Genomic DNA, 57372 nt, shown 5'->3' on the forward strand with positions numbered 1-57372 from the left:
AATAAGATAGACCCTTCGATTGCGTTCCTGATGAGTTTTGGCACATGGCAGGTGGAACATGAAGACTTTGCGTTTAACTTGAGTGAAGAACAGCAGAAGCGCCTTAACACATTTAATGGAATATAACGTAAAAAGGTAAGCACTTTTACTGATTCGCTTATTGAAGCAGATAAACCAATCAGTTAAAGTAGTCCCGCCACTGGCAAAATTCAGTGGTCAAGGATTATCACCCTTGCTAAGAGTAACCCACTGGTAGGAATTTTCTGCCAGTGTGCCTGCATTCGCCCATTCAATGGTGGTTCAGGCAGGGGAGGCTTCGGCCTCGCCGGATGGTTACTCCCGGTTGTGATAACCCTGTCTGAATCGCCACCATCAATGTTCAATTAATGGAAGGGGTAGCAGGAATGAATAACGTTAAAAATGATTGGCATCAAGCTGATATTATCGCAGCATTGCGCAAGCGTGGTACAACCTTAGCGGCTGTTTCTCGTGAAGTGGGACTCAGTTCATCTACACTGGCAAACACTCTTAGTCGTCCGTGGCCTAAAGGCGAATGGATTATTGCCAACTATCTTGAAATACATCCTTCGGAAATCTGGCCTAGTCGGTACTTTGATCTGTGTGGTCAGCTGATTGAGCGTAAGATTCGCAATAAACTACAGGAATAGCCGACTTCAATTTGTGAGCTGTAATAATTTGTGAAAATAATAAGTCTTAACACGAAGCCCTGAGAGTAAAATGGCTCCTAATTTGGTTATGCTTAAACCTCACGGCTTTTATCATAAAGTTGCTTAATATCAAAAAATAGCGTAAGTGCTTTCTCTAGCTATTGATCAAATATAGCTAATGAGTAATTATGATGTTGACTGCTACGTGTCAGGTTGGAGACAATAAATTATCAGTTCCAAATTAACAGAACATATACAGATAAAGTTTCTATGTAAAAAAAGCGACAATTAATTATCATAAAATGGAGATAACATGGAGAAAGTATTTGTTTGTTTGGCTAACTCAAGAAAAGTATCTGGGCGTTGTATTGCAGGAAAAGTGCTAATAAATGGTATATATAGTGACTGGATTAGACCTATCAGTGAGAGAGCAAGCCACGAAATTTCTGAAGATGATAGGCGTTATGAGGATGGTAGTACTGCACAAGTTTTTGACATCATTGAAGTAACGTTTAAAGGAAAATCTCGTCATCCTGTACAACAAGAAAATTATATAATTGATGACAGGTATTATTGGTCAAATGCAGGCCAATATGCTGGCTCACTTGATTCTTTATTAGATACACCTGAATCACTTTGGCAAGTTGGATCTTCAAGCTACAACGGTAAAAATGATCGTATCCCTACAGATTTAGTAACTGCCCCAGGAGCCTCTCTTTATTTTATTCGTCCCGAAGACTTAGAGATAGTTGTTCGTGTCGAAGGCGCTGAATTTGGGAATGGAAAAAAGAAAGTAAGGGCAAGCTTTTCATACAAGAACGTCAATTATCTAATCTCTGTTACAGATCCAGAGATTGAGAGCACCTATTTGGCTCAAGGTGAGGGACAATATAGACTTACTGGACAGTATTATATGACTGTTAGTCTGGCAGATGCGTGGGAAGGATACTATTATAAGCTTGCTGCTGGAATATTCGGGGTGAAATAATGAAAATTTACTCTATAGGCTTTACACAGAAGACCGCTGAAAAATTTTTTGATCTTATTCGAAATGAAGAAATAAAAAGATTAGTTGATGTGCGACTTAACAACGTATCTCAATTATCAGGTTTTGCAAAAAAAAATGATTTGATATTCTTCCTTCGTGAGTTATGTAATATAGATTATGTCCACCTTCCAGACTTGGCACCAGAAAAGAGTATTCTCGATCCATATAAAAAGGGAAAAATATCATGGGAAGAGTATCAGGATCATTTTATGAATCTCATGGCAAAAAGGAGAATTGAAAGGATTGATAAAGAAATTATAGAGAATGGATGCCTACTATGTAGTGAAAATAAACCGCATCATTGCCATAGAAGGCTAGTTATTGAGTATTTGAATAACAGCTGGAATACTAAATTTGAAATAAAACATCTATACTGAGCATATGAATTTATTAATTTTATACCCAAGTTTATTTTTATGTTATAGCAAATTCGAAAGAAAGATTGCTAATATCCTAGCTAAAAAGAAACCTGATATCATTACTATCATTTTAGATCCGCATGATTTTATAGAAGAATATCTAAAAAATAATACTTATAATGTTGCGAAAGTAAATCTTACTGAGCTGGAGTTTGATGATATTACTCATGCCATTATATTTGATGATGGTGAAGAGTTTGTAGAGGAAGTAGCAGAGTTAAAGAGAAGAGGAGTAGTTGTTAGAAGAATCAAGATAAAGATCACAAGGGTTATAAATATTAAAAAAAATACAGAATATAAGGGAATTACTGCAACCAACGCATATGAATATATTGGGAGAGGCTCCTATTGGGGAAATCCTTACTCAATGTTTGAAAATGCTGATGGTAGAGAAGAGGTTATAAGAAAGTTCAAGTACGATTTTGATTTTGAAAAGTTTCCAAATAAAGACAAGTCTGAAGTATATAAGTTGGCTGGAAAAAGGCTTGGATGTTTTTGCAAACCTGAAGCTTGTCATGGAGATGTATTAGCTGATTTTCTAAATTCATGGGATGATGGCGAGTAGCTTGGCTAGTTTCCACATAATATTCACTTTATCTAATTCTATAGACACGCCTCATTTCATTCCTATGGGGTAATCTGTTATCCCACATCATTGTTTCTTTCGACTACAGTACTCTTTCCAAGATTACAATGCTTCGTCGTGTTTTGGTGCTAGTTCGATGAGTTGTGAGTTACTTGCAAGCAATGAAATTCGTCGATAGCACTCTAGCTAGGCCTACACTATTAACGTTTTCATCTTATACCGCGTTTATAGATTCGTTCAGAAAACCATGTATAAACATTTGTATAATCAAAAAAGAAATAGGCACTTTTCATTTTATGTAAAGTGCCTATTAAACAACATGTTACTAGACTAGGATTAGTTCATGCCGTATTTTTTCAGTTTCTTACGCAGAGTACCGCGGTTGATTCCCATCATCAGCGCTGCGCGGGTTTGGTTACCACGGGTGTATTGCATCACCATGTCCAACAGTGGTTGCTCTACTTCAGCCAGTACCAGCTCATACAGGTCATTGACGTCTTGACCATTCAGTTGAGCAAAATAGTTCTTCAGTGCTTGTTTAACTGAGTCACGCAGAGGTTTTTGAGTTACCTGATCTTGTGAATTTACAGTAGCAACGGTTAGTACGTCAGAATTTACGCGTTGTTCGAACATAGTTCTGTCAGCTCTTTTCTTTATTTACGCAAAAATTTTCGAAGTATGCTTCCAACACCTCCAGCTGTTCGCTGGCATCCTCAATGGCGTTGAATGAGCGCCGAAACTGGTCATCAGGAGCATGTTCCTTGAGATACCAAGATACATGCTTACGTGCAATACGAACTCCTTTGCCTTGACCGTAAAAGTCGTGCAGTTCTCGTACATGCTCGTTCATTAAACGCTGTACCTCGCCAAGGGGCATCGGTGACAGCAGTTCTCCTGTTTCCAGATAATGCTGGATTTCCCGAAAGATCCAGGGTCTTCCCTGAGCAGCGCGGCCTATCATCAGGGCATCAGCCCCGGTGTATTCAAGCACTGCTCTGGCTTTTAGCGGGTCAGTAATGTCGCCATTAGCAATAATTGGAATGGCAACAGTCTGCTTAACTGTCCGAATGTTGTCATACTCGGCTTCACCATTAAACAGACAAGAACGAGTCCTGCCATGAATGGTAAGCGCCTGAATACCACAACGTTCAGCCAATTGGGCAATTTTTACACAGTTACGTTCTTCCGGTGACCATCCTGTACGGATCTTCAATGTAACAGGTACATCAACCGCATTGACTACCGCAGAAAGGATTTTTTGAACCAGTTCTGGATAACGCAGTAATGCTGAGCCTGCCAATTTACGATTAACCTTCTTGGCTGGGCACCCCATATTGATATCGATGATCTGAGCACCATTGTCGACGTTGATTTTCGCCGCCGCTGCCATTTCATCGGGATCACTACCGGCAATCTGTACAGAACGCACTCCGGGTTCGTCGCGATGAACCATACGTAGCCGGGATTTATCCGTCTTCCAGACCTGAGGGTTGGAAGAAAGCATCTCTGAGACTGTCATACCTGCACCCATGGTGTAGCATAGTGATCGAAACGGGCGATCCGTTATGCCAGCCATAGGGGCTGCAATAAGACAGTTTTTCAACTGGTATTGTCCGATACGCATAGGCGAAGAAAGAGTGGCCAACTGTGACTAAGGGCGCGTATATTACGCATTTTTCACAAGATATGAAAGGCCAAACTTTGAGCGAAACGGTATTTTAACGGAATTTTTCCAGTTGATTTTTTCAAACTTTTCTATTTATCCTTTAATAACATTAAGTTACGTATTTTTGACGAAATTTATTGTTACCTATATTTCTCATGACAAATAGTATGTATTACCACCAATTTGTCCCCCAGAGGATCATTTTAGTGGATAATCCTGTTTTTCAATAGTAGTTTGTTGATTATTTTTTGACCCCGCTAATACGGCACCATTCTTCTTGTTCAGCGATTGGATCGATAATAAATTCATTGCTATAGGCTTCAGCGACACCTTCAGCCTGACTTGCCAGTACACCAGACAAGCCTAATAATCCACCAGATTTTGGTAATGAGCCGATAACAGGAGCCAGTTCACGCAGTGGGCCAGCCAGAATGTTGGCGATAGCAACATCACATTCTAAATTGTCAGGCTTATCTTTAGACAGATAGAGTGTCAGCAGCTCCGAAACGCCATTACGCTCTGCATTATCCCAGCTTGCCTGAATGGCCTGAGGATCGATATCAATACCGATAGCATGTTTGGCGCCTAGTTTCAGGGCTGCGATAGCCAGAATGCCGGATCCACAGCCGAAGTCGATGACGGTTTTACCTTGCAGGTCAAGGCCATCCAGCCATTGCAGGCAAAGAGAAGTGGTTGGGTGTGTTCCGGTTCCGAAGGCCAGTCCCGGATCCAGCATAACGTTAACAGCATTCGGTTCAGGCACTTCCCGCCAGCTTGGGCAGATCCACAGACGATTACCAAAACGCATTGGGTGGAAGTTGTCCATCCACTCGCGTTCCCAGTCTTTATCTTCCAGTTGTTCAATTTTGTGGAGAAAACCTTTACCCAGCTGGGGAATCTGCTCCAGTTGGCTAACAACAGCTTTCATATCGGTTTCTGCATCATACAAACCAATGACATCGGTATCTCCCCATAAGCGGGTTTCTCCCGGCAGAGGTTCAAAAATTGGCGTATCGTGGCTGTCCTGAAAGGTCACGGACACTGCGCCGCTTTCCATTAGTTCATCACCAAGTGACTCAGCTTGTTGTCCAGTTGTGTTTAATCTCAGTTGTATCCAAGGCATAAAAATTCTCTTTTAAACGCAATATGTATGAAAAATGATTAAAAATCAGGCTAAAAAAATATCGCCGTTACTGTGATGCGGCGGTTTGTTGTATTTGTTTACTCCCAAACAGATTTCCGATTCCGAATGCCAGTAAGCTCAGCAGCAATGATGGCACAATGGGATGGAATCCAAGGAGGTTAATGCTAAAGCTGGCTAATAGGGTATAACTTATTGCACCTGTCAGCATGGAGGTTAGCGCGCCATGTGCATTGGCTTTCTCCCAGTACAGGCCCAATACCAGTGGCCAGAGGAACACCGCCTGTAATCCGCCGAAGGCCAGCAGATTCAGCCAGATCAGCATTTCAGGTGGTTGCCATGCCGCCAGTAACAGCAGGATTCCAAGAATCAGCGTAGAAAAACTGGAGATACGGGCGAGTTTTTTCTCCTGTTTGATCTGCTGCGGGAACAAATTCAAATAGAGATCTTTAACGATAGTTGCTGAAGATTGCAGCAGTTGGGCGTTAATTGTTGACATAATGGCTGCCATCGGCGCGGCCAGAAAGATCCCGGCAGCGATAGGCGGCAGGACGGTGATCATCAGGGTTGGGATCACTTGATCGGGAATTGTCAGATCAGGGATGATCGCACGGCCCAGTGCTCCGGCAAGGTGCATCCCAAACATCAGGATAGCCATGACGATAGTGCCGATGATAATACCACGATGGACAGCTTTACTGTCGCGGTAAGAAATACAACGCACAGCGGTATGTGGCAGCCCGATAACGCCAAAGCAGACCAGTACCCAGAAGGAGGCCATAAAAGGGCCGCTAAGAATATTGTCAGCACCGTGGGGAGAGACGAGGTTAGGATCGATAGTACGCAGTGTCGAGACCGCTTCTGACAGTCCGCCAGCTTTATAGATCGTGCCAACAAGCAGCAGTATCGTTCCTAACAGCATAACCAGCCCTTGCAGGGCATCATTAAGTACACTGGCTCTAAAGCCGCCAAATGCTGTGTAGAGAGCGATGGAGAGGCCAAAAATCAGCAGACCGGTACCGTAAGGAATACCGGCTGCGGCTTCCAGCAGGCGGGCACCACCAATGAACTGCACCGTCATGGCACCGACAAAGGCGACCAACAGGCTCACGCTGGCAAACCAGACCAGAATACGGCTCTGATAGCGCGCATATAGCATGTCATTGAGTGTCACGGCATTATAACGGCGGGCGAGAATCGCAAATTTCTTCCCCAGTACGCCAAGGGAGAGCCAGATTGCCGGCAGTTGGATCAGGGATAACAGCACCCAGCCGATACCATATTTGTAGGCTGCACCGGGACCACCAATGAACGAGCTGGCACTGATGTATGTTGCTGTAATGGTCATCGCCAGGACAAAACCACCCATTGAGCGGCTGCCAAGAAAATATTCATTCAGGAATTCACCCGTCTGGCGGCGGCGATAGGCATAGAATGAGAGCAGAAAAACCAGTGCCAGATATCCTACCAGAGGCAGAATAACTTCATTTTGCATCTTCATCCTCCAGAGGAACTTCTTTGAAGATAAATGTCACCATCATCCAGCACAGGATGATGAAAAGTGCAGGTAATGCTAAACAAGCCAGTTCGAACCAATGTGGCAATCCGGTTAATCCGATCGTATCACTGGGTAGATAGGCGCTCAGTAGCCAACCCACAAGATAAGCTAACGTCAGGAATACGGCCCAACGCGCTTCTTTATGAGATTGAACAAATCTTTTGTCCATTGATTCTCCGGGAAAGCAGAAAAATAAAGGAAGGAATTGTACGGTAACAGCCGGATTTATTCAGAAGAAAATGTGCGACAAAAACTATGTCATAAAAAATCCCATCTTGAAAAGATGGGATTTTATGCAGAATGGCGATGTCAGAAAAAAGCCTTACTTATCATGTAAGCCCAGTTTCTTCTCCAGATAGTGAATATTGGTTCCGCCTTTCTGGAAGTTTTCATCATTCATGATGGACATCTGCAAATCGATATTGGTTTTGATACCATCAATGATCAGTTCTGCCAGCGCGTTCTTCATACGTGCAATTGCCACTTCACGGGTTTCTCCATAAGTGATCAGTTTGCCGATCATGGAGTCATAATATGGCGGTACGGTATATCCTGCATAAATGTGGGATTCCCAGCGCACGCCGAACCCACCCGGAGAGTGGAAATGGGTGATTTTGCCCGGGCTTGGCAAGAATGTTTTTGCATCTTCGGCATTAATACGGCATTCGATAGCATGGCCTTTGATGACAATATCTTCCTGCCTGATGGACAGTGGCATACCGGAAGCGATGCGTAGCTGTTCCTTGATCAGATCAACGCCAGTGATCATTTCGGTAACAGGGTGTTCAACCTGAATACGGGTGTTCATCTCAATGAAATAGAATTCACCGTTCTCATACAGGAATTCAAACGTACCCGCTCCGCGATAGCCGATTTCCATACACGCGTTGGCACAGCGTTCACCGATGCTGCGGCGTAGTTCAGCTGAGATACCCGGTGCAGGAGCTTCTTCCACAACTTTCTGGTGACGACGCTGCATGGAGCAGTCACGTTCAGCAAGATAAAGAGCATTGCCCTGACCATCAGCCAGTACCTGAATTTCAACGTGACGAGGGTTTTCAAGGAATTTTTCCATGTAAACCATGTCATTATTGAAAGCAGCTTTAGCTTCAGCACGAGTCATGGCAATAGACTGTTCCAGCTCTTTATCACTGCGGACAACGCGCATACCACGCCCGCCGCCGCCGCCGGAAGCCTTGATGATCACCGGATAACCGATGCGCTGTGCGATCGATTTGTTCTTCTCAGTATCATCACCCAAAGGGCCGTCAGAACCAGGAACGCAAGGTACACCGGCTTTTTTCATGGCGCTGATGGCAGAAACTTTATCACCCATCAGGCGGATAGTTTCTGCTCTCGGGCCGATAAAGGTGAAACCGGAACGCTCCACCTGTTCAGCAAAATCAGCGTTTTCAGACAGGAATCCATAACCCGGATGGATTGCCTGTGCACAGGTGATTTCAGCCGCAGAAATGATAGCCGGAATATTCAGGTAACTTTTTGCTGATGCGGCAGGGCCGATACAGACCGTTTCATCTGCCAGCAGGACGTGTTTCAGATCACGGTCTGCCGCAGAGTGCACAGCAACAGTTTTGATCCCGAGTTCCTTACAGGCTCTCAGGATACGCAGTGCGATTTCACCGCGGTTAGCTATGACTATTTTCTCAAGCATGGGTTTTTCCCGCGTGATGCGCTTATTCGATGATGACCAGTGGCTCGTCAAATTCAACAGGCTGACCGTCTTGTGCCAGAATGGCCTTCACGACGCCGGTTTTGTCAGCTTCGATCTGGTTCATCATTTTCATGGCTTCAACGATGCACAGGGTATCGCCCTGATTAACATGCTGACCGATTTCGATAAAAGGTTTCGCATCCGGGCTTGGAGAACGGTAGAACGTACCAACCATTGGGGAACGAACGGTGTGACCGCTGATCTCTGCTGCGGCTGGTGCTGCCGGAGCAGCCGGTGCCGGTGCTGCAACGGGAGCAGGCTGTTGAACAGGCGCAGAGATATACTGCTGAGTGATCGGCATGCCCTGAACGGCCGTAGTACGGCTGATGCGAACTGATTCTTCACCTTCAGAAATTTCCAGTTCAGAAATGCCAGATTCTTCAACCAGCTCGATCAATTTTTTTATCTTACGAATATCCATGAGTGTGATTCCGTACTCTATTTATGTAAATTAGTTATGCCCTTAGCCTTTCGAGTTGCCTCTTTGTTGGCTGCGCTCACTCACCCCGGTCACATAGTTAGCTATGCTCCCGGGGATTCATTCCCTTGCCGCCGCGATGCAACTCGAAATTCATTGGGTATTGGATTTTGACAAGCGGTTGACCGCTGCCTGTAATGCAAAACTATAGCCATCAGCACCCAAACCACAGATCACGCCAACGGCAATATCAGAAAGATATGAATGATGGCGGAATGGCTCGCGGGCATGCACATTAGAGAGGTGGATCTCAATAAATGGAATATCCACCGCCAGAAGTGCATCGCGTAACGCTACGCTGGTGTGCGTGAATGCCGCAGGGTTAATCAGAATAAAATCGGTATTCCCCCGCGCAGTATGAATTCTCTCAATCAGTTCAGATTCTGCATTGGATTGCAGATGGAATAATTCAATACCCGACTGGTGAGCTTCTTGTGACAGTTTGCTGACGATGTCATCAAGCGTTAACTTGCCGTAGGTCTCTGGCTCTCGCGTTCCCAATAGATTCAGGTTGGGACCGTTCAAGAGTAAAATGCGAAACTTGTCTGCCATTGTGCGGGTATCTCCGGCAATCTGTCAACAATCGTTCAAGATAACTCGATGACAGCAGTTTGTCATCTTTTTCTATTATCAATATTTGTAAATTTGACGATAAAGCCCGACATTATAAACATATCGTAACATTTAGCAGCAAAATACTGGTCTTATCAGCTTTTCGGGCTTGATTTTATTAGACTTACGCTTATCGGCATAGTTTCAGCGGATCTTTACCACTGTTCTACCTGTTGACTGATTGTTTACCAACTGATTAGCGTGTTCGATCACCTGATCTAATGAAATTTCGTTTGCGGTCTGTTGATAAAAAGATTCCGGCAACAGCTTTTGTAACCGCTCCCAGATCTTTGGTCTATCGGCAGCCGAGACTATTGCTGACTCAACACCCTGTAAGCGGACATTACGCAGGATAAATGGCATGACAGTGGTAGGCAGATTGATGTCGCTTGCCATCCCGCAGGCAGCTACAGTGCCGTTGTGAGATACCTGAGCCAGCAATTTGGCCAGAATTGTACCACCGACAGTATCAATAACACCTGACCATCGCTGTTTTTCCAGCGGGCGAGCGGGTTGGCTGAAGTCTGAAACCGGCAGAATTTCTTTTGCTCCCAGAGAACGTAAATATTCCTGACTTTCGGGTTTACTGCTGATGGCGACAACAGAGTACCCTAACAGAGAGAGCAGGGTAATTGCTGTGCTTCCGACTCCGCCAGTGGCACCTGTGACTGCGATTTCGCCGCTTTCAGGGGTTATACCTCCCTGTTCCAGCGCCATAATACATAACATGGCGGTAAAACCGGCTGTGCCGATAATCATAGCCTGTCTGGTACTTAAACCTGCTGGCAATGGAGTCAGCCATTCACCTGAGACTCTGGCCTGTTCTGCCAGACCACCCCAACGATTTTCACCCACACCCCAGCCGGTTAATAAAACCTGCTGCCCGATATGAAAGCGGGGATCTTCTGAGTGACGAACAACGCCGGAGAAGTCGATCCCCGGTATCATCGGAAACTCGCGGATGATTTTCCCCTTGCCGGTGATAGCAAGTGCATCTTTATAATTGAGGGTTGACCAGTGAATATCGACGATGACATCACCGGGTGGAAGTTGGGTTGTGTCAATATCCTGAATAGAAGCTGATAATGTATCATGCTGTTCCAGCAGTAATGCTTTCATAGGTTCTCCCTCTGATGGATTTTGGGTATAACACCATCACGATTCTCATGATTTCATTTTTTGTGACATTCTCAATATAGATAAAATTAAAAATGCAGAAACGGGCAGTCTGCAATATTGTGATGAATAGTCGCAAAACAGTGATTGCTGATTTTTATTCGGGTATATGCTGAAAGTTAAATATGCCTGATAATGATTTCAATATTGATAATTCACTTATTAATAATGACTTTGTTTTTATATCTTATTGGTTCAGTAATCAACAGATTTATCCGCCGATTACAGGTGCATAAGTGTCGATGAAGAACAATTTTTCTTTTAAGTGCTGAAGATAAAGCGGGGAATTAATGAATCATCTTTGCCGGGTTTATTGGAGCGTGATATTGGCTAGAGATGGCAAAATAAATCAAAATATTTGAGAAAAAATTAATTTTTGTTGAACTTGCTGAAATCATTATAGGTCAACATAGAAAAAGTGAATCAGTAACATCGCGGGATGCACTATATACACTATAATGTTGGTTTTTAGGGCATTTGGACATTTTAGGGTTCAGTGACGGGGTTATTGGTGGAATTAACCCATTTTTATGCAGTTTTTTTCTGCTCTGTCAGAAAAAAGTAACGTAGAATATCGTGTTTCTGATGTGAATAACGTAGCCACTTTCATTGAAGTAGTAAAAGTAGTTAATGATGCGCCTTGTCGCTGCTTCATGTGGTTGGTAGAGTAGACGGACAACATCCGTCCCCAGCTTGCAGGATTATCCTTTCGTTATGTTAAAGAAATTTCGTGGCATGTTTTCCAATGATTTGTCCATTGACTTGGGTACTGCCAATACCCTTATTTATGTTAAAGGTCAGGGAATTGTCTTGGATCAACCCTCTGTTGTTGCTATCCGACAAGACAGGGCCGGTTCACCAAAAAGCGTTGCAGCCGTGGGGCTGGAAGCAAAACAGATGTTGGGACGTACTCCGGGGAATATCGCAGCTATCCGACCAATGAAGGATGGTGTGATTGCTGATTTTTATGTCACGGAAAAAATGTTGCAGCATTTTATTAAACAGGTTCATAACAACAGTTTTATGCGTCCTAGCCCGCGCGTACTGGTTTGTGTACCAGTCGGGGCGACGCAGGTTGAGCGTCGGGCTATTCGTGAATCAGCCCAAAGTGCAGGAGCACGCGAAGTCTTTCTGATTGAAGAGCCAATGGCGGCGGCAATCGGTGCAGGTTTGCCCGTTTCAGAAGCAACGGGTTCAATGGTTGTTGATATCGGTGGTGGTACAACAGAAGTTGCAGTTATCTCCCTCAATGGCGTTGTCTATTCTTCTTCTGTCCGTATCGGCGGGGATCGCTTTGATGAAGCGGTTATCAATTATGTCCGCCGCAACTACGGTTCACTGATTGGTGAAGCGACAGCAGAACGCATTAAACATGAAATTGGTTCTGCGTACCCAACGGATGAAGTCCGCGAAATCGAAGTACGTGGCCGTAACCTTGCTGAAGGTGTACCACGTAGTTTCACACTGAATTCCAATGAAATTCTGGAAGCCCTGCAAGAGCCGCTGACCGGTATTGTCAGTGCCGTTATGGTAGCACTGGAACAGTGCCCTCCAGAGCTGGCTTCTGATATTTCAGAACGTGGCATGGTGCTGACCGGTGGTGGCGCATTGTTACGCAATCTTGATCGCTTGCTGATGGAAGAAACAGGTATTCCCGTGATTGTGGCTGAAGATCCACTGACCTGTGTTGCCAGAGGTGGCGGTAAAGCGCTGGAAATGATCGACATGCACGGTGGCGATTTATTCAGCGAAGACTGAAAGTAACTCTGCGAGCTGGGAGGCGTGTTTATCGGTGCCTCCTTGCTGTTTATCCAAAAGTGTATCGTTTATGACTCTTTTATTGTTTATGACACGAAACCGCTCAATAATGCGCAAATTATGAAGCCAATTTTCAGCAGAGGGCCCTCCCTACAATTACGACTCTTTTTTGCTGTTGCTATTGCCATTATTCTGGTTGTGGTAGACAGCAGGTTTGATTTTTTTCATAAAGTCCGTAGCTATATGGATACGGCAGTGAGTCCTTTTTATTTTCTTGCCAATGGTCCCCGCCAGTTTTTAGATGGTATTTCTGATTCTCTAACTGCCCGCAAACAACTTGAACTGGAAAATTACTCCTTGCGCAATGAATTGCGGTTGAAGGACAGCAAATTATTACTTCTGGGCCAATTAAAACAGGAGAATATCCGGTTACGTTCCTTACTGGGTTCACCTTTGCGTCATGATGAACACATGATGGCTACTCAGGTAATTGCCCGTGGTCTGGATCCTTATCGCGATCAAATTGTTATTGATAAAGGCGCAAAAGATGGTGTTTATGAAGGGCAGCCGGTTGTTAGTGATCGCGGTGTTGTCGGGCAGGTTGTTTCAGTAAGCCAGCTAAGTAGCCGGGTGTTACTGATTTGCGATCCGATTCACGCCCTGCCGGTTCAGGTATTACGCAATGATATCCGGGTGATCGCTGGTGGTACAGGCTGTGCCGATGATCTACACCTTGAACCATTACCGAGTGACACGGATATCCGGGTCGGTGATGAACTGGTGACTTCTGGTCTGGGTGGGAGATTCCCTGAAGGTTATCCTGTGGCAGTGGTCTCTTCTGTCAAGATAGACAATCAGCGGGCTCATACCGTTATTCACGCCCGTCCTTTGGCCGAATTACGCCGCCTGCGTTATCTGCTGTTGGTATGGGGGCCGGATAATAACCCATCTGAACCGTTGCCGCCTTCTGAAGTATATCGAGCCGCAAATGAGCGCATGAAGCAGTTTTTGCCATACGTATTGCCAAATCCGGCTGATGAAAAACTTCACTCTTTGCCAGAAGATTCAAGTGGAGAGGGTAGTAAAAAAGAGGATAACAGAAAGAAACCCGTGGCCGGACAGCCATCTTCAGTGGCCCCATCAGTTAATAAACCATTAGCTACGGAGAATAACCGATGAGTCAGTATCACGGACGTGGTCTCTGGGTTGTCTGGTTGTCTTTCTTGATAGCAATGGTTTTACAGAGTATGCCGTGGCCGGAACAAGTTGATGTATTCCGGCCAACGCTGCCAGTGTTATGCCTTATCTACTGGCTGCTTGCTATTCCTCATCGTATCAGTGTTGGTACCGGGTTTATTCTGGGTATCCTGATTGATTTATTGCAGGGCAGCATTCTTGGCGCGCATGCACTGGCTTTTAGTCTCGTGAGTTTTCTGGTTGCTTTTAAATTTCAGCTCATTCGCAATATGGCACTCTGGCAACAATCACTCATTGTGATGATACTCTCAACATTGATAAACCTCTGTGTTTTCCTGACTCACGCTCTGATCCTGCAGACTATTTTCCATTCTGAAGTATTCTGGAATGGCGTGGTCAATGGTATTCTCTGGCCCTGGCTATTCTTATTAATGCGGAAAATCCGCCGTCAATTTTCAGTTCGTTAAAGGCGGGTTCTACTTTTTAATGAACAGCTTTTATATAAATGAACCGCTTTTAAATGAACTGACAGAAAGGATGACTCACTATGAAAACTCTTTACTTGGCTTCTGGCTCACCACGGCGGCGTGAGCTGGTGGAACTGCTGGATTTTAATTTTCAGATCCTGACACCACAGGTTGAAGAGAAATGGCAGGAAGAAGAGTCTCCGCAGCAGTATGTCGAACGATTAGCCAGAGAAAAATCAAAAGCGGGTGTGGCAATTGCGCCGGATGATCTCCCCGTTCTGGGCGCTGATACAATTGTTGTGCTGAATAATCGTATTCTGGAAAAACCCCATAATGAGCAACATGCAGCGGAAATGTTACAGGCGCTGTCAGGACAACACCATCAGGTCATGACGGCTGTTGCTTTATCGAACAGTCAGCATACCTTAAGTGAGTTAGTGGTTACAGATGTGATATTTCGCCATTTATCCCAACGTGAAATACAGGAATATATTGCAACTGGAGAACCAATGGATAAAGCCGGCGCTTACGGCATTCAGGGTAAAGGCGGTTGTTTTGTCAGAAGTATTAATGGCAGTTACCATGCTGTTGTCGGCTTGCCACTGGTTGAAACGTATGAATTAATCACACGATTTTTGGCGTTAGCTGATGGGAAGGGTCACTTATGACAGCAGAGTTATTAGTCAATGTAACACCATCCGAAACGCGGGTTGCTTATATCGATGGCGGTATTTTGCAGGAAGTTCATATTGAACGGGAAGCTAAACGGGGAATAGTCGGTAATATTTATAAAGGCCGTATAAGCCGGGTTTTACCCGGTATGCAGGCGGCTTTTGTTGATATCGGGCTGGAGAAAGCTGCCTTTTTGCATGCTTCAGATATTGTGCCTCATACGGAATGTATCGCAGGCGAGGAGCGGAAAAACTTTAATGTCAGGGATATTGCTGAGCTGGTCAGTCAGGGGCAGGATCTGCTCGTTCAGGTCGTCAAAGATCCCCTCGGCACCAAAGGAGCACGCCTGACAACCGATATCACCCTGCCTTCACGCTATCTGGTTTTTATGCCGGGGGCCTCCCATGTTGGTGTTTCCCAGCGAATTGAAAGCGGAGAAGAGCGCGATAGGCTGAAATCCATCGTGATGGATTATTGCGATGAACATGGCGGGTTTATTATCCGCACTGCCGCAGAAGGGGTAAGAAAAGAGGAGATTGAGCAGGATGCTGCATTTTTGAAGCGCCTGTGGAGTAAGGTCATTGAGCGTAAAAAACGGAATATCACGAAAACGAAAGTTTATGGTGAGCTGGCATTAGCGCAGCGTATTTTACGTGATTTTGCCGAAGATTCTCTTGATCGCATCCGGGTTGACTCCCGCCAGACCTACCTGCAAGTGCAGGAGTTTATTGATGAGTATATCCCTGAAATGAATGCCAAGCTGGAACATTATCAGGGAAATCAGCCGATATTCGATCTCTGTGGCGTGGAAACGGAAATTCAGCGCGCACTGGAGCGCAAAGTAGAATTAAAGTCGGGTGGCTATCTGATTATCGATCAAACCGAAGCCATGACGACCATTGATATTAATACCGGTGCTTTTGTTGGGCATAGGAACCTGGAAGAGACTATCTTTAATACTAATATTGAAGCGACTCAGGCGATTGCCCGTCAGTTGAGGCTACGCAATCTGGGCGGGATCATTATTATTGATTTTATCGATATGGCTGACGGAGAACACCGTCGTCGGGTTCTCGCTTCTTTGGAACAGGCTCTAAGTAAAGACCGCGTGAAAACGACCATCAATGGCTTTTCTCAGCTTGGTCTGGTGGAAATGACACGCAAACGCACGCGGGAAAGCCTTGAGCACATTTTATGTGATAATTGCCCGACTTGTCAGGGGCGCGGCACCGTAAAATCTGTTGAAACGGTATGCTATGAAATTTTACGGGAAATTGTACGTGTTCATCGCGCCATTAATGCAGATCGTTTTCTGGTCTATTCTTCCCATGCTGTGAGTGAAGCCCTTAAAGGAGAACACTCTCACGCTCTGGCTGAAGTAGAAATCTTTGTTGGTAAATCCGTAAAAGTACAGGCTGAACAGCTGTACAGTCAGGAACAATTTGATGTTGTTATGATGTAACCTTAAATTTTTTGAGTAAATAACATACTCTATGGATTTCAAGTTGCATCGCGGCGGCAAGGGAGAGACAAATTCGTCGGGAACGAATTTGCCCAGCCAAAGGCTAGCCTCCGGTGAGAGGCAGGAGCCTCTCAGTCATCCCCTGAGCATAGATAACTATGCGACTGGGGTGAACGAGCGTAGCCAACAAAGAGGCAGCTTGAAAGACGAAGAGTATAACGTGCTGACAAACAAGGAGAAATGAGTGAAGCGACTGCTCGGGATATTATTAGCGACAGCCGCAATAATCATTATCATTGTGGCTTTGTTTGTCAGCGGGTTACGTTTTTTCCTGCCTCATATTAATGATTATCGCCAGCAATTGGCACGCCAGATTTCAGCCTTAACCGGTGTTTCCGTCAATATAGGTTATACCAGTGGTCGCTGGGAGCCATTTGGCCCTCAGCTGGAAGTCCGGGATCTTCATGCAACAAACGAAGAAACGGATATTAAAGCCAAAAAAGTGACGCTTTCTCTGGATGTCTGGCGCTCATTATTACAGCGGCGCTGGCATTTCCGTGACCTCTCTTTTTATCAGCTTCAGGTGGATTATGATAAGCCACTGTTTGATGGCGAAAGTGAACACCAGTTACCCAAACCGGACAAGCTATCCTCCCTGTTTCTCGAACGTTTTAATTATTTCGAATTGCATGACAGTAGCCTGACTTTTCCTACTCCATCGGGAGAAAAAGTCAGATTATTGTTACCGCAGCTGGCATGGCTGAATAAAGACAACCGGCATCGTGCAGAGGGGCATATTAACCTGTCTTCGATTAATGGGCAGGAAGGTGTTGTACAGATTAAATTTGACCTGAAAGATATTAATCATGTTTTAGATAGCGGCACTATCTATTTACAGGCTGATGATATTGATATGCGGTTGTGGCTCAGCCGATGGTTAAAAGACAGCACCGGCCTGGAAAATGCCCGTTTCAGTCTGGCTAACTGGATTACCCTGAAAAACGGGAGAATTGATAGTGGGCATTTACAACTCAGGCACGGGTATGCCAGCTGGTATGTGGGGGAGAAGCAACATCAGCTCACTGTTCATGATCTGCTTTTGCAAATGCGTCGTCAGGGAGAAGGCTGGCTGTTCGATATCCCAAATCTGGAAAGCCTGAACACTAATGGTCAGCAGTGGCTTGCCGGTCGTCTTGCCGCCTTATATATCACGAAGGCAAACAAATATCAGAACAAAGATCATTGGCGTATTCGGGCTGAAAATATTCAGCTTGAACGGCTGAGTGGCATGTTGCCGCTGATGTCACCTGTGACTCCTGAGAACGTCAATGACTGGCAACATCGGCAGCCAAAAGGGCTAATTCACCGTTTTGCCCTTGATGTTACGCCTGAACTGGCCGATGGCATGGATATTGCTGTTAAGTGGCAGGATGTCAGCTGGTCTCGCTGGAAAGAGCTGCCTTCAGTGAATGATTTTAGTGGCATGCTGGCGGGAAATAAACAGCAAGGAAACTTCATATTTGAGTTGAAAAATAGCTTCATTGATTACCGGCAAATGTTTCAGGCACCGTTTGATATTGCCAGCGGTGCAGGGAAAATCGAATGGAAAAGTGATCAGGAAGGTTTGAAAATATGGAGTCAGGGGCTGGATTTGCAGACCAAATCATTATGGATAAACGGCGATTTTAATTATACAGAACTCAGGAATAAGCCCCCAAAGCTGGAAATGCTGGCAGGGATCCGAGTCGAGGATGCAGGCGAAGCATGGCGCTATTTTCCCCAAACCCTGATGGGAAAATCACTGACAGATTATCTGACAACAGCGTTAATTAAAGGGAAAATCGATAATGCCACGCTGATTTTTCAGGGTAACCCTCATGACTTTCCATTCAGGCATAACAATGGCCAATTTCAGGTGTGGGTTCCCCTGCGCAATGCAACATTTAAGTACCAGCCAGACTGGCCAGCTCTGTTTGACCTGAATGCTAATTTGAATTTCCGCAATAACGGATTATGGATACAGGCAGATAAAGCGAAACTGGGTAAAGTCGATGCTTCCCGGGTTTCTGCTGTTATCGCTGATTATGATAAAGAAAAACTCTTAATTGATGCTGACATTTCCGGAGATGGCGAAGATATTCACGACTATTTTCACCATAGTTCATTATCCGATACTGTCGGGAATGCGCTGGATAATTTACAGCTTAGCGGCAAGGTTGATGGCAATCTTCATCTGGATATACATCTGCAAGATGGCAAAACTGATGCCCGTGGTGAAGTGGTGCTGAAAGATACTGAACTCTTTATTCAGCCACTGAACAGTAGAATGAAGCACCTCAGTGGCAAGTTCCGCTTTGATAATGGCAATTTGCAAAGTGATAGCCTTTCCACTAACTGGCTTGGTAACCCTCTGTCATTACGATTTACGACGCAGGATTTAGTGCAACATTATCAGGTTAATGTTGACCTGAATGCTGGCTGGCCTGTGGCAACACTACCGGAATTGCCGGAAAAAATACGCAGTCAGCTATCAGGGCGGCTTGACTGGCAGGGAAAAGTCAATATTACCATTCCCTCAAAAGGTGAGGGTTTGCAACATGAATTACCACAACAGGGCGCAAAATATCAGGTTGCAATCAATGCTGATTTGTCACATATCAACAGCACGTTAGACGGGCTGGAAACCGCCTCTTTGCAGGGATTGAATGATCTCAATATTCAGGCCGAAGGGGATGATAATCAGCTTAGGCTTACCGGTTCATTAGGGAACAGATATAAATTCAATAGCCAATGGTTACTGGAGAAAGGCTATACCCGTTTACAGCGGGGTATTCTGAACACAGATAAAAACGGAATTCCTGCGTTACCTGAAAAATCAATGCTCGAACTGAATTTACCTGATATTGAAGGTGATAAATGGCTGGCACTGCTTGGAACATTGGAAACCAAATCCGGAACGGGTGGTGCTTTCAGGTGGCCTGAGTTATTTGAAATTACAATACCTTCTTTGAATATCGGCGGGCAGCGTTGGCATAATCTTATACTGAGTGCCAGCAAACAATCTGATAGTTTGCATATTAATGCGATCGGAGAAGAAATTGACGGCGATTTGTGGGTTTATTCGGATAGGATATGGCAGGGAGCATTTAATTATCTCTATTATAATCCGGTGTTCCCGGGCAGCGCTGCCAATGATGGCAACTCGCTGGCTTCAAGCGTAGCAGATACACCAAAATATAATTTGAATCACTGGCCAACATTTAATGTGAGATGTAATGAATGCTGGCTGGCCGGATCGAAAATCGGAAAAATTTCAGGAACGGTCAAACCGGAAGGCAACTCATTGGTTCTGACTGATGGCCGGGTAGAAAATAGTGCTGGTAAATTGACATTATCCGGTCATTGGAGTGAAAGTAATGAGGGAAACTATACTCGGGCTAAGGGGCAAATATCAGGGGAAAGTTTAGATGATATGGCTGCTTATCTCGGGTTCATTATTCCCATTACCGGTGCTCCATTTAAGTTTGATTTTGATCTTAACTGGAAGGATACGCCGTGGCAGCCTGATATTAAAACGCTTAATGGCCGTCTGACAGGGACACTGGGCAAAGGCACAATAGCTAAACTGGGCGCCGGCAGAGCAGGACAACTGTTGAGGCTGGTCAGTTTTGATGCTTTATTGCGTAAATTACAGTTGGATTTCAGTGACACATTCAGTGATGATTTTAACTTTGATTCTATGCGCGGCGATGCACAACTAAAAAATGGGGTTATGTATACGGATAATTTCCATGTTGATGGGCTGGAAGCTGATATCGATGCAAAAGGTCAGATAAACTTTATCCAGCGTCAGCTCAATATGGAGTTGGTGATCACCCCGGAAATATCAGCCACAGTCGGTGTGGCAACCGCTTTTGCAATTAACCCTATGGCAGGTGCTGCTGTTTTTGCAGCGGCGAAAGTGTTAGGCCCGTTATGGAGCAAGATCTCAGTCATTCGCTATCGAATAACCGGCAGTCTGGAACAACCTAAAATTGATGAAGTCTTACGTCAGCTTAAGGAGAATAAAGGGTCATGAGAAACGTCAATGTTGCACTCTTACAATTATGCAGTGGTACAAACATCAAACATAATTTAGCGCAAATTGAACAGCAGATTAAGCAATTGCCTAAAACTGTAAAGCTGGTTCTGACCCCGGAGAATGCCTTACTGTTTGCAGACGCTGATGCTTATCGCGAACATGCAGAAGAACAGGGAACAGGCCCGTTACAGCAGGCCGTACGTGAACTCGCACAGCATTATGGTATCTGGTTACTGATTGGTTCAATGCCGATGATCAGTCGGGAAGATCCGAGCCGTATTACCAGCAGTAGCTTATTATTTGATGATCAGGGTGAAATTCGCGCCCGCTATGACAAGATCCACATGTTTGATGTCAATATCAAGGATGAACACGGTTCTTATAACGAATCTTCTATTTATCAGCGTGGTGAACACATCACGGTTGTTGATACCCCTGTCGGTCGTCTGGGAATGACTATCTGTTATGATCTGCGTTTTCCCGGCCTGTTTCAGGCACTGCGGGAACAGGGCGCTGAACTGATTTCTGTACCAGCCGCTTTCACCAGACTGACAGGTAAAGCGCACTGGGAGCCACTTTTGCGTGCCCGCGCAATTGAGAATCAATGTATTATACTGGCTCCTGCACAGGTTGGTGTGCACGGCACCCGCAGAACGTGGGGGCATTCAATGGCAGTGAGTGGCTGGGGGGAAATCATTAAGAAAAATCCTCTGAGTGTCTGTGCACTCCAGCTCAATATCCGGCGAGACAGCCTGACTCACATGCGTGAACAAATCAGAGTGGTGAAACATAATCGCTTCCGTCCGCAACTGACTTCTTTGATAAAAAAGAATACAAATTTAGATAAAGAGTAAACACTATGAGTTTAACTTATGTCAGTGAACATTTACTGACTGACAATGGCCTGAATCATAACGACTTGTTTTCTGTATTAGGGCAGTTGGCAGAACGCCGCCTTGATTATGCTGATCTCTATTTTCAGTCCAGCTACCACGAAACGTGGGTATTGGAAGATCGTATCATCAAAGATGGATCCTATAATATTGATCAGGGAGTAGGTGTCCGGGCTGTTAGCGGCGAGAAAACCGGTTTTGCCTATGCTGATCAGATCACTCTGAATGCCTTGCAGCAAAGTGCACAGGCAGCGCGCAGCATTGTAAGAGAAATAGGAAATGGCACTGCCCATACCCTGGGAGCAGTGACACATAACGCTTTGTATCCAGCAGTAGATCCGCTGCAAAGTATGAGCAGGGAAGAGAAAATCGCTCTGTTACACCATGTTGATAAAATTGCCCGTGCGGAAGACCAAAGAGTACAGGAAGTTAATGCCAGCCTGAGTGGTGTTTATGAGCAGGTACTGGTTGCTGCGACGGATGGCACATTAGCCGCTGATATCCGTCCGCTGGTACGTCTTTCTGTCAGTGTATTGGTCGAAGAAGACGGCAAACGCGAGCGTGGTTCCAGTGGCGGTGGTGCCCGCTATGGTTATGAATATTTCCTGCAAGACACTGATGGGCAGACGCTGGCAGAGCAATTTGCCCGTGAAGCTGTTCGCATGGCATTAGTCAATCTTTCAGCAGTTGCGGCTCCGGCAGGAGCAATGCCGGTTGTACTGGGTGCAGGCTGGCCGGGCGTTTTACTGCATGAAGCCGTTGGTCATGGTCTAGAAGGTGATTTTAATCGCCGTGGCACATCTGTTTTCTCTGGTCAGATTGGGCAGAAAGTTGCTTCCGAGCTATGTACTGTGGTTGATGATGGCACGATTGAAGGGCGTCGGGGTTCATTATCTATTGATGATGAAGGGGTTCCGGGACAATACAATGTCCTGATTGAGAACGGCATTTTAAAAGGTTACATGCAGGACAAACTTAATGCACGTTTGATGGGTGTTGCTCCGACGGGGAACGGTCGTCGTGAATCTTATGCCCATTTGCCTATGCCACGTATGACTAACACCTACATGCTGGCAGGTAACTCTACACCAGAAGAAATTATTGCCAGTGTTGATCGTGGTCTGTATGCACCGAATTTTGGCGGCGGTCAGGTGGATATTACTTCAGGTAAGTTTGTCTTCTCGACATCAGAAGCGTATTTGATTGAAAACGGTAGGATCACCAAACCGGTAAAAGGAGCAACTCTGATTGGCTCTGGTATTGAGGCGATGCAGCAGATTTCCATGGTTGGTAATGATTTAGCCCTTGATAAAGGTGTTGGTGTCTGTGGTAAAGAGGGTCAAAGTGTTCCCGTGGGAGTTGGGCAGCCTACATTGAAACTGGATAACCTGACCGTAGGCGGAACAGCTTGACACTTTTTGGCGTGATTTGATCCATTAAGTGCAAGAGGTCATTATGAAAAAGAGCGCACTGGCAGGTGTATTTCTGCTTCTGGCGGTTATCTCTATTGTCTTTTTGAAAGACACGGGGTTATCTGGTAGCGGGAAAACACCGCAAAATACGGTGGTAGCAGAAGAGACAGCCACTCCGCATATTGATGTTCTGACTGAACAGCATCGGGTTGCGAGTTATCTGAAACAACATCACAAATTGCCTGATTATTACATTACGAAGAAACAAGCCCGTCGTTTGGGCTGGGAACCCCGTAAAGGTAATTTATGTGAAGCCGTACCGGGAAAAGCAATTGGTGGGGACAGGTTCACCAACCGAGAGCATAAACTGCCAGATGAAGCCGGACGCCAGTGGTTTGAAGCAGATGTGAATTATAACTGTGGGCGTCGGGGTAGTGACCGGTTACTCTATTCTAACGATGGGCTAATCTACCTGACGCTTGATCATTATAACCATTTCACAAGGCTGGAATGAGAATATGAAAAAAGTGGAATTCGATTTTAACCATATCCCTGATTTAACAACGTTCTATAATCAGTTCAGGGAGCGTTTCGATCTTAGCGACCATTTTGGTGCTAATTTGGATGCGCTCTGGGATGTGGTAACAAGTGAAATTGAGTTGCCTGTTGATATTACCTTTATCCATCTGGATGTGCAGAAAAAACCACATTTTGCAGCGCTGGTGCTTTTGTTTGAGGAAGCTGAAGAAGAGCTGGAAGGGGAACTCAAGTTTGATGTGATGAATTAACTTTTCCCTTCTTATTACACCGCTACATTGACTGAAATGTGGCGGTGTTTCTCTATAGAGCCAGCGGTTATTTATTCACAACGTGGCTTTCATCGCCAGAGAAATAACGCTCAACATTCTTAAATGCGCTGTCAAAATAGATGTCATAGCAGCTTTTTGTGACATAACCTATATGTGGACTGCACAGGACATTATCTCGTTTTAATAAAGTGTGGCTGGTATCCCAAATTGGTTCAACATCAAAAACATCCAATGCAGCAAAACCTGGCGTACCCAGATCAAGTGCTTTTTCAAGAGCACCGTCTTCTATAAGCGCTGATCTTGCTGTATTGACTAATACCGCACTGTTTTTCATATGAGTCAGATCAGTCAGTGTGACATTACCTGTCGTCTCTTTAACCAGACGCTGATGCAGGGTAATAACATCCGATGTTTTAAAGAAATCTTCACGTGACTGAGGGACAATCAGACCATCCCGACGGGCTTTTTCCTGTGAACGTTCTGAACCCCAAACCTGAACTTTCATATCAAATGCACGTGCATATCTGGCAACCCGTTGACCAATATTTCCATACCCGAGGATCCCAAGGGTTTTTTCAGCCACGGTATCGCCCAGTTCAGTTTGCCACTGACCTTTTTTCATCGACTCCACTAAAGCGACGAATTTGCGGATGGAACTTTGAATTAACAGCCAGGTTAACTCTGCTGCGGCAACAGGAGAACCGGCACCTTCTACGACAGCAATGCCCCTTTGTTTACATAAATCCAGATCGATATTGTAAGCCACCTTTCCTGTCTGGCTGATCAGTTTTAAGTTGGGCGTTTTGGATAAGAACTTCTCATCAATAATTGTTCTTTCACGGATCAATATCAGTGCGTCAGCCTTAGAGAGTAACTCACTGGCTTTAGGATCGCGATCAATTGCACCGAGGCTGACAATGTCAAAATCACGGTTTTGATATAAAGACTGAATCTTTTTTGTTGCAGATTGATAATCATCTGGAATAACAATTAATGGCATTTGAAAATATCCTTTTCACGAATTCGGGAACAAAAAGAGCTTAATCGATATTTAATGTTTTACTTTCAATGTGCTTAAAAATAAGTATAGATTATTTATGTTCGGATATTACTTTATAATAACATTAAAACCAACTCACTGGTTTAAGATCCATTAAGATCACGAGGCTAAATTTAGGCTATATTCAATAATTATTGTTATAGTTTATTTTGTATTTATTAACAAAACTAATATTTTAATTTTTAAATTATCTTTTAATTATGAGCTATTTCGCTAGGAGCTAATTATGTCAACTAGTTATATATATAAGAGAGATGCTCGATATAATACTTTGAAAAAAGGGTTTAATCTTCGCTGGCCGGATCATAATAATGATGTTTCAGAGATTTATATTTGTAATAATGAGCAGGATGTTTTAGCTGCGGCAATAAAGATACATAAGGAAAATAAAAGAATTACAGTTCGAAGTGGGGGGCACTGTTATGAAGGATTTGTGAGTAATAATACCTTTAATGGTAATGAAAAAGAACAAGATACTGTTATTATTGATATAGGTGGTATATCAGGAATTAAATATAAAGAGGATAGAGGAATCACTTCTGAGTATGAGAGTGAAAGTCATAATGAAAAAACACAATACACTTTCAAAATATCAGCAGGAAATCAAAATTGGGATAGTTATGTTAATCTCTATAAAATATCAGGGAAAACAATACCTGGTGGCTCCTGTTATTCTGTTGGATTAGGTGGCCATATCACAGGTGGAGGATATGGGTTGCTGTCCCGTAAACATGGCTTAATAGTTGACTGGCTTTCTGGCATCGACATTCTTATACCTGATGAGAAAGATACTTTTAAGATTATCCATGTCTGCAAAGAGAGTAGTGATGACCGGTATCAGAGATTATTCAGAGCATGTTGTGGGGCTGGAGGAGGTAATTTTGGCATTATATTGAATTACTATTTTAAAGATTTGCCTGATGCACCAAGTACTGCAGGGATCATCCGGCTAACCTACCCGTGGGATAAAGTAGTCGATCAAAATGCATTCAGTAAATTTGTTCAGGCATATTATTCATGGTTTAACGATAATGATCAATATTGGAATGATAATGATGAAACGAAATGTAATGGTGGGTTATTTTCCTTATTAAAACTACAACATATCTCCACAGGGAATATAGAGATTATTATACAATATACCGGCAAAGATGGTTCTTATAAGACAGGTGTTAATGATGCACCTTTACTCAATTTTATTAAGACTATGGATCTTGCTGCAAATCATAATCTTTTTACTTATCAATCAGTAAATTTATCCACAATACATGGCCCGTTAGTACCACGGATAGATCAAGTTTCTCTGAGTCAGTTTTATGATGATAATAATAATTTATCAGGTTTACCTGTGCGGATTATGGATTGGTTATACTTGACTCAATCTATTAATGGTTCTGGCGAAAATCAATATGGAAAATATAAATCAGCCTATCAAAAAGGAAAATTCTCAGATTATTCATTATTGATGATGCATCAAGCATTAACGGAAAATCAAGATAAATTGTTTGTTAAACAAGCATTAATACAGATAGATTCATATGGTGGTTGTATTAATCAGGCAGATAAAAATCAAGAGACTTCGGTTTACCAGAGGGAATCTCTGCTAAAGTTACAGTTCCAGAATTATTGGAAAGATCCTGCACTGAGCGATGATTGTGTTGGTTGGATGCAGGTTACTTTTCACGGATATTTTAACGAATATAATGGAAAACCCTATGAAAAATATGATGGTGAAGATACACCTTATCAGGGATGCTATATAAATTATCCAGATATTGATATGAAATATACTGATTTCACTCATAAAACTATAGATCCAGACTGGCTGGCACTTTATTATGGCGAAAAAATATCAAAAGAACTTATTGAAGTAAAAAACATATTTGACCGGGATAATATTTTCCGTCATGAAATGTCGATTCCCCTGAAATAATATTTTTATACTTTACGAAATTTCTGTTTTTAATTAACCGCCATTTCTTGAAGAAATGGCGGTCTGAGTATCATGCTGTTCCAGATAATTCTTTCAGATACTGAAAAATCTGTCGGTAGGATTTTGGTGGTTTGTTTGCTGCTTTCTCTTTTTTGGCATTACGCACCAGCGTCCGTAGTTGCTGGCGATCGGTATGCGGATAGAGTGTCACAACTTCTTCAAGCGCATTGTCATTTTCCAGTAATTTATCCCGCAATTCTTCCAGTTTGTGCAGGATCACAACCTGCTGGTTATGCCGGTTTTTCAGTTTATCCAATGCGATAGTAATTGGCTCTGGATCGCGGGCACGCAAGAGTTTGCCTATCAATTGTAACTGGCGACGGCGACCTTCACGTTTGATTCTCTGTGCCAGCTCAATAGCGGCCAGCAAATCTTCATCCAACGGGATGCGTTCCAGTTCGCTTTTGCTCAGTTCAACCAGTTCTGCTCCCAGCTTTTTAAGCTCTTCCGCATCCCGCTTGATTTCACTTTTACTGACCCAGATTATCTCTTCTTCTTCCTCTTCAGCAGGATAATTGTCGAGCCAATCTTCAGGCTGCTTTGCCATAATTGTTTTCCTTCTAAAAAGGCCGGATAAGGTGCACTTTGGAACATGACCAATTTCCCGGTGGGTGTTAACATCTTCTAATATTGTCTATTGTAACTGGGAAAATTGCCTGATTACCACACGGCATTAATACTGAAAGCCGGAATATAGCACTTTTCCTGATAAATTCCCTTTTAATTTAAATGGTTATGGTTAATTAATGATAGTTACCAATCAACAAATTGCGGAGCAACGTAAGCAACTGGAAGAGGCTGTTTCCCACGCTCTGGAATTAGCGAAAGCAGGTTGCGATGCTGCGGAAGTCGCAGTCAATAAAACAACGGGGATCAGCGTCAGTACCCGTTTCAGTGAAGTCGAGAATGTAGAATTTAACAGTGATGGGGCACTAGGCATTACTGTTTATAATCAGCAGCGTAAAGGCAGCGCATCATCTACTGATTTAAGCCCGGAGGCTATTGCTCGTACTGTTCAGGCGGCTATTGATATTGCCCGTTATACTTCGCCTGATCCTTGTGCTGGCCCGGCAGACAAAGAGTTACTGGCGTTTGAAGCGCCTGATCTGGATTTGTTCCACACTGCTGATTTGGATGCTGATAAGGCGATTGAGCTGGCAGCCCGTGCAGAACAGGCTGCACTAGAGGCCGATCAGCGTATTACTAATACCGAAGGTGGTAGCTTTAATGCTCACTATGGCATCCGCGTCTTTGGTAATAGTCATGGTATGTTGCAGAGTTACTGCTCAAGCCGCTATTCCACATCTAGCTGTGTGATTGCAGAGCAAGACGGCAATATGGAACGCGATTATGCCTACACCGTGAGCCGTCGCTTTGATGAATTGCAGTCACCAGAGTGGGTTGGTCAGGAGAGCGCACAACGTACATTATCTCGTTTAGGAGCACGTAAGCTTTCGACGATGAAAGCACCTGTGATCTTTTCCGCAGAAGTGGCTACCGGTCTGTTTGGTCATTTGGTCGGTGCAATTAGTGGCAGCAGCATCTATCGCAAATCCTCCTTTCTGTTGGACAGTCTGGGTAAACAAATCCTGCCTTCGTGGCTGACAATTGAGGAGCAGCCTCATTTATTGAGAGCTCTGGCTTCAACACCTTTTGACAGTGAAGGCGTACGCACACTGCCTCGTGAAATTATTAAAGACGGTGTATTACAGTCATGGCTGATGACGTCATACTCTGCCCGTAAACTGGGTCTGACAAGTACCGGTCATGCAGGTGGAATTCATAACTGGCGTATAGAAGGTCAGGGGCTGGATTTTGCTGGGCTGTTGCGGGAAATGGGCACTGGTCTGGTAGTGACGGAACTGATGGGACAGGGAGTCAGCGCAATAACAGGAGATTACTCTCGTGGCGCTGCCGGTTTTTGGGTCGAAAATGGCGAAATTCAGTATCCCGTCAGTGAGATAACCATTGCAGGCAATCTGAAAGATATGTGGGCAAATATGGTAACAGTCGGTAATGATATCGAAACACGCAGTAACATTCAGTGTGGTTCGGTTCTGTTGCCGGAAATGAGTATCGCCGGTCAATAAGGGATACTCAATCAACAACAGCCAGTCTGGTCTACTGGGCTGGCTGTGAGTTAACGGTGATATTCACCCGCTGCTTCTGGTTGATAAAGTATTTCTAGTACTTTTATCCGTGTTTTTTCACCATTCGGCAATTCCCACGTGATCTCGTCATTAACCCGCAACCCTAAAAGTGCAGCACCTAAAGGTGCCATGACGGATAGCTGTTTTGTGCTGTCCTGTAGCGATGCAGGATAAACGAGAGTACGGATACGCTCTTCATTATTGCTAAAATCAATGAATTTAATTTCACTGTTCATAGTAACAATATCTGCCGGGATTTCTGCTGGCGGTAAGATTTCCGCTCTGTCCAGTTCATCGTTCAGTGCATCTGCGATGCTGGTATTGGCAAATGCAGCTTGTTCCAACAGAGAATCTAAACGTTCTGCATCTAGTTCATTAATAATGATATTTGGTTTTTTCATACCACGCTCCGAATTAGGCTCAATACAAAATAACACCCCGCAACGCAAGGAGGGGGGTGTTATTTTCAATGTGATTAAAGTGATATTAGGCTGTTCTGTCATGAAAATAAAGAGATCATGATCACGAACTGTTTGGTGCTGCTAATGAAACAAGGTTCAGCCAGATATTATGACAGGTGACAAATTATAGGCCTGTGACGGTGATCCTCGGGTTGGTTTCGCCAAAGATTGAAGTCAGTTCAACAATGTGCATGCCGCTCCATTTTTGAATGTCAGCCTGAGTAATTTCTTCGTTACCTTGTTTACCCAAAATCACAACTTCATCACCACTCTTAACTTCAGGCAGATCAGTCACATCAATCATAACGGTATTCATGGAAACGCGACCGACAACCGGTGCACGATGACCGTTAATCAGAACATAGGCTTTGTTTGACAGAGCAGTGCTGAAACCATCAGAGAAACCGACTGGCAGGTTAGCAAGGATAGAATCACGCTTCAGGATGTGAGTGTTGTCGTAGCTGACACCATTGCCTTTAGGGTATGGTTTAACAGAAGCAACGCGGGTTTTTACCTGAATCAGAGGTTTGAACTCCGGATGGCTGTCTTGCAAGATGCCGTACAATGCGCTGCCAACGCGAGCCATATCAAACTGGGCTTCAGGTAAGCTCAGTGATGCAAAAGAGCTGGATGCGTGCAGAGTGATTTCGTCTCTTTTCAGGTTTGCTTCTTTAATCAACCAGGCCGTTTGTTCGTTGAAGTTTTTGATACTTTCGCGGATCACATTCAGATCAGTGAGAGCATGGTGGCTCATGATGCCAACCAATTTCAGGTTAGGTAGCTTAGCAATTTGCAGTGCTTCCTGTTTGCCCTGTTCGGTTTTCATTTCCAGTCCATTACGGCTCATCAAACCGGTGTTCAGCGCTAAATGAACACGGATCTCTTTTCCATGTTTCTTAGCCACGGCATCAATAGCTTTAGCGCTTTCCAGATCGCCAACCATCTCTTCCATGTCATAGCTCAGCGTGCTTTCAATTTCATCTGCCATTGCTGCACGGACGCGTACCAGCTGGCCGGTAAAACCACTATCACGTACGATACGGGCTTCTTCATTACTGGTGATCCCAACACAAGGTACTCCGGTTTTAATGATTGACGGCATCAGCAGACCGAGACCATAACCATAAGCATCACCTTTCAGAATTGCACATATTTTGGTGTCTTTGTTCAGGGTTTCTTTCAGTGTTTGGATATTGTTTTCGAAAGTGGTGGTGTTGATTTCCACCCAGGCATTGTTGTTAACCGCAACACGTTCTGCCTGCGTATTATCTAAAGAAAGCACAGGTGCCGCCTGAGCTGCGCCCTGACATAAAGTCAATCCAAGAAAGATAGCTAATGTGGTCTTATTAAAACGCATGAAGTAAATCTCCAGTTTATGAACTGTACGTATAATTCTTTGTGTATAAAATCCCGTTAATGATAAGTTTTTTCCAAACCTATTTCATAGGGTTAAGTTATTGATGAATAACATTTATTGTTACCTGATGACTATTTATAAATAGTCGGAATGTTCAGCTTATTTAATTAACAAAACTTCTCAATATCTCTTTGTTTATAAATTTATAATCAGAATATATGAAGGTTATTTTATCTTTTGTTGGTTTTAAATATGGCTTTTGTTTCTGTTATTACAGACTAGCAAGCAGTATTAAGAGAAAAATAAAGAGAGTCAGGTGTTATTAACTGAATGAGAAAGGAAGGAGAAAATAGAGAAAAGTGTGATAGAAGGTCTGTGCTACAAACAGGCAAAATCGTGTAAGTTTATTCTTCGTCAAAGCCGGAATTGAATAACGCCACAATCGCTGACAAAGCCTGTTGTTCATCAACTCCCGTTGCTTCAACTTCAATGTAGCTACCTTGTTCAGAATCGAGCATCAACATGGCTATGACGCTGTGAGCTTCGGCCTGAACATTGTTGCTGTTGCGCAGAATGACCTGAGACTGAAACTGCTGCACGAGATCGTGCAGCTTCATGGCAGGCCGCGCATGCATACCGAGTCGGTTTTTAATCTCAAGTCTCTGTTTAACTGTCATGGCCTGCTCTATATAAGGTTACTTACGTTTTTCCAGTGTACGGTGGCGTGACTGAACGTTCTTACCACGGGAACGGAAGTAATCAGCTAATTGTTCTGCTACGTAAACCGAACGATGTTTACCACCGGTACAGCCAATGGCAACTGTCAGGTAGCTGCGATTATTGGTTTCCAGCATGGGTAACCATAGCTCAAGATAGCTGCGGGTCTGGTAAATAAAGTTATGTACTTCGGTATGACGATCCAAAAACGCAGCAACCGGACGATCCAACCCAGTCATAGGGCGAAGTTTTGGATCCCAGTGTGGGTTTGGCAGGAAACGTACATCGAAAACATAATCTGCATCAATCGGAATACCGTGTTTGAAGCCAAAAGATTCAAACACCATTGTCAGTTCACGTTCACGTTTGCCCAATAAACGTGTTCTGAGCATTTCAGCCAGCTCATGAACTGACATTTCAGAGGTATCAATGATCAGATCTGCCCGGGAACGCAGAGGTTCCAGTAAATCGCTCTCTTTGTCGATGGCACTTTCCAGTGACAGGTTTTTGCTTGAGAGTGGATGCAGGCGACGGGTATCACTGTAGCGACGGATCAGAGTGTTACGATCTGCGTCAAGAAACAGAAGTTGTGGTGAAAAGCTGTCCGGTAATTTTGTCAGTGCTTCTTCGAAAATTTCTGGGGATTCCGGCATATTGCGTACATCAATACTGACTGCCGCTGAAATATCACGTTCAGCCAGTGTATTAGCCAGCTCTGGAAGTAGTACTACCGGCAGGTTATCCACACAGTAGAACCCCATATCTTCCAGCGCACGCAGGGCTACGGACTTACCAGAACCAGAACGACCGCTGACTATCATCAGCACCATGAAATGACTCCCCTTTATTTTGCGGTTCATCAGAACCGCCGTCGTTTATACCCTCTGGGTATATTGCTTTTCAACAATCAATTGTAACCGTAATTGTAATTGTTATTTATTCAGTAATAATTTTGTATAACTCTTCATCACTTTGTGCCGAACGCAGGCGCCGACAGAAATTTTTATCTGAAAGACGCTTTGCGATCAAGGATAGTGAATGTAAATGTACCTGACACTGATTAGATGGAACCAATAAAGCAAACAGCAAGTCAACAGGCTGATTATCAATAGCATCAAACGTAATTGGTTGTTCCAGGTGTAAGAATACACCCACAGCATTATCTGAACTCTCGGTCTCCAGTTTGCCGTGAGGAATGGCAATCCCGTTGCCAATACCGGTTGTTCCCACTTTCTCACGGGAAAGGATGGCTTCAAATACGGCACTCTCTGGTAAATTCAGCTGCTTTGATGCCAGCTCGCTGATAATCTCTAAGGCGCGCTTCTTACTCGAACAGGATATGTTATTACGCGTACATTCGGGTGAAAGCACTGAGCTTAGTGGTAAATCTGTTTCGTTGTTCATTTCTTTATTCGCTTAGGGCTTTAATACCGGATGCCTGAGTTCAGACATCCGGTACTGAGGCACTGTTATTACCATTAAGCCTTCAGGTGCATATAGCAGCCTGAAGGCCGTTAGTTGGTTACAAATAGAACAGTGAGAATCTTATGACAGCCCTGTTGTCTGAAAGCTATTAATGTTGTCTCAATTTACTTTTGTGTTTGGTCAATTGACGAGTCAGTTTATCAACAAGTGCATCAATTGCCGCATACATGTCTTCATGCTCTGAACTCGCATGCAACTCACCTCCATTGACATGCACCGTGGCTTCAGCGATTTTCTGCACTTTTTCCACCCGGAGGATGACCTGAATAAGGTTAATCTTATCGAAATATTGATCCAGTTTGCCGCATTTCGTATTCACAATGTTGCGTAGTGCATCAGTGATTTCAATATTGTGGCCTGTGATATTGAGTTGCATAGTGTTTTCCTTCTCTCTCCGTTGTCTTTCAGGCTGTCTCTTTGTTGGTGGTTAGCCGCCTCGATACAAACCTGAAATTCATAGGGTCTATGTTATTCAAACCAACTTTTTACGCTGGTTTGAAGGCGGGATGGATAACGACTCTCTATATTTTGCGACAGTCCGACGAGCTACCTGAATACCCTGTTCGGCAAGTAGGCTGGTCAGTTTACTGTCACTCAGTGGTTTGGCCGGGTTTTCTGCCGTGACCAATTTTTTCACCAGTGCCCGTATTGCTGTAGAAGAAGCTTCACCTCCGCTGTCAGTATTCACGTGACTGGAGAAAAAATATTTCAATTCAAAAATTCCCCGTGGACTATGCAAATATTTCTGGGTTGTCACACGGGAAATGGTGGATTCATGCATATCAACCTGATAGGCAATATCTGCCAGTACCAGTGGTTTCATGTACTCTGCGCCATGCTCAAAGAAATCCTGCTGCCATTCCACAATGCAGTTACTGACCTTTAATAACGTTTCATTGCGGCTCTCAAGACTTTTTATCAGCCACTTAGCTTCCTGTAGGTTATTGCGGATAAACAGGCTGTCACTCTCATTCTGAGATTGCTGCCCCAGTGCAGCATAGTGCTGATTAATGCACAAGCGGGGAATGCTATCTGTATTCAGCCTGACCTGCCAGCGTTCATTTTCTTTCTGGACGAGTACATCGGGGATCACGTATTCGGATTCACCAGTATTGACCATTAACCCGGGCCGAGGCTCCAGTGACTGTATGATAGCAATAGCTTCTTTCAGAGCACTCTCTTTTAATTTGCTCTGGCGCAATAAATTTCGGAAATCCCGGTTGCCCAGCAGTTCAAGATACTTGCTGGTAACCAGTCTGGCTTCGTTCAGGTAGGGAGTTTCTATCGGCAACAGTGAAAGTTGGATGAGTAGGCATTCACGTAAGTCACGTGCTGCAACTCCGATGGGATCAAAATGTTGTACCCGTTTGAGTACGGCTTCGATTTCTTCCGGTGTCAGTTCATCATTGCCGATGCTGATAAGGATATCCTCGACAGAGGCGGTCAGGTAGCCCGTCTCGTCAATAGCATCAATGATTGATGTGGCTATAGCTGAATCTGTTTCAGTAAAAGGGGTCAGCGCAGCTTGCCACGTCAGATAGTCTTGTAGTGTCTGGGTGGTTTCCCCCTGATAGACGGGGAAATCATCCGCACTGTAATCACTTCGCGTTCCTGAAGGTGTACCGGCGCTGTAAATTTCATCCCAGCTGGTATCGAGGGGTAATTCTTCAGGCATATTCTTTTGTTCAAGCGCTTCAAGGGTATCCATAACCGTTGTTTCGGTATCTGAATAATCCTGAGCATCAATTTCCTGAAGTGTGTCTTCCTGTTCAAGCAGGGGATTCGTTTCCAAAGCCAGTTGAATCTCCTGCTGAAGTTCGAGCGTAGAAAGTTGCAACAAACGGATTGCCTGCTGAAGTTGTGGCGTCATCGTCAATTGTTGACTGAGTTTGAGTTGCAAACTTTGCTTCATAACGTTTTCACTTCCTCCTGAACTGATCCTTTAGTACTCCTGAATGGATTCCCCTCGAACTGATATACACTTCGTCTTTCAAGTCGCCTCTTTGTTGGCTGCGCTCGCTCATCCCGGTCACCGTTTTTATTAACATACGGTTATCTATGCTCCCGGGAATTACTGAGAGGCTCCTGCCTCTCACCGGAGGCCAGCCTTTGGCTGGGCAAATTCGTTCCCGACGAATTTGTCATTCCCTTGCCGCCGCGACGCATCTTGAAATTCATTGTGTAGTTTCCCTGAACGCTGACTGACAATGAGCCTTAAAGACGGAAGCCTTCACCCAGATAAACACGCTTAACCTGTTCATTGTTGAGGATGTCTTCTGGTGTGCCGTGAGCAATCAGATGCCCCTGGCTGACAATATAAGCGCGCTCACAAACATCCAGCGTTTCACGGACATTATGGTCAGTAATCAGGACGCCCAGACCATAATCCCGCAGATGTTGAATGATCTTTTTAATATCAAGGACTGAGATTGGGTCAACACCCGCAAAAGGCTCATCCAACAGAATAAATTTAGGGTTTGCTGCCAGTGCCCGGGCGATTTCCACACGGCGGCGCTCACCACCGGATAATGACTGACCGAGGCTGTTACGCAAATGGGAGATATGAAATTCTTCCATCAGTTCTTCAGCGCGCTCTTTACGCTGTTCCTGATTGATATCTTTGCGGATTTCAAGGACAGCCATTAAATTATCGTATACGCTCAGCCGACGGAAGATAGAGGCTTCCTGAGGTAAGTAGCCGATGCCCCGGCGGGCACGTTCATGCAGAGGCAGCAGGCTGATATCTTCATGGTCAATGGTAATAGTACCCGCATCGCGGGGCACGATACCAACGACCATATAGAAAGTTGTGGTTTTACCTGCACCATTTGGCCCTAGCAGGCCCACAATTTCACCTGATTTGACTTTCAGGCTGACATCCTCAACAACCTTACGCCCTTTATAAGACTTTGCCAGATTGTCTGCGTTTAATATTGCCATACGTCGTTATTTACTCTTTTTATGAACTTCAGTGCTGTTAGTACCGGTATTGTTAACACCCGGGCCTTTGTCCTGTAACTGAGAAGGCAACAGGACGGTGGTAACATGCTTACCTTTATCACTAAAGGCTTCCATTTGCTGTGTTGGCACTAAATAGGTGATTTTATCGCCTTTGATATTGCTGTCGAGCTGTTCAAGATAAGCATTACCTGTCAGTGTGATCAGCTCATTATTCATCTCATAGCGCATCTTCGAAGCATGGCCTTTGATAGGTTTACCATCATCCTGTAATTGATAAAATGTTGCCGGGTTACCATAAGCTTCAATAACCGTTTTTTTGGAATCCCCGTCAGGGCGGGTGACAACAACCTTATCTGCATGGATATCAATCGAACCCTGCTTTACAATAACATTATCCGTAAATGTGGCAATGTTCCCCGTTAAATCCAGTGATTGTCTGGCTGAATCAATGGTAATGGGTTTTTGGGTATCATCTTTCAGTGCCAGTGCAGGCAAACTGACTGCAACCAGTGTACTGGCAATAAAGGTATTACGGATTAGGTTCTTCATGTGGAATCTCATATTGAGTGGTCACCTTTTCAATCAGTTCAGCAGTTTTATCTCGCAGGTTGCCGCGCATTTTCATCCCAACAGATCTCAGACCGACACCTTCTAATGTAATTTTATCGTCGGATGCCACATCCTGCGTCACAAGATTGACGGTCGCGTTTTCTGTTGTAATACGTTTCAGTTGTGATGCGTCATTCAGGCTATCTACCTGAACATCCCCATATAAGTAGAGCATATTATCATGGGTAAGTTTCGCTTTATTGGCACGTACTGTCCATGTTGCCGGTGGTGGTGTGGATTTACTGTTAGCATCAAACGTTGTTAATACTGGCTTGGTAAACCAAGTCAGCTTTGTTTCCGTATAATTCTTAACATCATCGGCCTCTAGTTTGTAAACCAGTTTACCTTCTGGATCATAAACAAATGTAGTGGCTTCTTTTGTTTGATAAGTCGGGTAACCCTCATCCAAAACGGGTGAGGAGGCGTCTTCATTTGAATTGGATAAATTCCAGCCAATCAATGCAAGCACAATTAAAGTCAGTATTGCGATCAGCCAGGATTGAGTTCTGCTCATTCTTTTTTCAGTTCATGTGTTATATGGATAAACCTTTGGCATCTTCCAGCTTGTTCTGAGCAAAAAGCACCAAATCACAAAGTTCTCTGACTGCACCGCGACCACCGGCAATCCGAGTGACATAATCTGCTTTGGGCAGCAGTAGCGGGTGGGCATCAGCTACGGCAACAGATAAGCCGACTTTTGCCATTACAGGCCAATCGATAAGGTCATCGCCGATATAGGCAACCTGTTCAGGCTGTAGCGCTAGTTTATCCAACAGTTCCTGATACGCCAAAACCTTATCGTTCTGACCTTGGTAAAGATGTGTAATACCAAGAGTTTTTGCACGATCTTCCAGCAATTTGGCCTGACGACCGGTAATAATGGCGACTTCAAGGCCAGAAGTGATTAAACAGCGGATGCCGTAACCATCACGCACATTAAAGGCTTTCAGTTCTTCACCCTGATTGCCCATATATATCAGGCCATCTGACATCACACCATCAACATCACAGATTAACAGACGAATTTTACGGGCTTTTTCGATAATGTTTACATTAACTGGGCCATAACAGGTATCCAGATAGGTATTTTGATTCATTCAGGAATTTCTCTATTCATAATTTGCAACAGGCCTCGGTTGCAGGCCTGTTTACTACATCTTTGCTGATACTGTTTATCAGTATTGCTTACGGGTACAACCCTATTAGCCTTACCATCCTATCAGATTTACATGGCGGCTTTTTATACCACTCCTGCCTGTAATAGATCGTGCATATGTAATACGCCGAGCAATGTGTCACCTTCAGTGACCAGCAGGGAAGTGATATGGCGTGATTGCATCAGATTCAGGGCATCAACTGCCAGAGTATTCGGTTTGATACGGATCCCGCCGGTGGTCATAACGTCAGAAATTTTGGCATTATTCAAATCAATCCCCATATCAAACACGCGGCGTAGATCCCCGTCAGTGAAAATACCGTCGATCTGCATATCATCACCACAGATAACCGTCATGCCCAGTTTTTTTCGGGTAATTTCTATCAGGCCTTCACGAAGGGTGGCTGTGCGGGGAACGCGCGGAATATCATCGCCTGTTGTCATTAATTCGCTGGTCAGCAGCAACAGTTTACGCCCAAGTGCCCCGCCGGGGTGAGAAAGAGCGAAATCTTCGGTGGTAAAGCCACGAGCTTCCAGCAGGGCAAGAGCCAGTGCATCTCCCATAACAAGCGTTGCTGTTGTGCTGGTGGTGGGAGCTAACCCAAGAGGACAGGCTTCCTGTGGTGTTTTAATGCACAGGTGGACATCCGCGGCTTTGCTCATGTTGCTGTTACAGTTATTTGTCATACAAATGAGAGCAACTTTCTGCCGCTTAAGTACCGGAATAAGTGCGAGGATTTCGTTCGATTCGCCGGAGTTGGAGATAGCCAGTACGATATCTTTTGGCGTAACCATACCAAGATCACCATGACTGGCTTCTCCGGGATGGACAAAGAATGAAGGCGTTCCGGTACTGGCAAATGTGGCTGCGATTTTCCGCCCGATATGGCCGGATTTCCCCATTCCCATAACAATGACTTTACCTTCACATCCAAACATAAGCTCGCAGGCTTTGCTGAAATCGTCATTAATGTATTGCTCTAATTCCGCCAATCCTTCGAGTTCGATATGTAATACTCTTTTACCTGCTTGCTGAAAATCGATCTTAGGCATTTCTACTCCCACTTATTCCCATTACAACCGGTAATTACTCAGAACATTGATCACCAGACATTGATCATCAAATCGTGATTATCAAACATCAGCTACCATACATTAGTCACCGGATATTAATCACCAGGCATCACAAAAAGTGCAACAAAATATGCAATAAAGCAGCTAAGTAATAGTGCACCACTCAGCCGGTTAAACCGATGTTTTCTTCTCACACAGAATATCGTGAATAGTACACTCGCCGCCATCATGATCCAAAAATCCCGGGAAAAGGCGTAGGATGAAATAACGCTGGGTGAAAATAGGCCGGAAACACCTAACACAAGGGTCATGTTGAAAACATTAGAACCAATAATATTTCCCATGGCCATATCATTTTCACCTTTAATGGCTGCGGCAATAGAAGTGGCGAGCTCTGGCAGGCTTGTTCCCACCGCCAGAATAGTTAACCCAATCACCAAGTCGCTGATACCGTAAATCCGTGCAATGACGGTGGCATTATCAATGACCATTCGGGTGGATATCGGCAGGAGAAGCAGCCCTAATACAACCCAAAGCAGCGCGATACCGTTATTACCTTCGTCGGGTAATTCTGCATCTCTCTCCTGTGTATAGCTGTCAACATCATCAGACTGGGTACTGACTGTCATTTTTATCATTATTGATATAAAAAACAGGGCAGTCAGTAATAAAAAAATCCCATCCAGACGGCTCAGGTAGTTATCAGACAGCAGATAACCCACAAAGGCCATAATCAGCAACATTAGTGGTAATTCCCGCCGCAGGATCTCTGATTGCACTGTTATTGGGCGTATCAGTGCCACTGCGCCGGTAATCAGTAGCAGATTGGTAATATTGGAGCCGAGTACATTACCTACGGCCATGTTGGGTAACCCGTTCAGACTCGCGTTTACAGAAACCATCAGCTCAGGCAAAGAAGTGCCGATGCCCATAATCACCAGTCCAATAATAAAAGGAGGAACTTTTAATGTGCGCGCAAATACCGCAGCACCATATACTAATCTATCAGAACCATACACCAGTAAAATCAACCCGGTAATGAGCAGTAAAATAGTCAGAAACATGTTGTGTTCCTTAGAGAAAATTCATGTGAGCACAATGCCAGTGTTGGTTGATTTCTGGACAAAAATATTTATTTAGCCAGATTTATATATTCTGAAGGCCGAAAGTTAAAAAGTAAAATTTGCTATCACTTTGCTAACGCAAATTGGAAAATTTTTTTGTAGTATGCATTACTAATTATTTAGAAACAGCAAGAAATTCGTTTATTAACGATTAAGGGCTATCAATAATGAGTCAACTAACAGCAAATCTTATTGAGATCTGCGGCATGTCTTTTACCCGTGGTCAGCGCCCGATCTTTTCTGATATCAATCTGACGGTTCCAAAAGGGAAAATAACAGCCATTATGGGGCCTTCCGGTATTGGAAAAACGACTCTGCTGCGTCTGATGGGCGGGCAAATCCGCCCTGAGCGCGGTGAGATTTGGTTTGATGGCGATAATATCCCGGCATTGTCCCGCCAGCGTCTTTATGAAGTTCGTAAGAAGATGAGTATGTTATTTCAATCGGGCGCATTATTTACGGATTTGAATGTGTTCGACAATGTCGCTTTTCCCTTACGTGAGCATACTAAACTCCCCGAAGAATTAATTTACACTACAGTGATGATGAAGCTGGAAGCGGTAGGATTACGTGGTGCGGCAAAACTGATGCCATCTGAGCTATCGGGAGGTATGGCAAGGCGGGCTGCACTGGCGCGGGCGATTGCACTTGATCCTGATTTAATCATGTTTGATGAGCCATTTGTCGGTCAGGATCCTATTACTATGGGAGTGTTGGTTAAATTGATCGATGAACTTAACCATGCGCTCGGTGTTACCTGTGTTGTGGTTTCCCACGATGTTCCTGAAGTACTGAGTATTGCTGATTATGCCTATATTGTGGCTGAGCAGAAAGTGATTGCAGAAGGGACGCCTGAGCAATTGAAAATGAATCAGGATCAGCGGGTACGTCAGTTCCTTGATGGTATTGCTGACGGGCCGGTGCCTTTTCGTTTCCCTGCGGGGGATTATAAAACCGAGTTATTAACTAACAGAAATCGTTATTAGGATACTTGAATGTTGATGTTAACACGGGCGCTGGCAACATTTGGCAGGCGTGCGATTGAAGTTGTGGCTTCTTTCGGTCGGGCCGGTTTTATGTTATTCAGCGCGATTATTGGTAAGCCTGAGCCTGCAAAGCAGTGGCTGTTATTGCGTCAGCAGCTTTACAGTGTAGGCGTTCAGTCACTACTGATTATTGTAGTTTCCGGTTTATTTATCGGTATGGTTCTGGCTTTGCAGGGCTATCTGGTGCTGAGGACTTTCAGTGCTGAAGGCAGTCTTGGCATGATGGTGGCGTTATCGCTGCTGCGGGAATTGGGGCCGGTCGTGACCGCACTGTTATTCGCCGGTCGTGCGGGTTCTGCCCTGACGGCAGAGATCGGCCTGATGAAAGCGACAGAGCAAATTTCCAGTCTGGAGATGATGGCAGTAGACCCGTTGCGTAGGGTAGTTGCCCCGCGTTTTTGGGCTGGTTTTATCAGTATGCCTTTACTGTCATTGATCTTTGTGGCTGTAGGTATTCTGGGCGGTGCGATGGTCGGAGTCGACTGGAAAGGGATTGATGGTGGTTTTTTCTGGTCTTCCATGCAATCAGCGGTGGAATTGCAAAAAGACATACTTAACTGTTTTATTAAGAGCTTAGTTTTTGCCATCACGGTGACATGGATCGCGCTGTTTAATGGGTATGATGCTATCCCGACATCAGAAGGGATCAGCAGGGCAACGACGCGTACAGTGGTTCATGCATCGTTGGCAGTATTGGGTTTGGATTTTGTGCTGACAGCACTGATGTTTGGGAACTAATTCGATGCAAAGCAAGAAAAATGAAATTTGGGTTGGAAGTTTTATCTTAATTGCACTGGCCGCAATCATTTTCTTATGCCTGAAGGTCGCTAATGTCCGATCTTTCGGCAGTCAGACCACTTATCATGTCATTGCAGCATTTGACAATATAGGTGGGTTAAAAGAGCGTTCTCCTGTCAAAGTAGGAGGGGTGGTCATTGGTCGGGTAGGGAAAATCTGGCTCGATAAGAAAACGTATACTCCGCAGGTTGAACTGGATATTTTCTCGCAGTACGACAATATTCCAAGTTCCAGTTCGCTGTCTATCCGGACTTCAGGTCTGTTGGGTGAACAATATGTTGCGTTGAATGTTGGGTTTGATGATGCTGATTTGGGGATCACCATGCTGAAAGATGGAGATCGCATTGAGGACACCAAACCTGCAATGGTTCTTGAAGATTTAATTGGTCAGTTCCTGTACAAAAGCGGAAGTGGTGATCAGCAAAAATCATCTGAGGCTCCCGCACAGGTACATTAACCAGCAATCCACTGCTTAGGAGAAATAGCAATTATGTTTAAGCGATTACTTATGGCTGCCTTATTGGTGGTTGCACCACTTGCCAACGCGGTTGATCAGACTAATCCGTATGCTTTGATGAAAGTCGCGGCAGAAAAAACCTTCTCACGTCTGAAGGGTGAACAATCGCAGATTCGTGCTAATCCGGAAATGTTGCCTCAGATCGTGCGTCAGGAGCTATTGCCTTATGTTCAGGTAAAATATGCAGGTGCGCTGGTTCTGGGGCCTTATTACAAACAGGCGACGCCAGAGCAGCGTGATGCTTATTTTAAAGCATTTGAGGATTATCTGGCGCAGGCTTATGGTCAGGCTCTGGCAATGTATCACGGGCAGAATTATCAGATTGCCCCGGAGCAGCCATTGGGAGATAAGAATATCGTCGCTATTCGTGTCACCATTACCGATCCGAATGGTCAGCCTCCTGTCCGTCTGGATTTTCAGTGGCGTAAAAACAGTAAAACCGGATATTGGCAGGCTTACGACATGATAGCTGAAGGTGTGAGCATGATTACGACCAAGCAGAATGAGTGGTCGGAAATCCTGCGCCAGAAAGGTATTGATGGTTTGACAGAGCAGCTGAAAATCAGTGCACAGGCTCCAATCACTTTAGAAAAGAAAAAGTGATATGGAAAACGGTGAAATGAAAAACCGGGGGATGGATAAAGCCTCTGACAAAACACCGCTTAGCTGGCAACAGACAGGAAGCACCCTGTTTCTGAAAGGTACGCTGGATCGCGATAGCCTGCTGCCTTTTTGGCAGCAAAAGGACAGCTTATTGGCTCACATTGAAAACATTGATGTTTCAGGGCTTGAGCATGTGGACTCGACGGGAATGGCCTTATTTGTCCGTATAAAAGGCGACTGGCAGCAGAGTGGTAAGGTACTGACATTTTCTGGCATAGGGGAGCGATTGAACACACTGATTGCGCTCTATAGTCTACAAAGTCTCTTTGCTGATAATTCGCCTGAGAAAGGAAATTCGCCAGAATAAATATAATGCCTTCATTCTAGACCTAACAGATTTCAGGGTGTTGTTGATAACTCTGTTACCTGAAAGGTGGATATAATTATCGCCCTTATGAGTCATTGTCTTATAAGGGCGTTTTTCTTGGTTTAAGAGTCGTCTGGATTCCATTACGATAGGCATCTACTATTATTTTTTAACGACGAATGTGAGCAAGATATGGATACTAATGAGATTAAACAGGTACTGATGGAAAAATTGGTACTTGATGAAGTTATTGTTAGCGGCGACGGCAGCCATTTTCAGGTAATTGCTGTAGGTGAAATTTTTGGTGAGCTGAGCCGGGTAAAACAACAACAAACAGTTTATGCACCTCTGATGGAATACATTGCTGATAATCGTATCCACGCCCTGTCAATTAAGACCTACACACCAGCGCAATGGCAACGTGACCGCAAGCTCCAGGGTTTCTGAGGTTGTTTGCTTCGCCGCGAACAGCGCACTTTGAATTAAATAAGAGAATTATGACAGATGGATAAATTTCAAGTGAAAGGGCCGACCTGCTTGTCAGGCGAGGTCACTATTTCCGGGGCAAAAAATGCCGCATTACCAATCCTGTTCGCAGCGTTGCTGGCGGAAGAGCCAGTTGAATTACAAAATGTTCCTGAATTAAAAGACATTGATACCACAATCAAGCTATTGAATCGTCTGGGAACGAAAGTGGAACGCAAGAATGGTTCTGTCTTTGTTGATGCCAGCGCTGTTAATGAATACTGTGCTCCTTATGAGCTGGTCAAAACCATGCGTGCTTCTATCTGGGCACTGGGGCCATTAGTCGCCCGTTTTGGTCAGGGACAGGTTTCTTTACCCGGCGGCTGTGCCATTGGTGCCCGTCCAGTTGATCTCCATATTACCGGGCTGGAACAACTTGGTGCAAAAATAGTGTTGGATGAGGGCTATGTTAAGGCATCCGTAGATGGTCGTTTAAAAGGTGCCAGCATCGTCATGGATAAAGTCAGTGTTGGTGCAACGGTCACTATCATGGCGGCTGCAACACTGGCGGAAGGCAAAACCATTATTGAGAATGCAGCCCGCGAGCCTGAAATCGAAGATACAGCTAACTTCCTGAATACGTTGGGTGCAAAAATTACGGGTGCAGGAACAGATCGTATCGTGATTGAAGGTGTAGAGCGTTTGGGCGGAGGTGTTTATCGTGTCTTGCCTGACCGTATTGAAACCGGCACTTTCCTTATTGCAGCGGCTGTTTCACGCGGGAAGATTGTCTGCCGTCAGGCCAAGCCTGATACACTGGATGCCGTGCTGGCTAAATTGCGTGAAGCGGGTGCAGATATTCAGGTAGGCGATGACTGGATTAGCCTTGATATGCATGGTAAGCGGCCAAAAGCGGTAACATTCCGTACAGCTCCGCATCCGGGTTTTCCTACAGATATGCAGGCACAGTTCAGCTTACTGAATATTGTTGCTGAAGGTGCGGGCATGATCACCGAAACTATTTTTGAAAACCGTTTTATGCATATTCCTGAATTAATTCGCATGGGGGCACACGCAGAGATTGAAAGTAACTCTGTACTCTGCCACGGTGTTGAGAAATTATCAGGTGCTCAGGTCATGGCAACAGATCTGCGTGCTTCTGCGAGTCTGGTAATTGCTGGCTGCATTGCCGAAGGAACGACAACCGTCGATCGCATTTATCATATTGACCGGGGCTATGAGCATATCGAAGATAAGCTGCGTGGTCTGGGAGCCAATATCGAACGTATTAAGTAAATATATCTTTCGTCTTACAATTTAGCGGTACTCATTCCCCCCGGTCACATAGCTATAAATATAGTGTTATCTATGTTTCCGGGGATTTATCTTCGTGCGCTGTAGCGCTCCTTTTAAAAATCCATTCCTTCTTTGACTTCCATTTCCTAATTGATTTCAGTATTCATCAAATTCTTCAATCATAACGTTGAAGGTAAGCGTTTGACCATCACGTAAGACAGTAACAGGAACGACTTTTCCGGGCCGGATTTCTGCAACCTGATCCATTATTTCGGCAGGTGAGAGCGCCGGTTTGTGATTAAGGCTGATGATAATATCGCCCACTTGTATTCCGGCTTTTTTGGCTGGGCTTCCCGGTAAAAGCTGAAAAACCCGCACTCCCTGAATCTGATGGATTTGGGTATCTGACGAGCGGATATTAGGCAGCTCTTTTGTTGAAATGCCGATATATCCTCTGATAACCCGACCATCACGGATCAGTTTCTGCATAATTTTTGTTGCCAGCGCGGTGGGAATGGCAAATCCCAGCCCTTCAGGCGTAGAGCCGAATTCGGACTTATCAAATGACAGTGTATTAATGCCGACCAATTCGCCTAATGTATTAACCAGTGCTCCGCCGGAGCTGCCCTGATTGATTGAAGCATCTGTTTGCAGGAAATTCTGGCGTCGTGTCGGACTCAGCCCGACACGTCCGGTCGCACTGATAATACCTTGAGTAATTGTTTGCCCTAAGTTATAAGGATTGCCGATTGCCAGCACGATATCCCCGACATGAGGTGCTCTTTTGAGATTAATAGGGATAACCGGCAGATTTTCAGCCTTTATTTTGAGTACTGCCAAATCTGTCGGGCCATCAGAGCCGACTAGTAAAGCTTCGTAGAAACGCCCGTCCTGCAATGCAACAATAATAGAGCCTACTTTGTTGATAACATGCTTATTGGTGAGTATATAGCCCTGTTCACTCATTATGACGCCGGAACCCAATGGAAGGAGTTCCCGGGGTTCATGGGAGAAACTCCCTATACTGGTGCTATATATATTCACAACCGCAGGTGCCGCCCGACGCACACCCTGACTGTAACTGGATGGTTTTTCTGTGTTATCGCTGTACAGGAGATTATTTAACTTATTGGGACGTAGTGAGGGTATGGCAACCAGTAAAATTGCTGCAATAAGTAATCCCGCCAATATGGAGCGCAGTAATTTAATCAACATAACATTGTTCAGTAATCAATAAGTTAAAAAAGCATAGCACAGAAGCAAGCAGACACAGCCTGTGCTGTGTCTGCTTAATGTACTGCAATCAGAAAAATAATGGCATACCGATTAATTGTTCAATAACAGGTAAATATTGTCACCACCACGCAGGATATTCAGTGCAATAACGGATGGTTTTCCTTCAAGTACCTTTTGTAGCTCATTGATATTCTTGACCCGAACATTATTCGCCCCGATGATCAAATCATTCTTTTGCAAACCGACCATTGCGGCTGGAGAATTTTTGGCGACGCCGTCAACTTTCACGCCGGGAGTATTGTTCACAATGCCAGTACTGAGATTCGCACCCTGTAGCGCAATGCTTAATTTTTCAGCTTTGGTAGATGGAGATTCGCTATTTTCCAGAACAACAGATACCTCCATAGGCTTCCCTTTACGCAGCAGGCCTACTTTGATTTCTTTGCCCGGTGCAGTCGTACCAATTTTTGCTCTTAGCTCAGCAAAGCTATTAATTTTCTTACCATCAATGGAGGTCAGTACATCTCCGGGTTTAATACCAGCCTTAGCCGCAGCAGATTTAGGAACTACTTCACTGACAAAAGCACCCTGTTGAGCATCAACATTCAGTGCTTTGGCGATATCCGCTGACATTTCAGTACCCTTGATACCAAGCAGGCCGCGTTTTACTTCGCCGTGAGCTATTAACTGGTCTGCCAGATTTCTGGCCATGTTACTTGGGATCGCAAAACCAATACCCACGTTGCCGCCACTAGGTGCAACAATCGCGGTATTAATACCGATCAACTCCCCTTTGAGGTTGATCAGGGCACCACCAGAGTTACCCCGGTTAATTGAGGCATCTGTCTGGATAAAGTTTTCCAGACCTTCCAGATTCAGGCCGCTACGGCCAAGGGCCGAAATGATCCCTGAAGTCACTGTTTGCCCCAGCCCGAATGGGTTACCGATAGCAACAGCATAATCACCGACGCGAAGCTGATCGGAATTAGCAAATTTAATTGCTGTCAGGTTCTTGGCATCTTTAAGCTGCAAAAGTGCGATATCAGTCTGCGGATCACGCCCGATGAGTTTAGCGGAGTATTCACGCCCGTCATTGAGCTGGACTTTAATTTTATCCGCGTTATTGATGACGTGATTGTTAGTCAGTACATATCCTTTATCGGCATTAATAATGACACCAGAACCTAACCCCTGAAATGGGCGGCTTCTTTGTTGTTCCACTGGTGGAAAACCCGGCCCAAAGAAGAACTGGAAATCCTCTGGCAGCTGGAGTTGTTGGGTTTGAACTTCAGTGCCGGCAACATGAACGGTGACAACGGAAGGAAGGACTTTTTCTAACATTGGAGCAAGGCTCGGTAATTCCTGAGAGGCCATAGCAGCGGGTAAAGCCGCATTACTTACCATTGGTACCGAAGCTAAAGATAAACCAATACTGATCGCTAATGCGCTGAGCAATGTGTTTTTACTTTTCATTGAATGCGTTCTCTTACTTACCTAAGCCAGAAAAGGAAGATCGTACTTAAAGCCCCGAACCCACAAGGGAATTTCGTTTTTCTGAGAAACTACACTCATCGGAACAGGTTTCAAGCATAATTGTTTCGTTGCAGTTATGACTACCAAGTATTCAGCAAAGTTCACTAATAATGTCGTTTTGTCGAATGTCTTTACAGGGATTTACCTGAAAAAACATTTAAATACAGTGAGATAAAAAACATTGCCGTGGGCATAAATTATGGCCACGGCGAGAATAATTACTGTTTTTGTTCCTGAACGGGACGCAATAGCCCGGATGAACCTTCAGAATAGTCTCTTGGAGGCACATCTGTGACAATCTGGTTGGTATCGTTCTTAGATTCGTTAAGACGATAATTAAAGGGATTTTCCTGCATTGGCATATCTGGCATTAATTCATTGGAACTTTTAGCCATATGTTGATACAGCTGGCGATAATCCCGGGCCATATTATCCAGCAACTCAGCGCTGCGGGCAAAATGGCTGACCAGCTCTTTGCGATATTCTTCAAGCTCTGCCCGGTTTTTCTCCAGCTCAGCCTGTGCCGCATTTTGCTGGCGCAGTTTTCGGCTGCCAAAGCGGACAACCAATGCTCCGATGATAAAACCAACAATTAATCCTATCAGTGCGTATTCCCAAGTCATGGCAACTCCTTTCTTAACATCATAGCTACCACTATAACCGCTAATTCAGTCAGAGTGGAATATTGATTATTATTTAATTAATTTATATATCACCCGAGGTGTTAATTTTATACAAATTTGTCATGATAGGCTGTGAGTTAGACCCAATGTATATACTCAATTGAAATCTATTAAGTATATATGGTGGGGATAAAAATTTTTAAGGATTACTATATTAATGTCACCGATTACACCTACGTCTCTTTACCAGACCGCACTGTCTGAAGGGCAGTATCAACCTGATGAAGTGCAGCGTAATACTGTCGCCCGTCTGGATATGATTTACCATGAGTTTGTACAGAACTCAGCCAAAAATGCGGCGCATTCAGATGGCTCAGGCGGATTAAAAAGTTTGTGGAATAAACTATTAGGGCGTTCATTAAAGGACAATATCCGTCCCGTGCAGGGGCTGTATATGTGGGGTGGTGTAGGGCGGGGGAAAACATGGCTTATGGATATGTTTTTCCAGAGTTTACCGACTGAAAGGAAGCTACGCCTGCATTTCCACCGTTTTATGCTGCGGGTACACGAAGAATTAACTGAATTGCAGGGGCATGAAAATCCACTGGAGATTGTGGCTGATGGTTTCAAGGCACAGACTGATATTCTCTGCTTTGATGAATTTTTTGTTTCTGATATTACGGATGCCATGATCCTCGGCACGTTACTGGAGGCACTGTTCAGGCGCGGAATCGCTTTAGTGGCGACATCAAATATTCCACCGGATCAACTCTACCGTAATGGCTTGCAGCGAGCCCGCTTCCTGCCTGCGATTGAACAGATCAAAAAATATTGTGATGTCATGAATGTGGATGCGGGCATCGATTACCGGCTGAGAACGCTGACTCAGGCTCATATTTATCTGACACCGTTATCGGCAGAGAGCCGGCAGGAGATGCATCAGGTTTTCCTGCGTCTGGCCGGGCGGGAAGGGGAGCCGGCTCCGGTACTGGAAATTAATCATCGTGATATGCCGGCGATAAACAGTGTTGATGGTGTGCTGGCAATTGACTTTAAAACGTTGTGTGAAGATCCCCGTAGCCAGCGGGACTATATTGCGTTGTCTAAGATTTATCATACCGTTTTGCTGCATGATGTGCCGATCATGACCAAACTGGATGAAAGCGCTGGACGACGGTTTATTGCACTGGTTGATGAATTCTATGAGCGTCATGTGAAACTCATCATCAATGCCGAAGCCCCGATGGAAGGGATTTATCAGGGTGAATTGCTCCGTTTTGAGTATCAGCGTTGCTTGTCCCGTTTACAGGAGATGCAGAGTGAAGAATATTTACAGCGCCCGCATTTACCCTGATATCGATATCCTTCGTCTTTCAAGTTGCCTCTTTGTTGGCTGCGCTCGCTCACCCCAGTCACATAGTTATCTATGCTCCCGGGGATGAACTCCCTTGCCGCCGCGATGCAACTCGAAATCCATTGGATATATACCCTTCGTCTTTCGATCTGCCTCTTTGTTGGTTGTCAGGTAGACAGCATAGAGTCAACAGATTAGATAATTATTGAATTTGGGGTCGATTTTTTATAACGACTTCTCTATAATCTTGCGACCCCACGTTACAGCAAGATTTTTTATTTCCCAAAAAACTTGCATTAGTGCCGGCATAGGCTATTCGAAGGGGTAGGTTTGCTGGACATGAGTCGTGTGAACCTCAACAAAGTTTCTGAACCTCGAGTGTTCACCAACGTGTAACTTATAATTGGGTAAGCTTTAATGAAAACTTTTACAGCTAAACCAGAAACCGTAAAACGCGACTGGTATGTTGTTGACGCAGATGGCAAAACTCTTGGCCGTCTTGCAACTGAAATAGCTCGCCGCCTGCGCGGTAAGCACAAGGCGGAATATACTCCGCACGTTGATACTGGTGATTACATCATTATTGTTAACGCAGAGAAAGTTGCTGTAACTGGCAACAAACGTGCTGACAAAATTTATTATCACCACACTGGCCACATCGGTGGTATCAAGCAAGCGACCTTTGAAGAGATGATTGCCCGCCGTCCTGAGCGTGTCATTGAAATCGCGGTTAAAGGCATGCTGCCAAAAGGGCCTCTGGGTCGTGCAATGTACCGTAAAATGAAAGTTTACGCGGGCAGCGAGCACAACCACGCGGCACAGCAACCACAAGTTCTGGACATTTAATCGGGATTATAGGCAATGGCTGAAAATCAATACTACGGCACTGGTCGCCGCAAAAGCTCATCCGCTCGTGTCTTCATTAAGCCAGGTAGCGGTAACATCGTAATCAACCAACGCAGCCTCGAAGTTTACTTCGGTCGTGAAACTGCGCGCATGGTTGTTCGTCAGCCACTTGAGCTGGTTGACATGCTGGGCAAACTGGATCTGTACATCACTGTTAAAGGTGGTGGTATCTCTGGTCAGGCAGGCGCAATCCGTCACGGTATCACCCGTGCACTGATGGCTTATGACGAGACTCTGCGTTCTGATCTTCGCAAAGCTGGCTTCGTTACTCGCGATGCTCGTGAAGTTGAACGTAAAAAAGTGGGTCTGCGCAAAGCACGTCGTCGTCCACAGTTCTCCAAGCGTTAATTTTTTGTCACTACGGTGGCATTGGATTAATGTTGAAACCCGCCATGTTTATGGCGGGTTTTTTATTGCGGAGTTTTATTTCCTTAGTGAATACGCTTTTTTTGCAGAAAAAAAGAGCATATTGCAGAGATAATTCCCTGAACTCCGATATATCATCATTAATTCTCAATCTACTTCCCCACAAAATGTTCAAAATCTGGTAGACTAGTGACAATTTTTTGCCTTATCCATGCGTTTGCCTGACTTGTCTTAATAATCCTCGGATAATAAGTGCGAAACCGGATGAGAATATGAGCGAGAATAGCCATTGTTCATTGAAGGGCTGTTCGTTCCTTTTTTTAGATAAACTTGGAGGTTTTCATGGCTGTCGCTGCCAACAAACGTTCGGTAATGACTCTGTTTTCCGGCCCGACCGACATTTTTAGCCATCAAGTGCGAATTGTACTGGCGGAAAAAGGGGTCAGCGTTGAGATAGAACACGTTGAAGCAGGCAATTTGCCTCAGGATCTGATTGATCTGAACCCTTATCAAACGGTTCCTACCCTCGTAGATCGTGAGCTGACTCTTTATGATTCTCGCATCATAATGGAATATCTGGATGAGCGTTTCCCGCATCCACCGCTCATGCCTGTATACCCTGTTGCACGTGGCTCCAGTCGTCTGATGATGCACCGAATTGAAAAAGACTGGTATTCCCTGATGTATAAAATTCAGGAAGGAAGTGCTCAGGAAGCCAATGCTGCGCGGAAACGCCTTGCTGAAGAATTGCTGGCAATCGCACCGATTTTCAGAGAAATGCCTTTCTTTATGAGTGATGAGTTCAGTCTGGTTGACTGCTATCTTTCTCCGTTGTTATGGCGTTTGCCTGTGCTGGGCGTTGAGCTGTCTGGCCCGGGAGCCAAAGATCTTCAGGTTTATATGCAGCGTGTATTTGAGCGTGACGCATTTCTGGCTTCATTGACAGAAGCAGAGCGTGAAATACGTTTACAGTCACGGGGTTAATGTATGGATATGACTCAAATGTCTCCCCGCCGCCCTTATTTACTGCGGGCACACTATGAGTGGCTGCTGGATAATGATTTGACTCCGCATATCGTTGTGGATGTGACTCAATATGGTGTCAACGTCCCGATGGAATATGCGCAGAATGGGCAGATAATCCTGAATATTGCTCCACGGGCGGTTGGTAATCTGGAATTGGCTGATGACGAAGTTCGTTTTAATGCCCGTTTTGGTGGTGTCGCGCGTCAGGTATCTGTTCCTATGTCTGCTGTCATTGCGGTTTATGCCCGTGAAAACGGTGCAGGGATGATGTTTGAGCCAGAAATCGCCTATGAAACAGACTCCGAGTTGGAGATTTCAGAGTCTCCGGTAGCCGATAATCTGGTATTGATTCGTGATATGAAAACATCTCATGATGATAACCCGCCGGATGATGAACCACCTCAGCCTCCAAAAGGTCGTCCGACGTTACGTGTTGTAAAATAAAGCGTTATAAACGTAATACGAAAAAATAGAGGAGAAATTATCTCCTCTATTTTTTATAAAAATGCAGCATAAGATTTATTTAACGCGAACTGACACAATTCTATATTTTCTTCATCTTTTCTACTTGCTGATGTTTTGGCTTTCTTTAAACTTACAGTTACATTCCGAACAAATTTTTCTTTGCTTTGTGTTCCTATTAGCGTTGATGGAATATTGCAGATGTTATTGGTTGACGATGGCTGATATTTATCTGCCATTGCTAAAACTTCAATCGGATTATTAATTAGAGCAAAGGATAATGAATTAAAGATTTGGTTGGAAAAATCGTGGTGGATGTTAGGAACTAATTGAAAAGCGACTTCTAACCACTCAGTCTCTCCGGTAGTAATAAAGTCAGCTATTTCTTCTCTTTTTCTTCTCTCACCTATCTCAGCAACAACAGAATTTACACCCCTCTCCTTCACCTGTTGAATAATTTCTTTTGGTGTAGATAAACCGGCGACAGAAGGTGAACTAATCAAGAATATGAAAGAGAGCAGGGATATTTTAGTTAGTAAACGCATTTATCTCTCCCAATTATTATATCCATAGTTTTCAATTTACGGCTTTGTTTGCTGCACGTTGAAATCCACAGGGTATATCATGTAATGAATTTTTAATTGGTTATTATTTAATGTTGTTATATGTATTTTACTTAAAAGTATGAGGGTCAAATCTGTAATTTACGCATGAAATATTATCTTATTTCACTCATACCCTATTTTCTGAAATCTTTCTTTAAGAAAAATCTTTATATGTTGAGTTGGAAATTAACTTTTAAAGACGTGGGAAATTATTTGAAGATATTTTTCTTTCTAAAACAGGAGAATAATTAGGATTGAAACTAAACTCAGCTTCAATCACTTTTATAAAGAGGGGGAGAGAAAAATGGACTAACCAATTGGGAGTATATTAAAAATATCTTGGGTATACTTGGTTCAACTTCAATATACACCTTTCTATATTTTCTTTATCTTTTCTTTTTGCGGATTTTTCAGCGTTCTTTAAACTTGCAACTATGCCTTTGATAAGTTTATGCTTGTTTTTCTCTGCTATAACTGTCAATGAAAGATCACAGATGCTATTTGTTAAGTTAGGTCTGTGTTTGTTGGCCTGAGCTAATACTTCAGCTGGATTGTTGAGCAGAGCAAGTGCCAGGGAGTCAAATATCTGATTGGAGAATTCCCGATGGGTATTGGGAGTCAACCGAAAAGCAACTTCTAACCATTCAGGATCTCCGGTAGCAATAAGTTTAGCAATTTCATTTCTTTTATTTCTTTCACCTATTTCAGCAACAGTGGAATTGACTCCCCTTTCGGTAATTTGCTGAATTATCTCCTTTGGCGTGGATAAACCGGCGATAGAAGGAAAACTAATCAAGAGTACGAAAGAAAACAGGGATGTTTTAGTTAATAAATGCATTTATTTCTCTCTGTTATTATAGCTTCCGGATTTCAATCGAGCGCCTTACCTTCTGCACCCAGAAATCCTGTTCAATTAATTATTATGTAATCGGCTTGAGATGACAGATGTTAAATCTGTTGTTTTTGTAATTGGCGGAATTTTATTTCATGGGTACGCTGTATTCCTGATGTTTTTTTTAGGAAGAATATTTATTTGGTAATTTTCAGGATATTAAATTTAAATATTTGCTTTTGGGATATAGGAATAATCGCATAATGTAAAAAAACATAATCATTATGGTAGTAAAAAGATAATGATGCGAGTATCGATTATTTGGTAGGAGTTTCTCCGGCCAAAAGACCGGAGAAGAGTTCGGGAGAAAATGAAATTAGACTTCAAGGTAGTCGAGAATACCAGAGGCCGCTTTTCTGCCTTCAGCAATGGCAGTAACAACTAAATCTGAGCCTCGAACAGCATCCCCGCCCGCGAAGATTTTAGGGTTACTGGTCTGGAAGGGTAAGATACTGGATTCGGGAGCGATAATACGCCCTTGTCTGTCAAGATTGATCTGATGGTCATCCAGCCATGTCATGGAATGTGGTTTGAAACCAAATGCCATAATTACAGCATCGGCGTTAATGACAAACTCAGAATCGGGGATAAGTTCCGCCTGACGACGTCCTTTTTCATCCATTTCGCCTAATTGCGTCTGAGCCATTCTGACCCCGCAAACATGTCCGTTATGATTGATTTCAACGCTGATAGGCTGAAGGTTGAACTGGAAATTGACGCCTTCTTCCCGGGCGTTCTTCACTTCCCGGCGGGAGCCCGGCATATTCTCTTCATCCCGTCGGTAGGCGCAAATCACATGACTTGCTCCCTGACGAACCGCAGTACGTACGCAATCCATCGCAGTATCACCACCACCTAAAACCAGAACTTGCTTACCTTTCATATCAATATAGGGCTGTTCTGGTGATTCTTCATAGCCCATTAACTGGCGAGTGTTGGCAATGAGAAAGGGCAGGGAATCGTATACTCCGCTGGCATTTTCATTCTCCAGACCGGCATGAATAGACTGATAAGTCCCGACTCCCAAAAAAACGGCATCAAATTGCTTTGTGAGATCAGCAAGAGCAACATCTTTACCTATCTCCGTGTTTAAGCGAAACTCGATACCCATTCCGGCGAAAATTTCACGGCGACGGCTCATCACTTCTTTTTCCAGTTTGAATGCCGGGATCCCAAACGTGAGTAAACCGCCAATTTCAGGATGACGATCATAAACGACAGCCTGTACCCCATTGCGGGCCAGTACATCAGCACAGGCCAGTCCGGCAGGGCCTGCTCCAATGATAGCCACCCGTTTACCTGTCGGGATCACCTGTGACATATCAGGTGTCCAGCCCATTGCAATGGCGGTGTCATTGATATAGCGCTCAATATTGCCGATGGTCACAGCGCCAAAATCGTCATTCAGCGTACAGGCACCTTCACACAGACGATCCTGCGGACAAACCCGCCCACAGACTTCTGGCAGGCTGTTGGTCTGATGAGATAGCTCCGCGGCTTCAATAATGCGTCCTTCATTGGCTAATTTCAGCCAGTTCGGAATATAGTTATGTACCGGGCATTTCCACTCACAGTAAGGATTACCGCAGTCAAGGCATCGATCTGCCTGAGCTTCTACCTGAATTTCAGAGAAAGGTTCATAAATCTCCACAAATTCTATTTTGCGGACTTTCAGCGCTTTTTTCGGAGGATCGACACGCTGTAGATCGATAAACTGATAAACATTCTGACTCATTCCTGACTCCTACTGTGCCTGAACCCGTAATTCTGCGCTGGAACGGCTACGATGCCCCAGCAGCGCGCTGACATCACTGGATTTAGGCTTAACCAGTGCGAATTTATTGACCCACTGTGACCAGTTTTCCAGAATGCTTTCACCATGTGGGGAGCTGGTCAGGCGAACGTGTTCAGTGATTAATCCGCGCAGATGTTCTTTATGAATGGCAAGGGTATCGATTGAGAGCACTTCGACTAATTCTGGATTAACCCGTTTGCGGAAGTCATCGGATTCATCGAGAACATAAGCGAATCCTCCGGTCATGCCTGCGCCGAAGTTGACGCCAGTATCACCCAGCACGCAGACTATCCCGCCGGTCATATATTCACAGCCATTATCGCCGATACCTTCAACCACAGTGATGGAGCCTGAATTTCTTACGGCAAAGCGCTCACCGGCCCGACCCGCTGCAAAGAGTTTTCCGCCGGTTGCCCCATAAAGGCAAGTATTGCCAATAATAGTCGCTTCATTACTTTTGAATGCTGAACCAACCGGAGGCAGGATAACAATTCTTCCACCAGCCATACCCTTGCCGACGTAATCATTGGCATCGCCGGTGAGTGTCAGTTCAACCCCACCAGCATTCCAGACGCCAAAACTTTGCCCGGCTGTTCCTGAAAAATGCAGTTTTATGGGATTGCCCGCCAGCCCCTGATCACCGTGCATGGTTGCTATGATGCCGGATAATGCTGCACCGACAGAACGGTCCGTATTCTGGATATCGAAATAGAATGACTTACTCTGTGATTTTTCTACGTAAGGCAGGGCTTGTTTGACAATCGTTTTATTCAGAATTCCCGGATCAAAAGAGGGATTATCTTCTGTACAGTGTTGCTCCTTGCCTTCGTGGGGCTGTACTGTTTCCAGCAGAGGCGTAAGATTGAGTTTACTTTGTTTGGCAGAGATACCTTCCAGTATTTCAAGTAAGTCTGTGCGGCCAATTAGATCTGTTAGCTTCCGGACTCCCAGTTGCGCCAGAATTTCACGCGTTTCCTGCGCAATAAAGTGGAAGTAATTAATCACTCGTTCCGGTAGCCCGTGATAATGGGACTGGCGCAGTTTCTCATCCTGTGTTGCCACTCCGGTAGCACAATTATTGAGGTGGCAGATCCTAAGATATTTACAGCCGAGGGCGACCATCGGCCCTGTGCCAAAGCCAAAACTTTCCGCACCTAAAATGGCAGCCTTAATAATATCGACACCGGTTTTTAACCCGCCATCAACCTGAAGACGGATTTTATGGCGCAAGCCATTTGCAACCAGAGCCTGCTGGGTTTCTACCAGACCAAGTTCCCAGGGACAGCCGGCATATTTAACTGAGGAGAGAGGACTTGCACCTGTTCCGCCGTCGTAACCGGCGATAGTGATAAGATCCGCATAGGCTTTTGCTACTCCGGTGGCAATCGTTCCCACTCCCGGTTCAGAAACCAGCTTGACGGAAATCAGTGCATTGGGGTTGATTTGTTTCAGGTCAAAAATTAACTGAGCTAAATCTTCGATAGAATAAATATCATGATG

The 57372-nt window shown here is 44.5% G+C and carries 60 protein-coding genes (1 of these 60 only partly in view); 29 read left to right on the forward strand and 31 right to left on the reverse strand.

Going from position 1 to position 57372, the window contains the following annotated elements; translation table 11 throughout:
• Positions 1 to 404 precede the first annotated feature (404 nt).
• The 4 genes from AACS90_RS06995 (at position 405) to AACS90_RS07010 (ending at position 2700) form a co-directional block, all read left to right on the forward strand.
• On the forward strand, positions 405 to 668 hold the full coding sequence (locus AACS90_RS06995) for a helix-turn-helix domain-containing protein (protein ID WP_099122271.1): 264 nt from the start codon (positions 405 to 407) through the stop codon (positions 666 to 668).
• 313 nt (positions 669 to 981) lie between these two features.
• Positions 982 to 1656: a dual OB domain-containing protein gene (locus AACS90_RS07000; protein WP_099122272.1), complete on the forward strand. Its 675-nt coding sequence runs from the start codon at positions 982 to 984 to the stop codon at positions 1654 to 1656.
• A complete protein-coding gene (locus tag AACS90_RS07005; protein WP_099122273.1) occupies positions 1656 to 2093 on the forward strand; it encodes a DUF488 domain-containing protein in 438 nt (145 codons plus the stop codon). Before AACS90_RS07000 ends, AACS90_RS07005 begins: the two co-directional genes overlap by 1 nt.
• A 4-nt stretch (positions 2094 to 2097) precedes the next feature.
• Complete coding sequence (locus AACS90_RS07010; RefSeq protein ID WP_099122274.1) at positions 2098 to 2700, forward strand: DUF4326 domain-containing protein; 603 nt, start codon at positions 2098 to 2100, stop codon at positions 2698 to 2700.
• Between the two features lie 357 nt (positions 2701 to 3057).
• Here the strand turns inward: AACS90_RS07010 and fis are convergent, their stop codons facing one another.
• The 9 genes from fis to acuI all read right to left on the reverse strand — a co-directional run bounded on the left by fis (position 3058) and on the right by acuI (position 11027).
• Complete coding sequence (fis, locus tag AACS90_RS07015) at positions 3058 to 3354, reverse strand: DNA-binding transcriptional regulator Fis (RefSeq protein ID WP_010847912.1); 297 nt, start codon at positions 3352 to 3354, stop codon at positions 3058 to 3060.
• A gap of 7 nt (positions 3355 to 3361) precedes the next feature.
• Complete coding sequence (gene dusB / locus AACS90_RS07020) at positions 3362 to 4345, reverse strand: tRNA dihydrouridine synthase DusB (protein WP_099122275.1); 984 nt, start codon at positions 4343 to 4345, stop codon at positions 3362 to 3364.
• Positions 4346 to 4628: 283 nt separating this feature from the next.
• Complete coding sequence (gene prmA / locus AACS90_RS07025) at positions 4629 to 5510, reverse strand: 50S ribosomal protein L11 methyltransferase (RefSeq protein WP_099122276.1); 882 nt, start codon at positions 5508 to 5510, stop codon at positions 4629 to 4631.
• 67 nt (positions 5511 to 5577) lie between these two features.
• Positions 5578 to 7023 (reverse strand): sodium/pantothenate symporter, encoded by a 1446-nt coding sequence (gene panF, locus AACS90_RS07030; protein WP_099122277.1) that lies wholly within the window; start codon positions 7021 to 7023, stop codon positions 5578 to 5580.
• A complete protein-coding gene (locus tag AACS90_RS07035; protein WP_099122278.1) occupies positions 7013 to 7255 on the reverse strand; it encodes a YhdT family protein in 243 nt (80 codons plus the stop codon). The genes panF and AACS90_RS07035 overlap by 11 nt, the downstream gene beginning before the upstream one ends.
• Before the next feature lie 153 nt (positions 7256 to 7408).
• Positions 7409 to 8758 (reverse strand): acetyl-CoA carboxylase biotin carboxylase subunit, encoded by a 1350-nt coding sequence (gene accC, locus AACS90_RS07040; RefSeq protein ID WP_099122279.1) that lies wholly within the window; start codon positions 8756 to 8758, stop codon positions 7409 to 7411.
• Between the two features lie 22 nt (positions 8759 to 8780).
• Positions 8781 to 9239, reverse strand: coding sequence for an acetyl-CoA carboxylase biotin carboxyl carrier protein (gene accB, locus AACS90_RS07045; RefSeq protein ID WP_099122280.1), 459 nt, complete (start codon positions 9237 to 9239; stop codon positions 8781 to 8783).
• Positions 9240 to 9389: 150 nt separating this feature from the next.
• Positions 9390 to 9848, reverse strand: a complete 459-nt coding sequence (gene aroQ, locus AACS90_RS07050; protein WP_099122281.1) for a type II 3-dehydroquinate dehydratase — start codon at positions 9846 to 9848, stop codon at positions 9390 to 9392.
• Between the two features lie 204 nt (positions 9849 to 10052).
• Entirely contained in the window at positions 10053 to 11027 is a 975-nt protein-coding gene (gene acuI, locus AACS90_RS07055) for an acrylyl-CoA reductase (NADPH) (protein WP_099122282.1), read from the reverse strand.
• 587 nt (positions 11028 to 11614) lie between these two features.
• On the opposite strand from acuI, the gene AACS90_RS07060 reads away from it, so the two are divergent.
• The 11 genes from AACS90_RS07060 to AACS90_RS07110 all read left to right on the forward strand — a co-directional run bounded on the left by AACS90_RS07060 (position 11615) and on the right by AACS90_RS07110 (position 23814).
• Positions 11615 to 11755, forward strand: coding sequence for a hypothetical protein (locus AACS90_RS07060; protein ID WP_169926627.1), 141 nt, complete (start codon positions 11615 to 11617; stop codon positions 11753 to 11755).
• Between the two features lie 43 nt (positions 11756 to 11798).
• Complete coding sequence (mreB, locus tag AACS90_RS07065; protein ID WP_086113213.1) at positions 11799 to 12842, forward strand: rod shape-determining protein MreB; 1044 nt, start codon at positions 11799 to 11801, stop codon at positions 12840 to 12842.
• 120 nt (positions 12843 to 12962) lie between these two features.
• On the forward strand, positions 12963 to 14021 hold the full coding sequence (gene mreC, locus AACS90_RS07070; protein WP_099122358.1) for a rod shape-determining protein MreC: 1059 nt from the start codon (positions 12963 to 12965) through the stop codon (positions 14019 to 14021).
• Complete coding sequence (mreD, locus tag AACS90_RS07075; protein WP_099122283.1) at positions 14018 to 14506, forward strand: rod shape-determining protein MreD; 489 nt, start codon at positions 14018 to 14020, stop codon at positions 14504 to 14506. Before mreC ends, mreD begins: the two co-directional genes overlap by 4 nt.
• Positions 14507 to 14586: 80 nt before the next feature.
• A complete protein-coding gene (locus AACS90_RS07080; RefSeq protein WP_099122284.1) occupies positions 14587 to 15174 on the forward strand; it encodes a Maf family protein in 588 nt (195 codons plus the stop codon).
• Positions 15171 to 16640, forward strand: a complete 1470-nt coding sequence (rng, locus tag AACS90_RS07085) for a ribonuclease G (protein WP_099122285.1) — start codon at positions 15171 to 15173, stop codon at positions 16638 to 16640. Before AACS90_RS07080 ends, rng begins: the two co-directional genes overlap by 4 nt.
• A gap of 244 nt (positions 16641 to 16884) precedes the next feature.
• Positions 16885 to 20718 carry an AsmA2 domain-containing protein YhdP gene (gene yhdP / locus AACS90_RS07090; protein WP_099122286.1) on the forward strand — a complete coding sequence of 1278 codons (3834 nt, stop codon included), beginning with the start codon at positions 16885 to 16887 and terminating at the stop codon, positions 20716 to 20718.
• Positions 20715 to 21575, forward strand: a complete 861-nt coding sequence (gene nit1, locus AACS90_RS07095) for a deaminated glutathione amidase (protein WP_099109630.1) — start codon at positions 20715 to 20717, stop codon at positions 21573 to 21575. Before yhdP ends, nit1 begins: the two co-directional genes overlap by 4 nt.
• Before the next feature lie 5 nt (positions 21576 to 21580).
• Positions 21581 to 23026, forward strand: a complete 1446-nt coding sequence (tldD, locus tag AACS90_RS07100) for a metalloprotease TldD (protein WP_099122287.1) — start codon at positions 21581 to 21583, stop codon at positions 23024 to 23026.
• Positions 23027 to 23069: 43 nt separating this feature from the next.
• The gene (locus tag AACS90_RS07105; RefSeq protein ID WP_099122288.1) at positions 23070 to 23540 is read left to right on the forward strand and encodes a ribonuclease domain-containing protein; all 471 of its coding nucleotides are present in this window, start codon (positions 23070 to 23072) and stop codon (positions 23538 to 23540) included.
• Positions 23541 to 23544: 4 nt separating this feature from the next.
• The gene (locus AACS90_RS07110; RefSeq protein WP_099122289.1) at positions 23545 to 23814 is read left to right on the forward strand and encodes a barstar family protein; all 270 of its coding nucleotides are present in this window, start codon (positions 23545 to 23547) and stop codon (positions 23812 to 23814) included.
• Between the two features lie 67 nt (positions 23815 to 23881).
• Here AACS90_RS07110 and AACS90_RS07115 read toward each other — a convergent pair whose 3' ends face one another.
• Positions 23882 to 24835, reverse strand: a complete 954-nt coding sequence (locus tag AACS90_RS07115; RefSeq protein WP_099122290.1) for a D-2-hydroxyacid dehydrogenase family protein — start codon at positions 24833 to 24835, stop codon at positions 23882 to 23884.
• Positions 24836 to 25121: 286 nt separating this feature from the next.
• Between AACS90_RS07115 and AACS90_RS07120 the strand changes: the two genes are divergently transcribed.
• Complete coding sequence (locus AACS90_RS07120; protein WP_099122291.1) at positions 25122 to 26828, forward strand: BBE domain-containing protein; 1707 nt, start codon at positions 25122 to 25124, stop codon at positions 26826 to 26828.
• Positions 26829 to 26898: 70 nt separating this feature from the next.
• On the opposite strand, the gene yjgA is transcribed toward AACS90_RS07120, so the two are convergent.
• Complete coding sequence (gene yjgA / locus AACS90_RS07125; protein WP_099122292.1) at positions 26899 to 27435, reverse strand: ribosome biogenesis factor YjgA; 537 nt, start codon at positions 27433 to 27435, stop codon at positions 26899 to 26901.
• A 199-nt stretch (positions 27436 to 27634) separates the two neighbouring features.
• Between yjgA and pmbA the strand changes: the two genes are divergently transcribed.
• A complete protein-coding gene (pmbA, locus tag AACS90_RS07130) occupies positions 27635 to 28978 on the forward strand; it encodes a metalloprotease PmbA (protein ID WP_099122293.1) in 1344 nt (447 codons plus the stop codon).
• A gap of 50 nt (positions 28979 to 29028) precedes the next feature.
• On the opposite strand, the gene rnk is transcribed toward pmbA, so the two are convergent.
• From rnk to AACS90_RS07195, 13 genes are all read right to left on the reverse strand, one after another.
• Positions 29029 to 29439 (reverse strand): nucleoside diphosphate kinase regulator, encoded by a 411-nt coding sequence (gene rnk, locus AACS90_RS07135; protein WP_099122294.1) that lies wholly within the window; start codon positions 29437 to 29439, stop codon positions 29029 to 29031.
• 184 nt (positions 29440 to 29623) lie between these two features.
• Positions 29624 to 30856, reverse strand: a complete 1233-nt coding sequence (gene alr / locus AACS90_RS07140) for an alanine racemase (RefSeq protein WP_099122295.1) — start codon at positions 30854 to 30856, stop codon at positions 29624 to 29626.
• A gap of 404 nt (positions 30857 to 31260) precedes the next feature.
• Positions 31261 to 31533, reverse strand: a complete 273-nt coding sequence (gene npr / locus AACS90_RS07145; RefSeq protein WP_099122296.1) for a PTS phosphocarrier protein NPr — start codon at positions 31531 to 31533, stop codon at positions 31261 to 31263.
• 18 nt (positions 31534 to 31551) lie between these two features.
• On the reverse strand, positions 31552 to 32403 hold the full coding sequence (gene rapZ / locus AACS90_RS07150) for an RNase adapter RapZ (protein ID WP_038259562.1): 852 nt from the start codon (positions 32401 to 32403) through the stop codon (positions 31552 to 31554).
• A 106-nt stretch (positions 32404 to 32509) separates the two neighbouring features.
• Positions 32510 to 32977 carry a PTS IIA-like nitrogen regulatory protein PtsN gene (gene ptsN / locus AACS90_RS07155; protein WP_099122297.1) on the reverse strand — a complete coding sequence of 156 codons (468 nt, stop codon included), beginning with the start codon at positions 32975 to 32977 and terminating at the stop codon, positions 32510 to 32512.
• A gap of 169 nt (positions 32978 to 33146) precedes the next feature.
• Positions 33147 to 33434, reverse strand: a complete 288-nt coding sequence (hpf, locus tag AACS90_RS07160) for a ribosome hibernation promoting factor (protein WP_099109641.1) — start codon at positions 33432 to 33434, stop codon at positions 33147 to 33149.
• A gap of 96 nt (positions 33435 to 33530) precedes the next feature.
• Positions 33531 to 34970: an RNA polymerase factor sigma-54 gene (rpoN, locus tag AACS90_RS07165; protein WP_099122298.1), complete on the reverse strand. Its 1440-nt coding sequence runs from the start codon at positions 34968 to 34970 to the stop codon at positions 33531 to 33533.
• A gap of 302 nt (positions 34971 to 35272) precedes the next feature.
• The gene (lptB, locus tag AACS90_RS07170) at positions 35273 to 35998 is read right to left on the reverse strand and encodes an LPS export ABC transporter ATP-binding protein (RefSeq protein ID WP_099109643.1); all 726 of its coding nucleotides are present in this window, start codon (positions 35996 to 35998) and stop codon (positions 35273 to 35275) included.
• Between the two features lie 6 nt (positions 35999 to 36004).
• The gene (lptA, locus tag AACS90_RS07175) at positions 36005 to 36568 is read right to left on the reverse strand and encodes a lipopolysaccharide ABC transporter substrate-binding protein LptA (RefSeq protein WP_099122299.1); all 564 of its coding nucleotides are present in this window, start codon (positions 36566 to 36568) and stop codon (positions 36005 to 36007) included.
• A complete protein-coding gene (lptC, locus tag AACS90_RS07180) occupies positions 36549 to 37142 on the reverse strand; it encodes an LPS export ABC transporter periplasmic protein LptC (RefSeq protein WP_099122300.1) in 594 nt (197 codons plus the stop codon). Before lptC ends, lptA begins: the two co-directional genes overlap by 20 nt.
• Before the next feature lie 19 nt (positions 37143 to 37161).
• Positions 37162 to 37725, reverse strand: coding sequence for a 3-deoxy-manno-octulosonate-8-phosphatase KdsC (kdsC, locus tag AACS90_RS07185; RefSeq protein WP_099109646.1), 564 nt, complete (start codon positions 37723 to 37725; stop codon positions 37162 to 37164).
• Between the two features lie 143 nt (positions 37726 to 37868).
• Positions 37869 to 38837 carry an arabinose-5-phosphate isomerase KdsD gene (gene kdsD / locus AACS90_RS07190; RefSeq protein WP_099122301.1) on the reverse strand — a complete coding sequence of 323 codons (969 nt, stop codon included), beginning with the start codon at positions 38835 to 38837 and terminating at the stop codon, positions 37869 to 37871.
• Between the two features lie 116 nt (positions 38838 to 38953).
• On the reverse strand, positions 38954 to 39922 hold the full coding sequence (locus AACS90_RS07195; RefSeq protein WP_099122302.1) for a calcium/sodium antiporter: 969 nt from the start codon (positions 39920 to 39922) through the stop codon (positions 38954 to 38956).
• A 227-nt stretch (positions 39923 to 40149) separates the two neighbouring features.
• Here AACS90_RS07195 and mlaF point away from each other — a divergent pair, with 227 nt between their 5' ends.
• The 7 genes from mlaF (at position 40150) to murA (ending at position 45074) form a co-directional block, all read left to right on the forward strand.
• A complete protein-coding gene (gene mlaF / locus AACS90_RS07200; RefSeq protein ID WP_099109649.1) occupies positions 40150 to 40968 on the forward strand; it encodes a phospholipid ABC transporter ATP-binding protein MlaF in 819 nt (272 codons plus the stop codon).
• Between the two features lie 15 nt (positions 40969 to 40983).
• Positions 40984 to 41766: a lipid asymmetry maintenance ABC transporter permease subunit MlaE gene (gene mlaE, locus AACS90_RS07205; RefSeq protein WP_099122359.1), complete on the forward strand. Its 783-nt coding sequence runs from the start codon at positions 40984 to 40986 to the stop codon at positions 41764 to 41766.
• Between the two features lie 4 nt (positions 41767 to 41770).
• Positions 41771 to 42283, forward strand: coding sequence for an outer membrane lipid asymmetry maintenance protein MlaD (gene mlaD / locus AACS90_RS07210; protein ID WP_099122303.1), 513 nt, complete (start codon positions 41771 to 41773; stop codon positions 42281 to 42283).
• A gap of 33 nt (positions 42284 to 42316) precedes the next feature.
• Positions 42317 to 42946 carry a phospholipid-binding protein MlaC gene (gene mlaC / locus AACS90_RS07215; protein WP_099122304.1) on the forward strand — a complete coding sequence of 210 codons (630 nt, stop codon included), beginning with the start codon at positions 42317 to 42319 and terminating at the stop codon, positions 42944 to 42946.
• A gap of 1 nt (position 42947) precedes the next feature.
• Positions 42948 to 43313 (forward strand): lipid asymmetry maintenance protein MlaB, encoded by a 366-nt coding sequence (gene mlaB, locus AACS90_RS07220; RefSeq protein WP_241537921.1) that lies wholly within the window; start codon positions 42948 to 42950, stop codon positions 43311 to 43313.
• Positions 43314 to 43505: 192 nt separating this feature from the next.
• On the forward strand, positions 43506 to 43760 hold the full coding sequence (gene ibaG, locus AACS90_RS07225) for a BolA family iron metabolism protein IbaG (RefSeq protein WP_099109652.1): 255 nt from the start codon (positions 43506 to 43508) through the stop codon (positions 43758 to 43760).
• 57 nt (positions 43761 to 43817) lie between these two features.
• Complete coding sequence (gene murA / locus AACS90_RS07230; protein ID WP_099122305.1) at positions 43818 to 45074, forward strand: UDP-N-acetylglucosamine 1-carboxyvinyltransferase; 1257 nt, start codon at positions 43818 to 43820, stop codon at positions 45072 to 45074.
• A gap of 156 nt (positions 45075 to 45230) precedes the next feature.
• On the opposite strand, the gene degS is transcribed toward murA, so the two are convergent.
• The 3 genes from degS to zapG form a co-directional block, all read right to left on the reverse strand.
• Entirely contained in the window at positions 45231 to 46289 is a 1059-nt protein-coding gene (degS, locus tag AACS90_RS07235; RefSeq protein WP_099109656.1) for an outer membrane-stress sensor serine endopeptidase DegS, read from the reverse strand.
• Between the two features lie 111 nt (positions 46290 to 46400).
• A complete protein-coding gene (gene degQ, locus AACS90_RS07240; RefSeq protein ID WP_099122306.1) occupies positions 46401 to 47783 on the reverse strand; it encodes a serine endoprotease DegQ in 1383 nt (460 codons plus the stop codon).
• A 278-nt stretch (positions 47784 to 48061) separates the two neighbouring features.
• Complete coding sequence (gene zapG, locus AACS90_RS07245; protein WP_099122307.1) at positions 48062 to 48466, reverse strand: Z-ring associated protein ZapG; 405 nt, start codon at positions 48464 to 48466, stop codon at positions 48062 to 48064.
• Between the two features lie 217 nt (positions 48467 to 48683).
• On the opposite strand from zapG, the gene zapE reads away from it, so the two are divergent.
• From zapE to sspB, 5 genes are all read left to right on the forward strand, one after another.
• Positions 48684 to 49820 carry a cell division protein ZapE gene (gene zapE, locus AACS90_RS07250; RefSeq protein ID WP_099122308.1) on the forward strand — a complete coding sequence of 379 codons (1137 nt, stop codon included), beginning with the start codon at positions 48684 to 48686 and terminating at the stop codon, positions 49818 to 49820.
• Between the two features lie 417 nt (positions 49821 to 50237).
• Complete coding sequence (rplM, locus tag AACS90_RS07255; RefSeq protein ID WP_086954482.1) at positions 50238 to 50666, forward strand: 50S ribosomal protein L13; 429 nt, start codon at positions 50238 to 50240, stop codon at positions 50664 to 50666.
• Between the two features lie 15 nt (positions 50667 to 50681).
• Positions 50682 to 51074, forward strand: coding sequence for a 30S ribosomal protein S9 (gene rpsI / locus AACS90_RS07260; RefSeq protein WP_012990148.1), 393 nt, complete (start codon positions 50682 to 50684; stop codon positions 51072 to 51074).
• 360 nt (positions 51075 to 51434) lie between these two features.
• Entirely contained in the window at positions 51435 to 52076 is a 642-nt protein-coding gene (gene sspA, locus AACS90_RS07265) for a stringent starvation protein SspA (protein WP_086954480.1), read from the forward strand.
• Between the two features lie 3 nt (positions 52077 to 52079).
• Positions 52080 to 52562 carry a ClpXP protease specificity-enhancing factor gene (sspB, locus tag AACS90_RS07270; protein ID WP_099122309.1) on the forward strand — a complete coding sequence of 161 codons (483 nt, stop codon included), beginning with the start codon at positions 52080 to 52082 and terminating at the stop codon, positions 52560 to 52562.
• A 53-nt stretch (positions 52563 to 52615) separates the two neighbouring features.
• Here the strand turns inward: sspB and AACS90_RS07275 are convergent, their stop codons facing one another.
• The 4 genes from AACS90_RS07275 to gltB form a co-directional block, all read right to left on the reverse strand.
• Complete coding sequence (locus AACS90_RS07275) at positions 52616 to 53125, reverse strand: hypothetical protein (RefSeq protein ID WP_241538259.1); 510 nt, start codon at positions 53123 to 53125, stop codon at positions 52616 to 52618.
• 388 nt (positions 53126 to 53513) lie between these two features.
• Entirely contained in the window at positions 53514 to 54023 is a 510-nt protein-coding gene (locus AACS90_RS07280) for a hypothetical protein (RefSeq protein WP_099122310.1), read from the reverse strand.
• A gap of 370 nt (positions 54024 to 54393) precedes the next feature.
• On the reverse strand, positions 54394 to 55812 hold the full coding sequence (locus tag AACS90_RS07285) for a glutamate synthase small subunit (protein ID WP_099122311.1): 1419 nt from the start codon (positions 55810 to 55812) through the stop codon (positions 54394 to 54396).
• A 9-nt stretch (positions 55813 to 55821) separates the two neighbouring features.
• Positions 55822 to 57372, reverse strand: the 3' end of a protein-coding gene (gene gltB / locus AACS90_RS07290; protein WP_099122312.1) for a glutamate synthase large subunit. The gene runs 2907 nt beyond the window's last position; 1551 of the gene's 4458 nt are visible here — the last part of the coding sequence; its start codon lies beyond the right edge, outside the window; it ends in the stop codon at positions 55822 to 55824.

Origin of the sequence: Xenorhabdus sp. KK7.4 (genome assembly GCF_963876465.1) — a bacterium.
GTDB classification, from domain to species: Bacteria; Pseudomonadota; Gammaproteobacteria; order Enterobacterales; family Enterobacteriaceae; genus Xenorhabdus; species Xenorhabdus stockiae.

What these genes read in the sequence shown, in the direction of transcription:
- lptC (WP_099122300.1), bottom strand. Translation starts at nt 37,142, where the DNA reads ATGAGCAGAACTCAATCCTGGCTGATCGCAATACTGACTTTAATTGTG.
- rpsI (WP_012990148.1), top strand. Translation starts at nt 50,682, where the DNA reads ATGGCTGAAAATCAATACTACGGCACTGGTCGCCGCAAAAGCTCATCC.
- prmA (WP_099122276.1), bottom strand. Translation starts at nt 5,510, where the DNA reads ATGCCTTGGATACAACTGAGATTAAACACAACTGGACAACAAGCTGAG.
- rnk (WP_099122294.1), bottom strand. Translation starts at nt 29,439, where the DNA reads ATGAAAAAACCAAATATCATTATTAATGAACTAGATGCAGAACGTTTA.
- sspA (WP_086954480.1), top strand. Translation starts at nt 51,435, where the DNA reads ATGGCTGTCGCTGCCAACAAACGTTCGGTAATGACTCTGTTTTCCGGC.
- kdsC (WP_099109646.1), bottom strand. Translation starts at nt 37,725, where the DNA reads ATGAATCAAAATACCTATCTGGATACCTGTTATGGCCCAGTTAATGTA.
- murA (WP_099122305.1), top strand. Translation starts at nt 43,818, where the DNA reads ATGGATAAATTTCAAGTGAAAGGGCCGACCTGCTTGTCAGGCGAGGTC.
- AACS90_RS07285 (WP_099122311.1), bottom strand. Translation starts at nt 55,812, where the DNA reads ATGAGTCAGAATGTTTATCAGTTTATCGATCTACAGCGTGTCGATCCT.
- aroQ (WP_099122281.1), bottom strand. Translation starts at nt 9,848, where the DNA reads ATGGCAGACAAGTTTCGCATTTTACTCTTGAACGGTCCCAACCTGAAT.
- AACS90_RS07060 (WP_169926627.1), top strand. Translation starts at nt 11,615, where the DNA reads ATGCAGTTTTTTTCTGCTCTGTCAGAAAAAAGTAACGTAGAATATCGT.
- AACS90_RS07110 (WP_099122289.1), top strand. Translation starts at nt 23,545, where the DNA reads ATGAAAAAAGTGGAATTCGATTTTAACCATATCCCTGATTTAACAACG.
- rng (WP_099122285.1), top strand. Translation starts at nt 15,171, where the DNA reads ATGACAGCAGAGTTATTAGTCAATGTAACACCATCCGAAACGCGGGTT.
- AACS90_RS07005 (WP_099122273.1), top strand. Translation starts at nt 1,656, where the DNA reads ATGAAAATTTACTCTATAGGCTTTACACAGAAGACCGCTGAAAAATTT.
- AACS90_RS07275 (WP_241538259.1), bottom strand. Translation starts at nt 53,125, where the DNA reads ATGCGTTTACTAACTAAAATATCCCTGCTCTCTTTCATATTCTTGATT.
- fis (WP_010847912.1), bottom strand. Translation starts at nt 3,354, where the DNA reads ATGTTCGAACAACGCGTAAATTCTGACGTACTAACCGTTGCTACTGTA.
- mreB (WP_086113213.1), top strand. Translation starts at nt 11,799, where the DNA reads ATGTTAAAGAAATTTCGTGGCATGTTTTCCAATGATTTGTCCATTGAC.
- lptA (WP_099122299.1), bottom strand. Translation starts at nt 36,568, where the DNA reads ATGAAGAACCTAATCCGTAATACCTTTATTGCCAGTACACTGGTTGCA.
- acuI (WP_099122282.1), bottom strand. Translation starts at nt 11,027, where the DNA reads ATGAAAGCATTACTGCTGGAACAGCATGATACATTATCAGCTTCTATT.
- AACS90_RS07280 (WP_099122310.1), bottom strand. Translation starts at nt 54,023, where the DNA reads ATGCATTTATTAACTAAAACATCCCTGTTTTCTTTCGTACTCTTGATT.
- accC (WP_099122279.1), bottom strand. Translation starts at nt 8,758, where the DNA reads ATGCTTGAGAAAATAGTCATAGCTAACCGCGGTGAAATCGCACTGCGT.
- mreC (WP_099122358.1), top strand. Translation starts at nt 12,963, where the DNA reads ATGAAGCCAATTTTCAGCAGAGGGCCCTCCCTACAATTACGACTCTTT.
- AACS90_RS07195 (WP_099122302.1), bottom strand. Translation starts at nt 39,922, where the DNA reads ATGTTTCTGACTATTTTACTGCTCATTACCGGGTTGATTTTACTGGTG.
- AACS90_RS07010 (WP_099122274.1), top strand. Translation starts at nt 2,098, where the DNA reads ATGAATTTATTAATTTTATACCCAAGTTTATTTTTATGTTATAGCAAA.
- lptB (WP_099109643.1), bottom strand. Translation starts at nt 35,998, where the DNA reads ATGGCAATATTAAACGCAGACAATCTGGCAAAGTCTTATAAAGGGCGT.
- zapG (WP_099122307.1), bottom strand. Translation starts at nt 48,466, where the DNA reads ATGACTTGGGAATACGCACTGATAGGATTAATTGTTGGTTTTATCATC.
- degQ (WP_099122306.1), bottom strand. Translation starts at nt 47,783, where the DNA reads ATGAAAAGTAAAAACACATTGCTCAGCGCATTAGCGATCAGTATTGGT.
- panF (WP_099122277.1), bottom strand. Translation starts at nt 7,023, where the DNA reads ATGCAAAATGAAGTTATTCTGCCTCTGGTAGGATATCTGGCACTGGTT.
- AACS90_RS07000 (WP_099122272.1), top strand. Translation starts at nt 982, where the DNA reads ATGGAGAAAGTATTTGTTTGTTTGGCTAACTCAAGAAAAGTATCTGGG.
- alr (WP_099122295.1), bottom strand. Translation starts at nt 30,856, where the DNA reads ATGCGTTTTAATAAGACCACATTAGCTATCTTTCTTGGATTGACTTTA.
- sspB (WP_099122309.1), top strand. Translation starts at nt 52,080, where the DNA reads ATGGATATGACTCAAATGTCTCCCCGCCGCCCTTATTTACTGCGGGCA.
- mlaC (WP_099122304.1), top strand. Translation starts at nt 42,317, where the DNA reads ATGTTTAAGCGATTACTTATGGCTGCCTTATTGGTGGTTGCACCACTT.
- hpf (WP_099109641.1), bottom strand. Translation starts at nt 33,434, where the DNA reads ATGCAACTCAATATCACAGGCCACAATATTGAAATCACTGATGCACTA.
- accB (WP_099122280.1), bottom strand. Translation starts at nt 9,239, where the DNA reads ATGGATATTCGTAAGATAAAAAAATTGATCGAGCTGGTTGAAGAATCT.
- yjgA (WP_099122292.1), bottom strand. Translation starts at nt 27,435, where the DNA reads ATGGCAAAGCAGCCTGAAGATTGGCTCGACAATTATCCTGCTGAAGAG.
- AACS90_RS07080 (WP_099122284.1), top strand. Translation starts at nt 14,587, where the DNA reads ATGAAAACTCTTTACTTGGCTTCTGGCTCACCACGGCGGCGTGAGCTG.
- AACS90_RS06995 (WP_099122271.1), top strand. Translation starts at nt 405, where the DNA reads ATGAATAACGTTAAAAATGATTGGCATCAAGCTGATATTATCGCAGCA.
- AACS90_RS07120 (WP_099122291.1), top strand. Translation starts at nt 25,122, where the DNA reads ATGTCAACTAGTTATATATATAAGAGAGATGCTCGATATAATACTTTG.
- rplM (WP_086954482.1), top strand. Translation starts at nt 50,238, where the DNA reads ATGAAAACTTTTACAGCTAAACCAGAAACCGTAAAACGCGACTGGTAT.
- degS (WP_099109656.1), bottom strand. Translation starts at nt 46,289, where the DNA reads ATGTTGATTAAATTACTGCGCTCCATATTGGCGGGATTACTTATTGCA.
- rpoN (WP_099122298.1), bottom strand. Translation starts at nt 34,970, where the DNA reads ATGAAGCAAAGTTTGCAACTCAAACTCAGTCAACAATTGACGATGACG.
- AACS90_RS07105 (WP_099122288.1), top strand. Translation starts at nt 23,070, where the DNA reads ATGAAAAAGAGCGCACTGGCAGGTGTATTTCTGCTTCTGGCGGTTATC.
- zapE (WP_099122308.1), top strand. Translation starts at nt 48,684, where the DNA reads ATGTCACCGATTACACCTACGTCTCTTTACCAGACCGCACTGTCTGAA.
- mlaD (WP_099122303.1), top strand. Translation starts at nt 41,771, where the DNA reads ATGCAAAGCAAGAAAAATGAAATTTGGGTTGGAAGTTTTATCTTAATT.
- mlaB (WP_241537921.1), top strand. Translation starts at nt 42,948, where the DNA reads ATGGAAAACGGTGAAATGAAAAACCGGGGGATGGATAAAGCCTCTGAC.
- AACS90_RS07115 (WP_099122290.1), bottom strand. Translation starts at nt 24,835, where the DNA reads ATGCCATTAATTGTTATTCCAGATGATTATCAATCTGCAACAAAAAAG.
- mlaF (WP_099109649.1), top strand. Translation starts at nt 40,150, where the DNA reads ATGAGTCAACTAACAGCAAATCTTATTGAGATCTGCGGCATGTCTTTT.
- dusB (WP_099122275.1), bottom strand. Translation starts at nt 4,345, where the DNA reads ATGCGTATCGGACAATACCAGTTGAAAAACTGTCTTATTGCAGCCCCT.
- pmbA (WP_099122293.1), top strand. Translation starts at nt 27,635, where the DNA reads ATGATAGTTACCAATCAACAAATTGCGGAGCAACGTAAGCAACTGGAA.
- rapZ (WP_038259562.1), bottom strand. Translation starts at nt 32,403, where the DNA reads ATGGTGCTGATGATAGTCAGCGGTCGTTCTGGTTCTGGTAAGTCCGTA.
- ibaG (WP_099109652.1), top strand. Translation starts at nt 43,506, where the DNA reads ATGGATACTAATGAGATTAAACAGGTACTGATGGAAAAATTGGTACTT.
- AACS90_RS07035 (WP_099122278.1), bottom strand. Translation starts at nt 7,255, where the DNA reads ATGGACAAAAGATTTGTTCAATCTCATAAAGAAGCGCGTTGGGCCGTA.
- mreD (WP_099122283.1), top strand. Translation starts at nt 14,018, where the DNA reads ATGAGTCAGTATCACGGACGTGGTCTCTGGGTTGTCTGGTTGTCTTTC.
- ptsN (WP_099122297.1), bottom strand. Translation starts at nt 32,977, where the DNA reads ATGAACAACGAAACAGATTTACCACTAAGCTCAGTGCTTTCACCCGAA.
- tldD (WP_099122287.1), top strand. Translation starts at nt 21,581, where the DNA reads ATGAGTTTAACTTATGTCAGTGAACATTTACTGACTGACAATGGCCTG.
- nit1 (WP_099109630.1), top strand. Translation starts at nt 20,715, where the DNA reads ATGAGAAACGTCAATGTTGCACTCTTACAATTATGCAGTGGTACAAAC.
- npr (WP_099122296.1), bottom strand. Translation starts at nt 31,533, where the DNA reads ATGACAGTTAAACAGAGACTTGAGATTAAAAACCGACTCGGTATGCAT.
- kdsD (WP_099122301.1), bottom strand. Translation starts at nt 38,837, where the DNA reads ATGCCTAAGATCGATTTTCAGCAAGCAGGTAAAAGAGTATTACATATC.
- mlaE (WP_099122359.1), top strand. Translation starts at nt 40,984, where the DNA reads ATGTTAACACGGGCGCTGGCAACATTTGGCAGGCGTGCGATTGAAGTT.